47 protein-coding genes, 2 tRNA genes and 2 pseudogenes are annotated in these 43,265 nt (G+C 66.3%); 29 read left to right on the forward strand and 22 right to left on the reverse strand.

Annotation, left to right across the window (positions count from 1 at the left end; genetic code table 11):
- The 7 genes from sctJ to ACFDTH_RS03430 form a co-directional block, all read right to left on the reverse strand.
- A partial coding sequence (gene sctJ, locus ACFDTH_RS03400; protein ID WP_375286101.1) for a type III secretion system inner membrane ring lipoprotein SctJ occupies positions 1-586 on the reverse strand: 586 nt, incomplete at its 3' end.
- Between the two features lie 20 nt (positions 587-606).
- Complete coding sequence (locus ACFDTH_RS03405) at positions 607-1,017, reverse strand: hypothetical protein (protein WP_375286102.1); 411 nt, start codon at positions 1,015-1,017, stop codon at positions 607-609.
- A gap of 15 nt (positions 1,018-1,032) precedes the next feature.
- A complete protein-coding gene (locus ACFDTH_RS03410) occupies positions 1,033-1,347 on the reverse strand; it encodes a hypothetical protein (RefSeq protein ID WP_375286103.1) in 315 nt (104 codons plus the stop codon).
- 34 nt (positions 1,348-1,381) lie between these two features.
- On the reverse strand, positions 1,382-2,503 hold the full coding sequence (locus ACFDTH_RS03415; RefSeq protein ID WP_375286104.1) for a hypothetical protein: 1,122 nt from the start codon (positions 2,501-2,503) through the stop codon (positions 1,382-1,384).
- Positions 2,500-4,536 carry a type III secretion system outer membrane ring subunit SctC gene (gene sctC, locus ACFDTH_RS03420; protein WP_375286105.1) on the reverse strand — a complete coding sequence of 679 codons (2,037 nt, stop codon included), beginning with the start codon at positions 4,534-4,536 and terminating at the stop codon, positions 2,500-2,502. Before sctC ends, ACFDTH_RS03415 begins: the two co-directional genes overlap by 4 nt.
- Positions 4,533-6,536, reverse strand: coding sequence for an FHIPEP family type III secretion protein (locus tag ACFDTH_RS03425; RefSeq protein WP_375286106.1), 2,004 nt, complete (start codon positions 6,534-6,536; stop codon positions 4,533-4,535). Before ACFDTH_RS03425 ends, sctC begins: the two co-directional genes overlap by 4 nt.
- On the reverse strand, positions 6,533-7,012 hold the full coding sequence (locus ACFDTH_RS03430; RefSeq protein WP_375286107.1) for a lytic transglycosylase domain-containing protein: 480 nt from the start codon (positions 7,010-7,012) through the stop codon (positions 6,533-6,535). Before ACFDTH_RS03430 ends, ACFDTH_RS03425 begins: the two co-directional genes overlap by 4 nt.
- Here ACFDTH_RS03430 and ACFDTH_RS03435 point away from each other — a divergent pair.
- The 8 genes from ACFDTH_RS03435 to ACFDTH_RS03470 all read left to right on the forward strand — a co-directional run bounded on the left by ACFDTH_RS03435 (position 7,011) and on the right by ACFDTH_RS03470 (position 12,466).
- Positions 7,011-7,430 carry a hypothetical protein gene (locus ACFDTH_RS03435; RefSeq protein ID WP_375286108.1) on the forward strand — a complete coding sequence of 140 codons (420 nt, stop codon included), beginning with the start codon at positions 7,011-7,013 and terminating at the stop codon, positions 7,428-7,430. The two genes, ACFDTH_RS03430 and ACFDTH_RS03435, sit on opposite strands and share 2 nt — an antisense overlap.
- Positions 7,431-7,729: 299 nt before the next feature.
- Positions 7,730-8,881, forward strand: a complete 1,152-nt coding sequence (gene sctU / locus ACFDTH_RS03440; RefSeq protein ID WP_375286109.1) for a type III secretion system export apparatus subunit SctU — start codon at positions 7,730-7,732, stop codon at positions 8,879-8,881.
- A gap of 2 nt (positions 8,882-8,883) precedes the next feature.
- On the forward strand, positions 8,884-9,210 hold the full coding sequence (locus ACFDTH_RS03445) for a FliO/MopB family protein (protein WP_375286110.1): 327 nt from the start codon (positions 8,884-8,886) through the stop codon (positions 9,208-9,210).
- Positions 9,207-10,214, forward strand: coding sequence for a FliM/FliN family flagellar motor switch protein (locus tag ACFDTH_RS03450; RefSeq protein WP_375286111.1), 1,008 nt, complete (start codon positions 9,207-9,209; stop codon positions 10,212-10,214). Before ACFDTH_RS03445 ends, ACFDTH_RS03450 begins: the two co-directional genes overlap by 4 nt.
- A gap of 5 nt (positions 10,215-10,219) precedes the next feature.
- Positions 10,220-10,936, forward strand: coding sequence for an EscR/YscR/HrcR family type III secretion system export apparatus protein (locus ACFDTH_RS03455; protein ID WP_375286112.1), 717 nt, complete (start codon positions 10,220-10,222; stop codon positions 10,934-10,936).
- Positions 10,937-11,074: 138 nt separating this feature from the next.
- Positions 11,075-11,344, forward strand: coding sequence for a type III secretion system export apparatus subunit SctS (gene sctS, locus ACFDTH_RS03460; RefSeq protein ID WP_375286113.1), 270 nt, complete (start codon positions 11,075-11,077; stop codon positions 11,342-11,344).
- Between the two features lies 1 nt (position 11,345).
- Positions 11,346-12,122 (forward strand): type III secretion system export apparatus subunit SctT, encoded by a 777-nt coding sequence (gene sctT, locus ACFDTH_RS03465; RefSeq protein ID WP_375286114.1) that lies wholly within the window; start codon positions 11,346-11,348, stop codon positions 12,120-12,122.
- The gene (locus tag ACFDTH_RS03470) at positions 12,119-12,466 is read left to right on the forward strand and encodes a LuxR C-terminal-related transcriptional regulator (RefSeq protein WP_375286115.1); all 348 of its coding nucleotides are present in this window, start codon (positions 12,119-12,121) and stop codon (positions 12,464-12,466) included. Before sctT ends, ACFDTH_RS03470 begins: the two co-directional genes overlap by 4 nt.
- A gap of 113 nt (positions 12,467-12,579) precedes the next feature.
- Here the strand turns inward: ACFDTH_RS03470 and ACFDTH_RS03475 are convergent, their stop codons facing one another.
- Entirely contained in the window at positions 12,580-13,014 is a 435-nt protein-coding gene (locus tag ACFDTH_RS03475) for a DUF1772 domain-containing protein (protein ID WP_375286116.1), read from the reverse strand.
- Between the two features lie 346 nt (positions 13,015-13,360).
- Here ACFDTH_RS03475 and ACFDTH_RS03480 point away from each other — a divergent pair, with 346 nt between their 5' ends.
- From ACFDTH_RS03480 to ACFDTH_RS03505, 6 genes are all read left to right on the forward strand, one after another.
- Positions 13,361-13,960 carry an EscF/YscF/HrpA family type III secretion system needle major subunit gene (locus ACFDTH_RS03480; RefSeq protein WP_375286117.1) on the forward strand — a complete coding sequence of 200 codons (600 nt, stop codon included), beginning with the start codon at positions 13,361-13,363 and terminating at the stop codon, positions 13,958-13,960.
- A 91-nt stretch (positions 13,961-14,051) separates the two neighbouring features.
- A complete protein-coding gene (locus ACFDTH_RS03485) occupies positions 14,052-14,792 on the forward strand; it encodes a DUF6683 family protein (RefSeq protein ID WP_375286118.1) in 741 nt (246 codons plus the stop codon).
- Positions 14,793-14,857: 65 nt separating this feature from the next.
- Complete coding sequence (locus ACFDTH_RS03490; protein WP_375286119.1) at positions 14,858-15,082, forward strand: hypothetical protein; 225 nt, start codon at positions 14,858-14,860, stop codon at positions 15,080-15,082.
- An 88-nt stretch (positions 15,083-15,170) separates the two neighbouring features.
- A complete protein-coding gene (locus ACFDTH_RS03495; protein ID WP_375286120.1) occupies positions 15,171-15,680 on the forward strand; it encodes a hypothetical protein in 510 nt (169 codons plus the stop codon).
- A 55-nt stretch (positions 15,681-15,735) separates the two neighbouring features.
- Complete coding sequence (locus ACFDTH_RS03500; protein ID WP_375286121.1) at positions 15,736-16,614, forward strand: hypothetical protein; 879 nt, start codon at positions 15,736-15,738, stop codon at positions 16,612-16,614.
- A 75-nt stretch (positions 16,615-16,689) separates the two neighbouring features.
- A complete protein-coding gene (locus tag ACFDTH_RS03505; RefSeq protein WP_375286122.1) occupies positions 16,690-17,991 on the forward strand; it encodes a phage tail tip lysozyme in 1,302 nt (433 codons plus the stop codon).
- A 129-nt stretch (positions 17,992-18,120) separates the two neighbouring features.
- Here ACFDTH_RS03505 and drmB read toward each other — a convergent pair whose 3' ends face one another.
- Positions 18,121-19,524 carry a DrmB family protein gene (drmB, locus tag ACFDTH_RS03510; protein WP_375286123.1) on the reverse strand — a complete coding sequence of 468 codons (1,404 nt, stop codon included), beginning with the start codon at positions 19,522-19,524 and terminating at the stop codon, positions 18,121-18,123.
- 810 nt (positions 19,525-20,334) lie between these two features.
- Here drmB and cas3 point away from each other — a divergent pair.
- Positions 20,335-22,896 carry a CRISPR-associated helicase Cas3' gene (gene cas3, locus ACFDTH_RS03515; protein WP_375286124.1) on the forward strand — a complete coding sequence of 854 codons (2,562 nt, stop codon included), beginning with the start codon at positions 20,335-20,337 and terminating at the stop codon, positions 22,894-22,896.
- Between the two features lie 3 nt (positions 22,897-22,899).
- Here cas3 and ACFDTH_RS03520 read toward each other — a convergent pair.
- Positions 22,900-22,983: transfer RNA gene (locus tag ACFDTH_RS03520), tRNA-Leu, on the reverse strand.
- Between the two features lie 111 nt (positions 22,984-23,094).
- On the opposite strand from ACFDTH_RS03520, the gene ACFDTH_RS03525 reads away from it, so the two are divergent.
- Positions 23,095-23,185 (forward strand) — tRNA-Ser (locus ACFDTH_RS03525).
- Positions 23,186-23,332: 147 nt separating this feature from the next.
- Positions 23,333-24,163 (forward strand): tyrosine-type recombinase/integrase, encoded by an 831-nt coding sequence (locus ACFDTH_RS03530; protein WP_375286125.1) that lies wholly within the window; start codon positions 23,333-23,335, stop codon positions 24,161-24,163.
- Between the two features lie 38 nt (positions 24,164-24,201).
- Here ACFDTH_RS03530 and ACFDTH_RS03535 read toward each other — a convergent pair.
- Positions 24,202-24,558 (reverse strand): annotated as a pseudogene (locus tag ACFDTH_RS03535) (AAA family ATPase); the annotation flags it as partial.
- A 76-nt stretch (positions 24,559-24,634) separates the two neighbouring features.
- Here ACFDTH_RS03535 and ACFDTH_RS03540 point away from each other — a divergent pair.
- Positions 24,635-25,210 (forward strand): hypothetical protein, encoded by a 576-nt coding sequence (locus tag ACFDTH_RS03540; RefSeq protein WP_375286126.1) that lies wholly within the window; start codon positions 24,635-24,637, stop codon positions 25,208-25,210.
- A gap of 124 nt (positions 25,211-25,334) precedes the next feature.
- Here the strand turns inward: ACFDTH_RS03540 and ACFDTH_RS03545 are convergent, their stop codons facing one another.
- The 5 genes from ACFDTH_RS03545 to ACFDTH_RS03565 all read right to left on the reverse strand — a co-directional run bounded on the left by ACFDTH_RS03545 (position 25,335) and on the right by ACFDTH_RS03565 (position 28,410).
- Positions 25,335-25,844 carry a DUF4411 family protein gene (locus ACFDTH_RS03545; RefSeq protein WP_375286127.1) on the reverse strand — a complete coding sequence of 170 codons (510 nt, stop codon included), beginning with the start codon at positions 25,842-25,844 and terminating at the stop codon, positions 25,335-25,337.
- 149 nt (positions 25,845-25,993) lie between these two features.
- Entirely contained in the window at positions 25,994-26,575 is a 582-nt protein-coding gene (locus ACFDTH_RS03550; protein WP_375286128.1) for an integrase arm-type DNA-binding domain-containing protein, read from the reverse strand.
- On the reverse strand, positions 26,572-26,916 hold the full coding sequence (locus ACFDTH_RS03555; protein ID WP_375286129.1) for a tyrosine-type recombinase/integrase: 345 nt from the start codon (positions 26,914-26,916) through the stop codon (positions 26,572-26,574). Before ACFDTH_RS03555 ends, ACFDTH_RS03550 begins: the two co-directional genes overlap by 4 nt.
- Positions 26,917-26,979: 63 nt before the next feature.
- On the reverse strand, positions 26,980-27,852 hold the full coding sequence (locus ACFDTH_RS03560; RefSeq protein WP_375286131.1) for a tyrosine-type recombinase/integrase: 873 nt from the start codon (positions 27,850-27,852) through the stop codon (positions 26,980-26,982).
- Positions 27,853-28,053: 201 nt separating this feature from the next.
- Positions 28,054-28,410: an HNH endonuclease gene (locus ACFDTH_RS03565; RefSeq protein WP_375286132.1), complete on the reverse strand. Its 357-nt coding sequence runs from the start codon at positions 28,408-28,410 to the stop codon at positions 28,054-28,056.
- A gap of 271 nt (positions 28,411-28,681) precedes the next feature.
- Between ACFDTH_RS03565 and ACFDTH_RS03570 the strand changes: the two genes are divergently transcribed.
- Genes ACFDTH_RS03570 through ACFDTH_RS03600 form a run of 7 tightly spaced genes read left to right on the forward strand, consistent with a single transcriptional unit; the run spans position 28,682 to position 33,292 of the window.
- On the forward strand, positions 28,682-29,197 hold the full coding sequence (locus tag ACFDTH_RS03570) for a hypothetical protein (RefSeq protein ID WP_375286133.1): 516 nt from the start codon (positions 28,682-28,684) through the stop codon (positions 29,195-29,197).
- 26 nt (positions 29,198-29,223) lie between these two features.
- Positions 29,224-30,024: a metallophosphoesterase family protein gene (locus ACFDTH_RS03575; RefSeq protein ID WP_375286134.1), complete on the forward strand. Its 801-nt coding sequence runs from the start codon at positions 29,224-29,226 to the stop codon at positions 30,022-30,024.
- A complete protein-coding gene (tmk, locus tag ACFDTH_RS03580; protein ID WP_375286135.1) occupies positions 30,021-30,647 on the forward strand; it encodes a dTMP kinase in 627 nt (208 codons plus the stop codon). Before ACFDTH_RS03575 ends, tmk begins: the two co-directional genes overlap by 4 nt.
- Positions 30,644-31,564, forward strand: coding sequence for a hypothetical protein (locus ACFDTH_RS03585; protein ID WP_375286136.1), 921 nt, complete (start codon positions 30,644-30,646; stop codon positions 31,562-31,564). Before tmk ends, ACFDTH_RS03585 begins: the two co-directional genes overlap by 4 nt.
- Entirely contained in the window at positions 31,561-31,899 is a 339-nt protein-coding gene (locus ACFDTH_RS03590; protein ID WP_375286137.1) for a MazG nucleotide pyrophosphohydrolase domain-containing protein, read from the forward strand. Before ACFDTH_RS03585 ends, ACFDTH_RS03590 begins: the two co-directional genes overlap by 4 nt.
- Positions 31,896-32,849: a thymidylate synthase gene (locus ACFDTH_RS03595; RefSeq protein WP_375286138.1), complete on the forward strand. Its 954-nt coding sequence runs from the start codon at positions 31,896-31,898 to the stop codon at positions 32,847-32,849. The genes ACFDTH_RS03590 and ACFDTH_RS03595 overlap by 4 nt, the downstream gene beginning before the upstream one ends.
- Positions 32,850-32,854: 5 nt before the next feature.
- Positions 32,855-33,292, forward strand: a complete 438-nt coding sequence (locus ACFDTH_RS03600; RefSeq protein WP_375286139.1) for a cytidine/deoxycytidylate deaminase family protein — start codon at positions 32,855-32,857, stop codon at positions 33,290-33,292.
- Between the two features lie 49 nt (positions 33,293-33,341).
- Here the strand turns inward: ACFDTH_RS03600 and ACFDTH_RS03605 are convergent, their stop codons facing one another.
- Positions 33,342-33,806, reverse strand: a complete 465-nt coding sequence (locus tag ACFDTH_RS03605; RefSeq protein ID WP_375286140.1) for a very short patch repair endonuclease — start codon at positions 33,804-33,806, stop codon at positions 33,342-33,344.
- Complete coding sequence (locus tag ACFDTH_RS03610) at positions 33,758-34,849, reverse strand: DNA cytosine methyltransferase (RefSeq protein WP_375286141.1); 1,092 nt, start codon at positions 34,847-34,849, stop codon at positions 33,758-33,760. Before ACFDTH_RS03610 ends, ACFDTH_RS03605 begins: the two co-directional genes overlap by 49 nt.
- 224 nt (positions 34,850-35,073) lie before the next feature.
- Between ACFDTH_RS03610 and ACFDTH_RS03615 the strand changes: the two genes are divergently transcribed.
- From ACFDTH_RS03615 to ACFDTH_RS03625, 3 genes are read left to right on the forward strand one after another with little or no spacing between them, the layout of a single operon-like run.
- Positions 35,074-35,586: a hypothetical protein gene (locus ACFDTH_RS03615; protein WP_375286142.1), complete on the forward strand. Its 513-nt coding sequence runs from the start codon at positions 35,074-35,076 to the stop codon at positions 35,584-35,586.
- Positions 35,583-38,297: a phosphotransferase gene (locus ACFDTH_RS03620; RefSeq protein WP_375286143.1), complete on the forward strand. Its 2,715-nt coding sequence runs from the start codon at positions 35,583-35,585 to the stop codon at positions 38,295-38,297. The genes ACFDTH_RS03615 and ACFDTH_RS03620 overlap by 4 nt, the downstream gene beginning before the upstream one ends.
- A 44-nt stretch (positions 38,298-38,341) precedes the next feature.
- Positions 38,342-39,394 carry a hypothetical protein gene (locus tag ACFDTH_RS03625; protein ID WP_375286144.1) on the forward strand — a complete coding sequence of 351 codons (1,053 nt, stop codon included), beginning with the start codon at positions 38,342-38,344 and terminating at the stop codon, positions 39,392-39,394.
- A 380-nt stretch (positions 39,395-39,774) separates the two neighbouring features.
- Here the strand turns inward: ACFDTH_RS03625 and ACFDTH_RS03630 are convergent, their stop codons facing one another.
- Positions 39,775-40,254: an RES family NAD+ phosphorylase gene (locus ACFDTH_RS03630; RefSeq protein ID WP_375286145.1), complete on the reverse strand. Its 480-nt coding sequence runs from the start codon at positions 40,252-40,254 to the stop codon at positions 39,775-39,777.
- The gene (locus ACFDTH_RS03635) at positions 40,251-40,685 is read right to left on the reverse strand and encodes an antitoxin Xre-like helix-turn-helix domain-containing protein (RefSeq protein ID WP_375286146.1); all 435 of its coding nucleotides are present in this window, start codon (positions 40,683-40,685) and stop codon (positions 40,251-40,253) included. Before ACFDTH_RS03635 ends, ACFDTH_RS03630 begins: the two co-directional genes overlap by 4 nt.
- A gap of 532 nt (positions 40,686-41,217) precedes the next feature.
- On the opposite strand from ACFDTH_RS03635, the gene ACFDTH_RS03640 reads away from it, so the two are divergent.
- Positions 41,218-42,177, forward strand: coding sequence for a hypothetical protein (locus ACFDTH_RS03640; protein ID WP_375286147.1), 960 nt, complete (start codon positions 41,218-41,220; stop codon positions 42,175-42,177).
- Between the two features lie 21 nt (positions 42,178-42,198).
- Here ACFDTH_RS03640 and ACFDTH_RS03645 read toward each other — a convergent pair whose 3' ends face one another.
- On the reverse strand, positions 42,199-42,564 hold the full coding sequence (locus ACFDTH_RS03645) for an NrsF family protein (RefSeq protein WP_375286148.1): 366 nt from the start codon (positions 42,562-42,564) through the stop codon (positions 42,199-42,201).
- Positions 42,561-43,099 (reverse strand): annotated as a pseudogene (locus tag ACFDTH_RS03650) (sigma-70 family RNA polymerase sigma factor). Before ACFDTH_RS03650 ends, ACFDTH_RS03645 begins: the two are co-directional and overlap by 4 nt.
- Between the last annotated feature and the right edge of the window lie 166 nt (positions 43,100-43,265).

A 43,265-nucleotide genomic window follows, 5' to 3' on the forward strand; every position in this document is an offset into this window, starting at 1 on the left:
CGGGCTGCGCCGCAAAGGTCTCGACGCTGACGTTCTCGTATTTGAGCCCTTCGATCGAGTTGACCACCAAAGCCTTGATCTTGCCGATCTGCGCGTTGATGTCGGTTCCCGGCCGGTATTTGATGAACACGGAGGCGGAGGCCGGCGCCTTCTCCTCGGCGAGCGGCGCCTCCTCGGGCAGCGCGAGATGGACACGCGCCTGGACCACGCCGTCGATCTCGGTCAGCGTGCGCGACAGCTCCTGGCTGAGGCCCCAGTTGAGCCGCGCGCGCTCCTCGGTGGGCGAGGAGACGAAACCTTCCTTCTTGAACACGCTGCCGAGCGTGGCGAAGTCCTGACGCGGATAGCCCTGCGCGTTGAGGATCTCCACCGCGCGGCCAAAATCGCCCTTCGCGGTGGTGAGCGTCCAGCCCGCCTCGCCGCCGTCGCTCTTCTGCGCCTCGATCCCGGCGCGCTGGAGCGCCGCGATCATCTCGTTGGCCTGGCCCTCCGAAAGCTTGCCGTACAGCTCGGCCCGGCCGCAGGCGGCGAGGAGGACGAGTCCGAGCCCGGCGAGGAACAGCCTCAGCCGCTTCTGCCACGCCATCGCGCCCTCCTCTCCCCCGCTCACGACTGCTGCCGAAACAGCTGCTGGATGCCATCCGATGTGCGGTTGGCGATGTTCGAGGTCAGCTGGCAGTGGAACATGAACTCGTGGCACTTCATGGTGAGGTTCACCACTTCGCCCGGCGTCATGTCCGCGCCCTTCAGCGAGGCGGCATTGGCATAGTCCGCCACGTTGCGCGCCTCGCCGTTCACCTTCTCCAGCTGGGTGAACATCGACTTGAGCGCCGGCGATAGCGCGTCCGGCCCGCCCACCTGCGTCGCCGCCGCCGAGGGCTGCGCCGCAGCGGTCATCGACGACTGGAAGGCGGTGATGTCGGCGATGGAGGCGTTCGCCCCTGCCTGCACCGTCTCGGGCGGGGGCATCGCCCCCATGGCGCCCGCAGCCGATGCGGCGATTGCTTCGATAGACATGGGGAAGTCTCCCGCTTAGCCCTTGCGCGCCATCGTTTCGAGCGCCTTGCCGACGCTGTCGATCGAGCTGGACGAGCTCTGCGCCATAAAGCTCATGCGCATCGATTCCGCGGTCAGCTTGGTGATCTGCGAGGGATTATCGCCGCCACCGGGGCCGACCTGGTTGGACATGGTCTCGATCCGCTGCGCCTGGCCGTCCAAGGTCTGCCCCCAGGCGTCCGCCAGCGCCTCGAACCAGGTGCCCGGCGCGCTGCCCTTGGCCATGCGGTTGTTGGTCATGGGGCTGGCGGCCATCATGCCGAGGCCGCCGGTGATGCTGGTATCGCTCATTGCCTTGCTCCTTCAACGAACCCTTTTAGTCCCGTCAGAAACTCACACGGGTCTGTCGCCCGCTCTTCTCAAATACCACGGTATTGCCCTTGATGCCGACCAGGCGGTGCCCGCTGGGCATCACTGCACCGGCAAAATAGCGCGCTCCGTCGACAGTCTGGATGAAGGCGGGGTCGCCACCGACCACGGTGGACACCTTTTTGGTGGCATCCTGCACCGTGCGCAGCGGCACCGTCTCGACCGGTGCCAAATCGTCGCGCACCGTCAGCCCGGTCAGCGCACGTACGTCGTTGCGCACCGCCTGCGCCAATTTCTGCTCCTGATCGGGCGCCAGCGGCGTCACCCGCAGCTCGACGGTGGTACGGCCGGTCGGCCGCGCCGTGGACTGGAGCCCATGGATGCGCGCCACCTCCGTCGCCGAGCGGGCGAGATCGGCGCTGGTGACTACGGCGACGCTGCCGGGGAGGCCGGTCTCCTGCATCGCCGCAACCGCCTTCTGCCGCTGCCCCTCGTTGGCCACCACGCCCGCCACCGTGATCTCGCCGGTCGAAGGATCCTCGCGCGCGTCCAGCCCTGGGAGGCCCGCCGCCGCCATCGACTTCTCGACCCGCGTTTCGGGGGTGCCGCGCAGGTACAGCGCGTCGACCATGGGCATGGTGGCGCTGGCGAGCACGACGAGGCCCACCGCCGCACCCACCGCGATCATCCGACCGCGGGTGAAGAAGGCGCCGACACCCTCGCCCGCCTGGCTAGCCATCGCGATGGCGGTGTCGCGCGCGCTGGGCGGCGCCTCTGGTGGCGTCGGCGACACCGCGACCAGCCCGGTCGCATCCTGCCAGCGCTCGCTGTCGCGCTCGCCCCAGGCCAAGGCGACACCACCGATCGCGAAAGGCACATAGGGCGGTACGATCACCGTCCCGCCCGCCGACACTGCCTGGCCGAGCAGTTCGGCCTCTCCCTCAAGCACCGTCGCTTTCGCCGCCCCATCGGCATCGAGCGCGAGGTCGATTGCGATTCCCCTGGTGGCCGGATCGCGAACGACGACGTCGTGCCAGAACTGGTGTCCGATCGACACCGCCCCGGTTGCGGGCAGGGCCTTTTCGGTCCCGGCAAGCCGACCGTTGAGGACGCGGAGCACGGGCGAAGCGACGATCACCGCAGGGGCCTCCCGGTCGTGCTGGCGGAAGAAGGAGCGACCGGCGTCGCCAACGTCGGCGCCACCCGCGTCGTCGAGGTGACCGTGGTCGGCCCGACGCGCGAGCCGAGCGATACCAGGCGCGGGGTGATCAGAAACAGCCGCTCGGTATGCGCGCGGCGCCTTTGCTGCATTTTAAATAGGTTGCCCAGCAACGGAATGTCTCCCAGCAACGGGATCTTGTAGACGCTGTCCGAATCCGCATCGACGGTCATGCCGCCGAGCAGCAGGCTCTCGCCGTCGAGCACCATCGCCTGGGTGGCGACGCTGGCGCGCTCGACGATGGGGATGTCTTCCACCAGCGACTGCTCGCTAATCGAGCCGTCCTCGATGTTGACGATCATGCGGATACGGGTCTGGTCCTGGTCGCGGAAGACGTGCGGATTGACCCGCAGCACCGTGCCCGCGACGACGTTGAACAGGTCCACCTCCTCGCGGCCGGCGACCCGGACGTAGAAGGTCCGCGTCCGATCGAACACCGCCTCGACGTTCGACAAGGTCAGCACCTGCGGGCGCGAGACGACGCGGGCGACACCCTCATTCTCCAGCGCGGTGATCCGCGCCAGGAACTCGCGCCCGCTGCCGATGATGGTGGAGATGGTGCCGCCCTGCGCGGACGGGGTGATCGAATCGACGTTCTGGCGGCGGTTCTGGCCCCGCCGCGCACGCAGGCGGTTGTCGTTGGCGTTGTTGCCGCTGCCGAACAGGGCGCCAAACCCGCCGGAGGACACGCGCCAGTTGATGCCCAGCTTGCGCATCTTGTCGGTATTGATGTCGATGATCGACGCCTCGACCTCGACCACCTGCGGCTCGACATCCAGCGCGCGGATCAGCGAGTCATAGGCGGCCATCCGCTCCGGTACGTCGCGAACGATCACCGCATTGAGGTACGGATTGGGCTCGATGCGGACGACCTCCTGGGTCAGCGGCGCGACCACACTGCCGTCGAACCCGCCGCCGCCATAACCCAGCACGTCACCGGTGTTCTGGCCCGGATAGAGGCCGGGCACCGGCAAGCCGAGCGAGGGCGTCTGCGCCAGATTGGGAGCAACCGCGCCGAGTCCCTGGCCCTTCAGCCGTGGCTGGCTCTGGCGGACCAGAGTGGCACCAAAGGTGGGCGTGGCGCCCGCGACCGGCGCGCTGCCGCCCGGTCTCTGATCGAGCACCAGGTTCTGGAGGATGGTGGCGAGGCCCGGCAGCCGCAGTTCGCGCCCGCCCGCGGTGGACACGGTATCCTCGGCACGCGCGTACTTCAGATAGAAGACACGGAATTCGAGCGGCTGCGGCGGCGGCGGCGTGGTGGCGACCAGCGCGGGCGGCGCGATGCCGCCGCCGACCAGCGGACTGCCGGACGGGATACTGCCGCCGCCGCTAGCCTGCGCAAGCTGCGAGACCTGCTGAAGAAAGCGCGGCGTGCCGCTGGCGACGAGGTTGCCGTCTGCGGCGATGCGGACGTAGTTGCGCCGGTCCGTCAGCCGCTGCGAGGCGACCTGACGCGCGACGCGTTGCGCCGCCGCCTGGCCGACGTTGAGCGTCTGCACGCCCACCTCGCTCGCAGCATAGACGTAGAGCGCGGCGCCGTCGTCATAGCTGATCAGATTGAAGGCGCGCGCCACATCCGAATAGATCTTGGCCACCGACCCACGGAACACGCCGTTGACTGTGCCGGTGAGGTTGCTGCTGGGCACCACCGGCCGGCCGACCCGGCCGAACAGGTCGCGCAGGAAGGCGGTGATCGGCTGGTCACGCGGCGAAAGGATCAGGTCACCCGGCGCGCTGGCGGTGGTGCCGGCGGATGCCGATGCGGGAGCGGGCGTCGCGCTGGGAGTAGCGGCAGGCACCGCCTGCGCTACAAGCGGGATCGCCTGCGCCGCGAGTACGTGCGGCGCACCAGGCGCGCTCGCCCAGCCGGCCGCGGCCGTCGCCAGCGCCATGGTGCTGCCCGCAATCAGAAACGTCCGTCCGATCCGCAAAGTCTTGTCCCCCTTCATCATTCGGCCATCGCCGCTTCGCGCGGCGCATCGTCCGGCCCGGCCTGCGGAATGCCCCCCGCCGGCAGGCCGATCTGCCCGACCATCTCCAGCCGGGACATCGACGACAGCTCGTTGAACGCCAGCACCGGCAGGTCGAACAGGTCGGGCTCAATCAGCTTGCGCACCGCTCGGCGCACCTCGAACGAAGTGACCAAGGCGTTGGCTTTGGTGGTCGCCGCGGTCTCGGCGATGGTGGCGACCAGGCTCTGCGCCACCTCCGGCGGCACCGCGAGCCGCTCGGTGCCGTCGACCACGCGGGTCGCCTCGCGCACCATCGCTTCCAGTTCGGGCGTCACCACCAGCGCGCGGATCTCGCCCGCGGGTGCCGCGGCGTCGATCAGGTAGCGCTTGAGCGCGATCCGGGTCATGTCGGCAAGACGCGGCGTCTCGCGCTCGCTCTGCGCCGCCTCGGTCAGGCCTTCGAGTACGTCGCGCATGTTGCGCAGCGGCACCTCTTCCTCGGCAAGCCGGCGCATCACCTCGGCGATGCGCGAGGCGGGCACCGCGCGCACCGCTTCCTTGACCACCTCTGGATAATCCTCGCCGATCTTGTTGAGTAGAGTCACCGCTTCCTGCACGCCCAGGAAGCGCGCCAGGTTGCGACGGAGCAGCGCCTCTACCGCCGCGACCAGCGCGGTGGCGTCGCCACGCTCGCCATGGCCGACCGGAAGCTCATAGGCGAGCAATTGCCATGCGGGGCGTGCATCGGGCGCCATGAAGTGGATGGCGAGGCGCGGCAGCGGCACGCCCGAACGATACTGGAGCCGCTCCAGCATCGCCTGCATGTCGGCGGCGAGCGCGTCGCACTCGGCGATCGAGGGCTGCGGCCCCGAAAGCTCCAGCAGCAGCGGCACCACCGGCTTGGGGGCGGCCGGCTCGGCCAACAGGGTCGCAGGCGGCGGCGCCTCCTTCTGGCGCGGTAGCATCGCGCGGACCGGACCGAGGTGTTTGAGCATCAGTGGCTGGAGTCGCGGATGGATCGCCGCCCCGGCCAGCATCGCGCCCGCGCCGAGGCCCAGGAACACCGCCACCGGGAAACCCGGAACCAGCGCCATCAGGAAGGCGATCGCGCCGACCCCCATCAGCACGCGGGGGTTGCCCGACAGCTGGCGCTGGATGGTCTGGCCCAGGTTGCTGGGATCATCCTCGTCGGTGGTGCGCGTCACGATCAGACCGGCGGCCATCGCGCCGAGCAGCGCCGGGATCTGCGCGACCAGCCCCTCGCCGATGGTCAGGATCGAATATTTCTGGGTGGCGGCCGAAAGGTCGAGCCCCTGCTGCATCACGCCGATGGCGAGGCCGCCGATCAGGTTGACCACCACGATCACGATCGAGGCGATCGCATCACCCTTCACGAACTTCATCGCACCATCGAGGCTGCCGTGAAGCTTGCTCTCCATCTCCAGCACGCGGCGGCGCCGGCGCGCCTCATCCTTGTCGATCAGGCCCGAGCGCAGGTCGCTGTCGATCGACAGCTGCTTGCCCGGCATCGAATCGAGGCTGAACCGTGCCGCGACCTCAGCGACGCGCTCGGCGCCCTTGGCGATGACGATGAACTGCACGACGGTGATGATCAGGAACACCACCAGGCCGACGACGATGTTGCCGCCCGCCACCATGGTTCCGAAGGTCTGGATGATGTGCCCGCCATGGCCCTCGACCAGGATCATGCGCGTCGTGGCGATCGACAGTGACAGCCGGAACAGGGTCGAGACCAGCAGGATGGCGGGAAAGGACGAGAAGTCCAGCGGCCCGCGGATGTAGAGGGTGGTCAGCAGTAGCATCACCCCGAAAGTGATGTTCACCGCCACCAGGAAGTCGATCAGCAGCACCGGTAGCGGCAGGATCATCGCGGCAATGATCATCACCACGAAGCCGGCCAGCGCGACATCGGCGTAGCGGGCGCCGAAGCCCTGCTTGGCGGGCCGCGCGTCCGCGGCGAAATAGCCCTGGACGCTCATTGCGCGGCTCCCACCACCACGCCGCGCGCGGCGGCGTAGCGGCCCATCACCGTGCGGACATAGCCTTGCGTCTCGCGGTAGCGCGGCACGCCCTTGTACTTCACCACCGCGCCGGGGCCGGCGTTATAGGCAGCGACCACCAAAGGCACATTGTTGCCAAACTGTCCCTGCAGCTTCTTGAGATACGCCGCACCGGTGCTGAGCGCGAGCGTGCGATCGGTGAGCAGAGCGTCCGGATTGCTGACGCCCAGGCTGCGCGCGGTGGCCGGCATCACCTGCATCAGGCCGAGCGCACCCTTGTGCGAAACCGCCCGCATGTTGCCGCCGCTTTCGGCGGAAACCATGGAGGCAAGGAGGTGCGGGTCGATCCGGTACTTGCGACCGATCGCCACGACCAGTGCGTCCGGCGCGGCGCTGCCGCCGCGGCGTTTCACCTGTTGCACCGCCGCGGCGAGGCGGCGCTGGTAGCCCGGCATGCTGACCGACACGCTGGCCGTCTCGCGCACCGCGACCGGGGCTATCGCTACCGGCCGATCCGTGGTGGCGGGCGCGCGCACCGCCGAGCCGGTGCAAAAGCGCGCCGCCTCGCTGAAGCGCGCGCCAATGCCGCTGGTACCGCAATCCGCGGCAAAGGCCGATGTTGGAAGCAAAGCGGCGGCGATCGCACCTGCTGCGATTGTTGCGCGCCGGAACGTTGCTTGCCTCGTCGTCATGCCCACCGCTCCTTTCCTCTCCCAGCGCCATTTCGGAACCGGGAGCATTTTGGTATCGCTGGGTCCTGCGATCCGGGGCGACGAATGCCCGACGCCCATAATCATGCCCAAGCCTCCCCGGCCGGGCCAGCCCGCCGCGGCTCACCTCATCGTGCAAAATCCACGTCCCGTCCTGGATTAAGGCTCAATTGTGGCATTACATTTCAATGACGACACATTTAAATCGAGCCGGGCAACCACTGCGACTCGCCTCGCACGACAAGTTAATGCGCTGGAAACAGAGGCTTTGCTGACACTGCTGTCAGCCGCTCGACTTGACTCCTGGCAACAAAAGCTGGATAGGGCCGGCGTCGAACACGCAATCGGGTCCTGCGGTTTAGACGATTCAAGGCGCAATCGTGGCGCCTTTTATGGCGACGAACGTACCGGCTTTTGCGTCCGGCGCAGGCATGTGCCTCCCGACGCGGGCAGGAGCAGCGCGTGGCCGGAAACAACGACAGCGGCGACAAGACAGAGAAGCCGACACCCAAGAAGCTCGCCGATGCGCGCAAGAAGGGTGATGTTCCCAAGTCCAAGGACGTGACAGCCACGGCGACGCTGTTCGTCTGGTTCATCGTCTTCGCCTTCGGGGCAGGCTTCGCCGGAACGCGGATCGCGGCGCTGTTCGATCACGGCTTCGGGATGATCAGCAACGGCCAGCCGTTCGACGTTTCAGCCAAGTCGCTCGGCATGGAGGCGCTCTGGGCGCTCGCCGCGATCTCGGCGGTGGCGCTGATCCCGGCAGCGGTGACGGGCGTGCTGACCGAGTTCCTCCAGGCCGGCGGCGTCTTCACCACCGAAAAGCTCAAGCCTAGCCTCGACAAGCTCAACCCTATGGAAGGGTTGAAGAAGATGTTCAGCCTCGACAATGTCATCGAGATGCTGAAGACGCTCGCCAAGGCGATGCTGATCGTCTTCATCCTGTGGCTGGTGCTGCGCGGCTCGCTGGCCGAGATCATCGAGCGCACCGGGCCCCTGCTGCAGCCGTCCGCCGAGAGCGACGGCCGCGCCGCCGCCGCATCCGTGCTCTCCTACACCGGATCGCTGGTCCGCCAGGCCCTGCTGTGGACCTTTGCGGTGTTCGTGCTGGTCGCGGTGCTCGACATGGGCTGGCAGAAGCACAGCTTCATGAAGAAGATGCGGATGAGCCTCAGGGACATCAAGCAGGAGTTCAAGGAGAACGAGGGCGATCCGCTGATCAAGGGCAACCGTCGCCAGATGCACGAGGAATGGGCGAACCAGAATGCGGTGGGCGCCGCGCGTGGCGCCAACGTGCTGGTGGTCAACCCGACGCATATCGCCATCGCCATCGACTATGACGCGGAAAGCGCTCCGGTGCCGGTAGTGGCCGCCAAAGGCGAAGGGCCTCTCGCCCAGGCGATGCGCGAGGCGGCGGAGGAGGAAGGCGTGCCGATCGTCCGCCACGTCTCCGTCGCGCGCAAGCTGTACGAGGATGCCGCGGTGGAGGAGGTGATCCCGCGCGATATGTTCGAGGCGATCGCGCAGATCATCCTTTGGGCCAAGAAGGTCCGCGCGGGCGAGGCGCCCCAGCACCACGATCTGGAACAGGCACAGCTACGGGAGGCGCACTGACCATGGACTCGGCGATCGGAACCGCCATCACGGGCTTCATCGGCATGGTGATCGCGCTCGCGATCGTGCTGGGGCTGGCATATGTCTGCCTGAAGTTTTTGCGGCAATGGCAGGAGCGAGGGCTGGGCGCGCGCGATGGCGAGCCGACCCGCGAGCTACGCTTCGTGCGCGCGCTCGCGGTCGGGCAGCGCGAACGACTGATGCTGGTGGAGGCGGAGGGTGAGCTGATGCTGATCGGCGTGTCCGCCGGCTCGGTGACATTGCTGCGCAACTGGGGCGCGGCGGCAGAGGTTCGGGCCGCAGAGGTTCGGGAAGGTCCGGTACAATGATCCAGCGTCCCTCACCGCTGCGCGACCGCCTCCCGGCGATCGACGAGATCCGCGCCGAGCGGCAGACCCGGCTGATCGCCGCGCTCAACGCCCGCCGGCTCGGTGAGCAGACGCTGTCCGCGCGGCTGGCGCTGGCACGCGATCGCCGCGCCGCATCCGCCTGGGTGCGCTTCCGCGCCGGCGGCCGGCCGGTGACGATCGCGCCGCTGCTGGTCGATGGCGAGTTGGTGCGCCTGTCGGGCGCGGGCGGCGGCCCCGATGCGGCAATCGCGGCACGCCTGCTCGCCGCGATCGAGCCGCTGGTGGTGGCGCTGGAGAGCGCGTTGGGCGCTGACCTTCATCCCGAGGGACTCACCATCGAGGCGCCGGACGACGCCATCCTGCTGCGGCTCGACGCCGCCTGCACCCGCCATTCGATTCGGCACCGGCTGATCGTGGCGGTACCGGCGGAAGGCGAGATTGCGTCCCCGGCGCTACCTTCTGCAGAGCCGGCGCTGCTCGCCACCCTGCGCGCGCGCTGGACCGCCTCGATCGACGCACCTGCCATCCCCGCGTCACACATCGGGACGATTGTACCCGGTGACCTTTTTCTGCTGGGCCTAACCCCGCTTGTTGCGCGTATCACCATCCCCGGCCGTCGCGGTCTCGTTCGAGGCCGTCTGGAGCCAATGAAGGGAAGCATGACGTTGCACGAAGACATCGTCCCCTCTCCTGCCGACGCGGCCGCGGCCGTTGAATCCAAGACCAACGATGCCGCCCCGATCGACTGGGACGCGATGAAGGTTCCTGCCACGATCGAGATTGAGGGCGGGCTGCTCTCCGCCCGCGACATTGCCGGTCTCGCCGCCGGCAGTGTGCTTCCTGTCCCCAGCACGGGAGGAACGCTGGCGGTGCGCGTGATCGCCGGCGGCACGCTGATCGGCGCGGGCGAGCTGGTCGCGGTGGGCGACGGCTTCGGCGTGCTGTTCACCTCCGCCTCCGACGCCGACTCCACCGGGGCCTGACCGGCATGGACCTGTCGACCTTCACGCCGGGCTCCGCGCTCGTCGTCGTCGTCGCGCTCGCGCTCGCGCCGTTCTTCGCGGTGATGGTGACCAGCTTCACCAAGATCGTGGTGGTGCTCAGCCTGTTGCGCAACGCGCTAGGCCTCCAGCAGGTGCCGCCCAACATCGTGCTCAACGGCCTCAGCCTCGTGCTGACGCTCTACGTGATGTATCCGGTGATGCAGCAGATGCAGACCGCGATCGCGCAGGGGCCGCAGCAGGCGGCGATCGAGGCGCAGGCCGCGCCCGCGGCACCGGGCGGCAATGGAGGAGGCGGCGGCGTGCTGTCCTCCACCGGCACGATGCTGAACGCGGTGGAGGCGGGCAAGGAGCCGCTGCGCAACTTCCTCCTCAAGCACAGCTCACCGAGCGAGCGCGGTTTCTTCCTCAAGACCGCCCAGCGCGTGGGTGAGCCGAACCGCGCCGCCGAGATGACCGACCGCGACTTCATCGTCGTCATCCCCGCCTTCGTGGTGCGCGAGTTGAGCCTCGCCTTTCAGGTCGGCTTCCTGATCTTCCTGCCGTTCCTGGTGATCGATCTGGTGATATCGAACATCCTGCTCGCGATGGGCATGATGATGCTGTCACCGACCACGATATCGCTGCCGTTCAAGCTCTTGCTGTTCGTGCTGGTCGACGGCTGGGTGAAGCTCAGCCACGGACTGGTGCTCAGCTATGTCTAGCGGGGCCGCTATCTGCACGCTCCGACATCCGTTCGGCCTGAGCGAAGTCGAAGGGCAAGCCTCGGCGTTTGGCCATGTGCTTCGACTTCGCTCAGCACGAACGGATGTCAGGTTGGGTGTCTGGTCGGAGAGGCCGGCATGAACGGCTCCTTTGTCAGCCTCACCAACGACGCGCTGTGGCTCGTGCTGGTGCTGTCCGCGCCGCCGATCGTGGTGGCGGCGGTGGCGGGGCTGCTGGTCGCGATCGTCCAGGCGGCGACGCAGATCCAGGAACAGACGCTGCAATATACGGTGAAGTTCTTCGCCATCGTGATGACCCTGTTCGTCACCGCGGCGCTGCTCGGTGGCTCGCTCTATCGGTTCAGCGACCGAATCTTCACCGAATTCCCGGCAATGATCCGCTCGTAGCGTGGGCGGCTGGTCGGACCAGGTCCTGCTGCTCGGCGTCGCCACCGCACGGGTGGCGGCCACCTTCCTGCTGCTGCCGATGTTCTCCAGCGACACGGTGCCCGCACTGGTGCGCAACTCCATCTTCGTGTCGCTGGGCGTGGTCAGCCTGGCGCTCCAGCCGCCGATTGATCCCTCGATGCTGGGGCCGGCGCAATGGGCGTCGATCCTGGTCAAGGAAGTGTTCGTCGGCCTGATCATCGGCTTCTTCTTCGGATCGGTGCTGTGGGCGCTGGAGTCGGCGGGGCAGATCATCGACACCAAGGTTGGCGCGACGCTGGCGCAGGTGGTGGACCCGCTGTCCGGCCACCAGACCTCGCTCAACGGCGCATTCCTGGGGCGGCTGGCCAGCGTGGTGTTCGTGGCAATGGGCGGCCTGTCGCTGCTGCTGCGCGTGATCATGGAAAGCTATGCGATCTGGCCGATCGCCTCGCCGATGCCGGTGCTCGACGGGCGCAGCCTGGGGCTGTGGGAAGGCGAGTTCGGGCGGCTGATGGTGCTCGCCACCTTGTTCGCGGCGCCGGTGCTGACCGTGCTGTTCCTGATCGATGCGGCGCTGGGGCTGATGAACCGCTTCGCCCAGCAGCTCAACGTCTTCACTTTATCGCTGTCGATCAAGGCGTTCGCGGCCACCTTCGTGCTGCTGCTGCTGGTCGGTGGCTTCGTGTCCGCGATCATCCGCGACATCGCCAGCCGGCCGGACGTGATCCTGGGCATCCTCCGAGGCCTGCCGCGATGAGCGAGGCGGCGGAGGACGAGCGGCTCGCCGCCATCGCCGAGTTGCTGCGCAAGGCTGATGCATTGCCCGGCGCCGCCGCCCCCGTCGCGCTCGGCGAGCATATGGTGGAGGCCGCCCGCGTGCCGCGTCGCCACCGCGAGGCACTGCTCAAGCTCACGCCGATGGAGCTGACCTGCATCCGCTTCCTCGGCTGGGGCCGTTCCAATGCGGACATCGCGACGCTGCTCATGATCTCGGACAACACGGTGCGCGTCCACCTGTCCAACGTGTGCCGCAAGCTGGAGCTGGACGGCATGCGCGAGCTCGCCGCGCTGGCGGGGCTGCTCTTCTACCCGGCCGACTGAGCCGCCGCCAACCCCCGTGTCGGAGCAGCGCCGAAACGGGCTCGGTGACTTGCGAAGCCCAGATGCATCCGCCCTCCTCTCGCATAAGATCATGAACGAGCGCCGCGGCGTAGCTACGCTCCCAGAAAAGCCAGCGCGAAGATGCATGTGGTTAGGACGCCGAGCAGGCTCCTGACATTGTGGAGATTGCCCCATCTCACAAGCAGTCTGCGGCTTTCGGGGCTGGCCTGGCTTGGCGCGAGCGCCATCAAACGCTTGTTGACTGGCAGGATGACCAGGAGTGTAAACGGCCAGTTCGCCAGCAGTGCCACACTCCCCGCCACCCACATCCAGTTGCCCGTGAGATGCGCGGACCAGGCGCCACTTATCCCGCCGATCAAAGCCAGACCGGATTGGACGGGGAGAGCGCGTTTGTAGCTGGGCTGCCACTGCTGGAGCTGCGGACTATCGTCTAGCAACAGCCGGGCCGGATGCTCAGCGATCGTGATATAGAGCGCGGCGCCTGCAAAAAGCGTCGCGCTGATCAAGGCGGTCAGTGCGGTGATCATGTCTTTTCCTCGGTTGGATCGAGGAGGCGCTGGACCCGAACGAAAGCGCCTCCCGAATCTCGGGTGGCGCCGCGGCTGGGAAGAACCCCGCATCGGGGTGCAGGAACTACCGACCTGCTGCTCTATTTTCGGCACCGGCACCATCGCCGTTCCAGCCCGATCGAGCAAGTGCCTGGCGCGTGACGCAGCCGGCATTCACCGAGCGACTAGTCACTTCGACTAGGCCGCCTAATCGATCCGCTGAGCGCGCCGAATCGCCGGAGCCGCCATAAAGACTGCGACCTCAGGGCGATCGGACAAGCCGGACGTCGGGGGTGCGAACCGACTTTTCACGATGGAGGCAATCATGTTCAACTCGATCAATCCGGTGAACACCATCATGCAGACCGCCCTGGGTGGCGCCGGCGGCGTTGCGGGTCTTGCCGCGCGCAACCTGGTGTCGTCCTTCGGCCAGAACCTGATCCAGAAGATCGGCGACATGCTGAACATCCCGCAGCCGCTGATCGATGCCGCGCAGGCTCAGTTCGCGATGGCGTCGGGTGATCCGCTCGGCGGCCTCACCAACATCCAGGAAGCGGCGCAGGGCTTCGTCGAGGCGGCCGGCGGCTCGCTGACCGAAGGTGCCGAGTTCGGCCGCGACATCCTGGACAACCTGATGAAGATGGCCAGCGACATCGCTGGCGGCGAGGACGCCAAGGAAGCCAAGTCCGGTGGCAAGGGCGGCAGCTGGCTGATGGCGATGGCCCGCGCGCTCGGCAAGAAGGCCGACCAGCTGGCCGACCAGATGCAGAACTTCGCCGACAAGATGGCGAAGGACAAGTCGGACCCGAGCGCAAGCCTTGAGTTCTCGGCCAAGTCGCAGGAGTTCGGCCTGTTCATGAACGCTGCGTCGAATGCCCTCAAGACCGCGGGTGAGTCGCTGACCACCTCGGCGCGCAAGGGCTGATTAAGCTTCGTCACGCGAGGGACGGCGGCCGGGATCATTCCCGGCCGCCGTTTCGTTTGCGCAATCATCGATCACCAAAGGAGTTCGAGGGATGAAGGGCTTGGGCTGGATCGCCGCGTCGGCGACAGGACTCGCGCTGGCGACCGCGCCGGCGCTCCACGCGCAGGTGATGGCGCTGAGCCCCACCACCATGGTCGGCTATGCGGGCACCACCGCCGCCGGCGCGCATGCCCGCCGCCAGATCGGCACGCGGCTGGCGACCCCGTCGCGCACGCCCGCGCAGGCTTCCGCGCCAAGCATGACGCAGGTGCTCGCCCGCACCAATTATCGCCCCGATCCGCGCATCCGCCAGCAGGTCTATGCGCGTGCGGTGGCCCAGATTCAGAAGGGCAGCCCGTCTGACGCGGCCAAGTTGCGGCAGATCCTGGTCAGCGGGCAGATGCGCAACGAGGTCGCGACGTACCTGCGCAAGTATGGCATGTCGCCCGACAATCTGGTGGACACCACCACCGTGTACCTGGCGGCCGCCTGGCTCGCCTCACGCGGCAACACGGGCGATCCGACCCCGGCACAGCTGCGCGGCCTGCGCAACCAGGTCGCACGCACCTTCTCCACCATGCCCCAGCTGCTCGCCGCGCCCGAGGCGCTCAAGCAGGAGCTTGGCGAGGCGAACATCCTGCAGGCGTCCGTATCGAGTGCGGTCGTCAACCAGGCTGCCGGGCAGGACCCCGCCTATGCGGCCAAGGCGCGCGCAGCGGTGGTGCAGGGCGTCAAGTCAACCTACCAGATTGACCTGTCCCGCATGGACCTGACCGCCAACGGGCTGCGCTAGTCGGTTCGACTAGCGCGCCGGGCGGAGGCGTGTGGCATAGGGGCGCCAACTGAAGGAGGTGCCCCATGTCTCTGACGATCACCGCCACGCTCGGCCCCATCCAGGCCAAGGCCATCTTGGCCAAGAAGTCCGAGATGGAAGGCGACGGCCGCATGACCGCGCAGAACTCGGCCGCCGATTCGGATGTCGAGGGGCTGCGCCGCCAGCGCACCAGCCTCGATCGGCTGCTCGATCAGCCCGGGCCGCTCGACCGCTTCGCGCAGGACGAGGGTCCGGCGGAGCGGACCTAGTCGAAGCGATTATGGCCGGGCCTCGCGCCCTCACCCATATCCGATCCATCACGGTGGCGCGACCTGTGCCGCCATCAGGACAAGAGCCATGACCAGTCTCGACCGCCTTTCCGCCGCCGCCCCGCTCGGCTCCGTCGCCCAGACCGGTGGCGCGAGTGCGAAGGCGACCGCCGCGGAGACGATCGGCACGCTCGGCCACCGGGTGCTCGCCTGGGTCGGCGCGAGCGGCGGCAGTGCCGCGGGTGCCTCGGCGTGGAGCGGGCGCGCTGGCGCAGCGGATGGCTTCCAGGCCGATGCCGGGGTGCTGGCGCAGCGCGGCGACGTTTATGGCCTCAACCAGCTCGCGGGCGACATCGCCCAGCGCCATGGCGCCACGCCGACGCAGGAAGGCGATCTGCGCCGCGGGCTGGAGGATTTCACCCGCGCCGCGATGGTGCAGGTCGCCGGCCTGTCGGGCGCACCCGGCGAACGCCAGGTGGCGGGGCTGAGCGAGGCACTCGACACCGCGCTGGATGCCCCTGCGGGCGAGGGCGTTGGCGGCGTGATTGAGCGGCTGGAGGCGGCCACCGCCTCACTGTCGCGCGGAGTGGGTCTCTGACGGGAACCGGTTTGCGCGTCGCGCGATTACGGCGGGTCTAACGGGTGGAGGGATCATGAATCGCGGCGCGGCGCTTTCACTCATGGTGGCGCTCGTCGTCGCCTCCCCTGCCCTTGCCAAGCGCACCAAGGCGGCGCCCAAGGCCGCGGCGATCAGCGTGATCAGCGCAGGCAACGAGCAGGCGCTGTCGCTGGGCAAGACGGTGATCTCGCGGCCATTCGGCGCGCAGCTGGTGGATACGCTCAGCGTGGCGGGCAGCTATCGTACCAAGGCCGGCACCTATCATCTCGTCCGCGGCGAGGCGACCGGCGAGTGCCCGGCGCGCTATCTCGTCGTCTACCAGCAGGGCAGTGAGGCGCCGGTCGCCAGCGAGCCGTTCGGCACCTGCGCCAAGGGCGCAATCGGCGCAGTGACGCGCACCGGTTTCGTGGTGACCATGCCTGCCACCGCCGCAGGCGGGCCTTCGGTCCGCTTCCGCTACGAGGACGGCAAGATGCGGCTGGTGGATGCGATGCCCGCCGCGACGGTCGCCTCCGTTGACGGTCGTCTCGGCTTCGCCGCACGCCAGGCTTCCACATGCCGCACCCCCACCTCCGCCGATCCCGCCACCCAGGCCTCGGTGGTTGCCGACTTCTCACGCAGCTACCCGGCCGAGTATAAGACCTCGAAGCTGCTCAAGCGCACTGCGATAGCGCCGGACGAGCTGCGTGCGACGGTGACCGGGCTCGCCTGCCTGTCGCGCTGGCCGGGCGCCGAGCAGGTCGTGCCGGAGGCGGCGACTCCGCTGTTCGCTAGCAAGCGCTACGGCCCCGCCGCCTTCGAGATGATCCAGACGATCGCACGCGACGCCAACTCGGACGTCAACCTGCGCGCTGCGGTGCGCGCTTTTGGCGCCGAGATGATCTACCGCGTCGACCGGCGCGAGCCGCTCTAAGCGTTCCGATTAGCGACGCCCTCCGCAAACAGGCGTACTCCGACCGCAACCGAAGACATTACCGGGAGCGGTACGATGACGGTCGGAGCAGTCCAGCAATCGGGTAATTCCTCCAGCGGCGCACGCAATGAGACGGGCTATATCGTCAAGGGCGGCGACACACTGAGCGAGATCGCGGCGAGCCGCGGCGTCAGCCTCCAGGCGCTGATCCGCGCCAATCCGCAGATCAGCAACCCCAATCTGATCCGCCCCGGCCAGCACGTCACCATCCCCTCGGGCGGGAGCGGCGGCGGCAGCTACACCGTCCAGCCCGGCGATACGCTCAGCGGCATCGCCAACCGGTTCGGCACCAGCTACCAGGCGATCGCACAGGCGAACGGCATCGCCAATCCGAACCTGATCCATCCCGGCCAGACACTCAGCATTCCCGGCAGCATCGGCGGCACGGGCAGCGCCGGCGGCGTCACCGGCCCCGGCAGCACCGCTCCGGGCGGCGGCAGCAGCAACGTGCTGGAGATCGCCCAGAAATATCTCGGCCAGAACGCCTCGTCACTCAAGGTGAACGGGTCCGACAACCTGCCGATGGACGCCAACGTCCCCAACAACGTCTGCTGCGCCAACTTCGTCTCGGCGGTGCTGATCGAGGCGGGGCAGCTGCCCGCCGGGCAGCACACCAATTCGGTGCAGACGCTCAAGACCACGCTTCAGGGCAATGGCTGGACCGCGGTGCCGGCCAGCGAGGCGCGGCCGGGCGACGTGGTGATCATCCAAGGTGGCGGCGTCTCGCATACCGAGATCGTCGCCGGTGACGGCAAGATGATCGGATCGAACAACACCAATGCCGATGGCAGCCAGCGCGTCGGCTACGGCAATCTCTCCTGGGCGACCGGCAAGGGCGCGATCATCCTGCGCGCACCCGAGAGCGTTTCTGCCCCCGCACCAACTACCCCGGTAACCGGCGGCGGCACCCGCGCCGAGCGGATTGACCAGGCGGTTACCTTCTTCCAGAATCAGGGCTGGAGCCGTGCGCAGTCGATCGGCATCGTCGCCAACCTCGATGCCGAAAGCGCGATGGACCACAACAACTACCAGGATTCGGGCGGCCCCGGCTATGGCCTCGCCCAGTGGGAGAACCCGCGCCAGCGCGACTTCGCGGCGTGGGCGGGCAAGGATATCCATGGGTCGAGCTTCGAGGAACAGCTCCGCTTTGTCCAGTATGAGCTGACCCATTCGGAGAGCGCCGCGGGCAATGCGCTGCGTGGCGCCGACACGCCCGGCGAGGCCGCGTCGATCGTGACCCGCCTCTACGAACGGCCCGCCGACAGCGCCGGCGAGGCGGTGCGCCGTGCCCAGCGGGCGGAGGACATGGCACGCTAAGGTGTCACCCAGTCGAGCTGAAGCACCTACCCAAGGTTGTGTCCCCGCGGACGCGGGGACCCAGTCTGGCCTCCCGCCTACGAGGGAGCACACCGAGTCCGCAGTGACTCACACTAACTGAACCGATTCCTATCCACCATTGAACAGCGCCGCCCCCGTCACTGACACCGTCGCGCTGACCAGCGCCCGGTCGAGGTACAGGTTGCGCGCCTCGCAGCTGGTCTCCGCAACCAGCAGGCAGGCGTGGCAGGCGGCGCCGCTGAGCGCACGATCGTCGGCATGCGCGTCGGGATCATGCTCGGCGCAGATCGGATCGCCCGAGCAGAGCGCCAGCTTGTCGAGCGCGCGCTCGGCGATCGCCCCCAGCCGCGGCAGCACCGCGATCAGCCCGCCAAGCGTGCCCTGCGCGCCGGTGCTGGCGGTGTAGAGCAGCAGCCCGAATCGCTCCGCCTCCGCGTCCACCAGCGCGTAGATCCGCTCCTTGAGCGCGCTGGCGGGATAGCCGCAGTCGAGCGCGATCTCGTTCATGAGCGCATGGCTAAAGCTGTGGATCGCATAATAGCCGAGCCCCGGGAACTGGAGCTTGTCGGCGTAAGGCTGCCCCGCCCGCCAGCGTTCGTAGCCGTCATGCAGCGCGTCGAGCCGCCTTGTAGCTTCCTCGCGCGCGATCCACGCCTTGAGTCGGTCGACGTCGAAGCGCAGGAACAGCCCCTCGCCCAATTGCTCCACCGCGGGCAGCCAGTCGAGCTCGGCGGCCAGCGCAGCGCCTTCCACGGCGAGGTACAGCTCCTCCAGATTGCCGTCGATCGCGGTGGGCGCCGCCTCGAAACGGGTAAAGCCGTAAAGGCAGGAGATCTCGCGCAGCCGGTGCACCGCCACGGCCGCAGCGATCGGCGCCAGCCGCGCGCGCTCGCCGTCCCATTCGGTGCGTTCCAGCGTGCGCGCATGAAGCCGCGCGTCGGGCGCGTCCGAACCGACCTCGGCAAGCCCCGAGGCGAGCAGGTCATATTCCGCCACCTTGGGCGCCTTGGCGACATTCTGGTGACCGGTGAGCCGCAGCTGGCGCACCCGGCCGAGCACCGCTTCGTCGTCCCATCCCTCCAGCGCGGCACGCGCGGCGGGGTTGGAGCGGCGGGCGGCGGCGACCTCGCCGGCATTGTCGGTCCAGCCAAGCGCGTCCATGTGCTGCTCGACCAGCCGGGTCAGCTCGTCCTCCGCCGCCGGCAGCGAAATGACGGTGAGCACCTGCGGGAAATAAACTGGCTCTCGATCGCATAGCGTCCGCCGCCGGCGGGTGCGGCATGATGCGCCTCGTCCAGGATCAGCAGCGATCGCGCGCGGAAATCCTCCAGCACGTCGCGCAGGCCCGCGACATAAGCCTCGTCGCTGATCAGCGCGTGCGACAGGATGAACCGGGACCCCGCCGACCACGGGTTGGCGCCCCAGCCCCGCCGCCGGCGCAGGTCTTCCAGGTGGCGCCGATCGACGATCTCGAACGACAGACCGAATTTGGTTTGGAGCTCGTCGCGCCATTGCACGGTCATCGCCGCGGGGGCGAGCACCAAAGCGAAATCGACCCGGCGGCGCAGCAGCAATTCGCGCAGCACCAGCCCCGCCTCCACCGTCTTGCCGAGCCCGACATCGTCGGCGATCAGCAGGTTGACTCGCGGCAGACGCAAGGCCTTGCGTAAGGGAAGCAGCTGGTAGGGATCGAGGCGGATGCCGGCACGGAACGGCGCCTGGAACAGGTCCCGCTCCGCCGCGGTGGCGGTGCGCCACTTCACCGTGCGGAGGTAAGCGGAAAAGGCACGCGGATCGTCGCCGCCGCCCAGCCCCAACGTCGCCCACGCCTCCTCGTCGCGCAGCCGCGCATCGACCTCGGCGCCCCACAGCACCCGCGTGGTCTCGCCGCCGGCATCGTCATCGACACAAGCGAGACGATGCCCGTCGAACGGCGCCTCGGGCTCGTCCTCGACCAGCCACAATCGACCGCGCAGCGAGACGAACTGGCCAACCTTGGGCTGGGGAGAGTCGGCCATTGCCGAAGCTGCCGCGGCTAAAACTGTGGAGAGCCTGCTACAGGTTCAAGGACACATCCCAACTGCGAATGGCCCACACCGATCATCACCCCGCCCCCTCATCCCTTTGGCAGCGGGGTGAAAGCCGTGGCAGACGCCGACAATAAGAGGTTCATCCGTTTGACGGGCTATCTTGCTTGTCCAGCCCGCCAAACCCGGTTGTTGCATCCGCACCGGATAGAATCGTGATCTCGATGACCAGTTCTGACGTGCGCGCTCCTCAGTCCTGCGGCAGATCGCAGATTGGGAAGGGGGGGGAATAACTATGCCACAGTTCGAAGGCAGCCGGCCATGGGCCAAGCTGATCCGCGATCAGGACGACCATGTCACCGCCGCCCTGCCCCTGCTCGACCACGCGCTGGACGTCGCGGCGGTGGGAGAGGCGTTGCTGGCCGGAGGGCTCTGGCGGAAGGCCCTTGAGACTACAGCGGGTCGCGCGCTCGCGGCGCAGGACGTCGCCCGGCTGGTCGCGCTGATGGCGCTGCACGACATCGGCAAAGCCAATGCCGGCTTCCAGGCCCGCTGGAACGACAAGGCGGAGAGGATCGGCCACGAGCCGCAGGTCGCCGCGCTCCTCAAGGACGACCGTCTGAAGACCACGCCCGCAGCGCAGGCGCTGCTCGGCATCCAACGCGACTGGGGCGCAGCGCCGCTCATTCCCGCGTTGTTCGCCCATCACGGCCGCCCGCGCGAAGAGTTCCGCGGCCCGCCCGAGACCGGCGGGCGCAATTTGACTTGGCAGAAGCACGTACAGCACTGGCGCGTCAAGGACGGCTTCGATCCCTGCGCCGCCGCCGCCGACGTGATCGCAGCCGTCCGCGCGCGCTACCCGCAGGCATGGGGGGACGGCCCCACGCTTCCGTCCGAACCGCGCTTCGTCGCCATGTTCGCTGGGCTGGTGGTGCTCGCCGACTGGCTCGGCTCGGACACGCAGCGCTTTCCGGTCGGCGAGCCGCATGGTGAGGCGCGGGAGGCCCTCCGCGCCGAAAAGGCACCCGCCGCGGTCGCCGCGCGCAGCCTCACCCCGCTCGATACGCCGGACGGCGACTTCGCGGACGCCTTCCCCTTCCCGCCCCGGGGCATCCAGCGCGAGGCAGCGGCGGACGATCTCGGCCCGGTCGCCTTGTTCGAGGCCGAGACCGGATCGGGCAAGACCGAGGCCGCGCTGTGGCGCTGGCTGGAACTGCGCCGGCAGGGCCTGGTCGACGGCCTGTTCTTTGCGCTGCCGACCCGCTCGGCGGCGGTACAATTGCACACGCGCGTCCAGCGCCTGCTTGACCGCGTGTTCGGCCCGAATGTGATCGAGGCGGTGCTCGCCGTCCCTGGTTATCTGCGTGCCGGCGATGCCGAGGGCCAGGCGCTGCCCGGCTTCGAGGTGCGCTGGGACGACGGCGGCAGCGACGCGCGCTGGGCGGCGGAGCGGAGCACCCGCTATCTCGCCGCGCGCGTTGCGGTGGGCACGATCGATCAGGCCCTGCTCGGCGCGCTGACGGTGAAGCACGCCCCCGTTCGCGCCGCCGCGCTGTCGCGAAGCCTGCTGGTCGTGGACGAGGTCCATGCCTCGGACGCCTATATAGGCGCGGTGCTGAAGCGATTGCTGACCAACCACACGCAGGCGGGCGGCCACGCGCTGCTGCTCTCCGCCACGCTCGGTGCCGACCTGCGCACGCGCCTGCTCGGTGGCGCGGTACCGGACGTTGAAGCTGCGGTGGCGACGCCATATCCAGCACTTGCCGGATCGGATGCCGCCCCGCGCCAGGCAACCGCGGGCGGCACCCGCGTCAAGGCCGTGCGATTCGAGATCGCCGGCGATATCGCCGATCCCGATGCGATCGCTGCCCGTGCGATCCAGGCGGCACGCGCGGGGGCGTCGGTCCTTGTCGTGCGAAACAGCGTCAAGGGCGCGGTGGACGTTGCTCAGGCCGTCGCAGTGCTCGCCCCCGAACTCGCCTTTCACGTCGGCCTGGAAGGTCGCAGAGTAGCGACCCTCCACCACGGCCGCTTCGCCCCCTCCGACCGCAAGCGCCTCGACGCCGCAGTCGAAGCCGCGTTCGGCAGGAACCGCACCGCGCAGGGCCGCGTCCTTGTCGGCACCCAAACGCTCGAACAGTCGCTCGACATCGATGCCGACCTTCTGATCACCGATCTCGCACCGATGGACGTGCTGCTCCAGCGCGCGGGCCGTCTCCATCGCCATGACCGCGACGATCGCGACGCGTTTGCGCATGCGCGTGCGATCGTGCTGACACCCGCCGGGCGCATCCTGGCCCCTTTGCTCGGCTCCGTCCCCGAGCGCCATGGGCTCGGCCCAATGGGCGACGGCGGCGGGGTCTATCCCAACCTCCTCCAGCTCGAGGCGACGCTGCGCGTGCTTGAGGACACACCCGAGGTCTCGATCCCAGCCGACAATCGCCGGCTGGTCGAACACGCGCTGCACCCCGACATGCTGGGGAAGATCGCAAGCGCGCTCGGCACCGCCTGGCAGAACCACGCCGCCGAGTGCGCGGGGATCGTCTTCGCCGATCGCCAGACCGGCCAGACGCTTGCGCTCGACCTGTCGAAGCCGTTTCGGGACCTCGTCTTCCCCGACATGGACGAGACGGTCGCCACCCGTCTCGGCGCTCGCGACCTGCTGGTCGATTTCGAAACGCCGCTGCCCGGCCCGTTCGGCGAAGCGGTGACGCGCCTCTCCATTCCGCGCTGGATGGTGGGCGCGATCGCGCCCAGAGATGAGCCCCGATCGCTCGGGCCGTCTGAGGACGGCGAGATGTTCGAGCTGGGCGGGCGCCGCTACGTCTATGGCCGTTGGGGCCTTGCCAAGATGTAGGACTGGTGCGGGCGGTCGGACTCGAACCGACAAGGATTGCTCCGGCGGATTTTGAGTCCGCTGCGTCTACCATTTCGCCACGCCCGCACGGGCAGGGCCCGCATAGCGCGCGCGCCCGCAAACGCCAACAGCACTCGGGCGCCGCACAGCGCTTGCCTAACCCGCGGCGCCCCGCTAGGCGCGATCACCCAGCGATGCGGAGCGGTGGCCGAGTGGTCGAAGGCGCTCGCCTGGAAAGTGAGTATACGTCAAAAGCGTATCGAGGGTTCGAATCCCTCCCGCTCCGCCACTTACGCCCTTTCTGGGCCTTCTAAAATCCAGTAAAACCCGCTAAAAACAGCCAGTTCTTGGCTGTTGGGGCGTCCGCTCGCATCCGCAGCTATCCACCCGTGCCCACCACGTCTGGTGGGACAAGTTGTGGGACTGGAGAGGTGTCATGGGTCAGCTGACTGCGATGAAGATCAAGGCCATCACCGAGCCGGGCCGATACGTGGACGGAGACGGACTCATGCTCCGGGTGACGGACGGGGGCGCAAAGAGCTGGTTGGTTCGCGTCCGCATCGATGGCAAGCGTAGAGACATAGGCATTGGCTCGCTGAAGGTGCTGACCCTCGCCGAGGCGCGGGCTAAAGCAACCGAGCTGCGGCGGCAGATTGCTCAGGGCATTGATCCCATTGCCGAACGCAAGAAGGTCGAAGACCCGGTCCCCACCTTCCGCGAGGCTGCGACGCTCGTGCACGAGGAGCACAAGGCCGCCTGGAAGAACGGCAAGCATCAGGACCAGTGGATCAACACGCTGACGACCTACGCCTTCCCCAAGCTCGGCGACCGGCTGGTCAATGACATCGAAGGGCCGATCATCCGCGACGTTCTGGCGCCAATCTGGCTAACGAAGCCCGAGACCGCGCGGCGGGTTCGCCAGCGGATCGGTGCCGTCCTCGATTGGAGCTATGCAAAGGGCTATCGCCCGACCGAAGCACCGATGCGTTCGCTGTCCAAGGGCCTGCCCCGACAGCCCCGCAAGGACGGTCATTTCGCCGCCATGGCGTTCACCGACGTGCCCAAGCTGATCGCCCGTTTGCGCGAGCGATCGTCGGTGGGAAGGCTCGCCATGGAAGCCCTGATCCTCACAGCGGCGCGCTCCGGCGAGATACGTGGCGCGACTTGGAGCGAGGTCGATCTGGACGCCGGCATGTGGACCGTACCGGCCGACCGGATGCCCTCGCGCTGCATGCCGCGCAGCGAGCGCTTCAGGTCCTGCATCTGACGGCGCACCGGCCCCGCGCCGAACTGCCGATCGCTTCGCAGTGCGTTTCGCTGAACCGCGACCGTTTCGGGCAGGTCGAACACGATTGCGACGGCCAGCGCATGCCATTTCTTGGCCAGCGCGATCAGACCCTTGCGGGATTGCGGCTGGACGTTGGTCGCGTCGACGACCGTGAAGCGCCGGTTCTTCAGGCGCTTCTCGATGACGGCGTGAACGAGATCGAACGCGTCCGGCGTGGCTGATTGGTCCGTCTCGTCGTCGGCAACCCACCCTCGTGCGCGGTCGGACGAAACCACCTCGGTCGGGAGGAAATGCTTGGCCGCGAAGCTCGACTTGCCGGTGCCGGAGGCACCAACCAGCAGCACCAGTGCGAACTCGGGAATCTCAATGTTCATCGGGTGAAAAGCCGCGTCGACGCGAGCGCGGCACAACGCCGGTTGCGGAGCTCCGATCGAGCGCTAAGGTTATCGGATGATCGACATGCCTCAAGTTCCCCCGCCTGCGTATGAACAGGTTTTGACGCAAAAGCTTCTGCAATGCGGCCTGCGGAATGGCGGCTTCACGGTCAAATACGAGGACGAACTGCAAAGTATCGAGATCGTGATCGATAAAGAAGCAGGGGCTTCTGCTGAGAACCTTGAGTGCATCAGGCAAGCTGCCGGTCATGAGATCGTCACCTTCAAAGAACCCGAGTTTCGGCAGGTGTATCAGGATCGCGTGTTCGAGGCGCTGAAACCAACCATGCTTGCGGACTCCCGAGCGGAACTCCTAAAGTATGGCGTCCTCGACGGCTTCCCTGAACGGTCAAAGTTCGGTTCTGACAAGTTATTTGCCGAGGCACTAGAACGGCAATGCGGCATGAAGCCGGGCTCGTTCTTCGTCCAAAGCCAGTTGGGCCTGATTGGTCAGCCTAAGCTGGGTCGTCAAAACAAGGCCGACGAGGATAGGATGTCCTGCCTCATGGCGGCGATTATGTATGTTAGCGCAAAAGGCGAGGACTTTAAGTTCGGCTTCATAGGCAATGAGGCATTCGCTCCCGAAAAGTAGGTAGTTCTACCATCGTGAATCGATGGCTGCTTCCTATCCGAAAATATGAAGAGCTGCGGTTCGCCTGCCTACCACGTTCCGCCATCCTGAAGCATTGTGACCACCCCTGGATCGCATCGCGAAATCAGCCGCGCCACCCCGTTCGAAACCGAAGCGCCCGAAGCATGGCGAATGTGTCGCAACATTGGCCCCCTGCGTCGGCACAGACGTCCGGTATCCTCCGGTTCTGCCGCTGTAGCCTCCGCTTGGACACTTCGGTGGTGACGACGCAACGATCACCAGGGGCGGCTAGCGCGTGGGCGATTAGAAACGGATCACGGCCGATCGCTTCCAATTCGTCATCCGTGAGATCGTCGGCATAGTGATTGACGACCTGCTGGACCAACTCTGGTCGAACATCCTGGTTGAAGAGGATCGCGGCTTTGTGGGTATCGTCTTGTATCCACGCATAAAGAAGGTCGCGATCGGCATCGGTGCCACCGTCTCTAACCTCTTCGAGCGTTTCCAAGGGCATCTTGATCTGACCGGCATTACCCTGGTGAACCAACCATTCCCAGAATTCCGGCACCGCATCGACCGGGTAGTAAAGATGATGTGCGGTTATCAGCACGTTCGCGTCGAGCAGATACACCACGGGTCAGGCGCCTTGCTCTAGCGGCAGGGCAGCGCCGCTTAGGAGCGGATGGACGCTGCGGGGCTTAACACCAAGCAGCTTGCCGGCTCGGGTAGGGGTTAGCACCCCCTCGCTCATATTCCGCGCGACGAAGTTCAGCAGCGCCGCGCCTAGCCCCAGCTCTCCGCCTTGTTCAGCATCGCGGCGAGGATGCCGAGCGTCCGGTTGGCAGCGCCGGGGCCGGTGCGGTTGTTCAGGTCGGCGAACCAGTTCGTGACGTGCGCCTCGTTCAGCTCGTCGATGAACACGCCGGGGAAGGCGCGATCGAGATAGAGCTGACGATACTGGGTTTGCGTCTCGTAGGTCGACGGCTTCCACTTCGGCGACCAGCGATCCCAATACTCCTTAAGGAAATCGTCAAAGCGCGGCGCGGACCGGATGCGCTTACGATCCGTGGCCGGATCGAGCCCCACCTGCGCATAGGCCAGCACGCGCCGGGCGACGATCGTTGCCTGATGCCGCGTGATCACGGCGGCGGAGCCGATCGTCACGGTCCGCATCCGCCCTGCCATCCGGGTCTGGACGATGTAGACGTTACGACCCGTGGCATAGTGGCGAATGCCGAACCCGTGCTCGATACCGAGCCAAGTCGTCGTGCGCGGCTTTCCTCGCGGCAGTCGCAGGTGAACAACGCTGGCGCCAACCTCCGCCAGCGCGTCGGCTACCACCTGCTTGAGCGCGAGCGCGGTCACAGTCGCAGCCCTATCGCCTGCGCAAGCGAGCCTGATATCCGCTCTGCCGCGTCGCCGATCACGTCATCAGACAAATGGGCGTATTTGGCCGTGGTTTCCGGAAGCGCATGCCCCAGCAGCTTGCCGACGGTGGCGAGCGGCACGTTGTCCATGATCGCCGTGGACGCGAAGCTGTGGCGCAGATCGTGGACGCGCACGTCGGGCAAGGCGCACGTGCGGCGGAACCGCTCCCACCAGCTTTGGAAGGCGAGTGACCCAGTGCCGCGCCTGTTCGGAAAGACGAGCGAGCAACCCTCGTGCCTCCGCACTCCTTCGAGCACCGCCAGCGCCTGGCTGTTCAACCAGATGGTCTTCTGCCCGGTCTTACTGTCGGGGAGGGCCAGATGCGGCGGCTTGACCCACTCCTATCTGAGATCGCGTATCTCGCTGATCCTCGCGCCCGTATAGAGCAGCAGCCGAACGATCGCGACCTCGCCCGGGCTAGACGCCTCCGCTTCGCGGAGTGCCGCTCCGATGCGCCGATACTCAAGTGGTGTCAGATAGCGTTCGCACGGCGGGCGCTTGTAACGGGACATGCCCCGGCAAGGGTTCGAGCCCTTGCGGCGGAGGTGAAGCTGTTCGGAATACTTCAAGAGGGACGCCAGCACCGGAAGGGTGCAGTTGAACGTAACTTCCCGTCCACCCGCCAAGCTGTCTCGCCAGCGGAGCACGTCTGCCGGAACGATGTCCGCAACTCGGATCGCGCCGAACACGGGCAGCAGGTCGCGCTTCCACGCGCCAAGGTTCCGCTTCTGCGTCGAAGGTTTCCAGTGCCGGGCGATGTCGCCCCAGTAGGTCTCGACGAAGTCGCTGAGGATCGGCGTGGCCTTGACCACCGTCCGCTTCGGCAGGCCGTCGAGCGCCACCTCCGCGAGCAGCCGCCGTGCCTGCGTGCGCGCTAGCACGGCGTCGACATCGTCGGTGCAGCCGAGCGTGATCCGTCGATGCTTTCCGCGATGCCGGAGGCGGACGAACCAATAGTAGCGCCCGGTCGGCCGCACTCTCAGGCCGAACCCTGGCAGCTCGGTATCCCAGATGCAGTATTCAGAGGCAGCAAGCGGCAGCTTCCGCCGCGCGAAGTTGCCGTCGAGAAAGGCCCGGCGACCGGGCTTGTGCCGGCGGGGGACCATAAGGCCATCATCACTAGCAGAACTGGCCTCGAAAGTCGCGCAACCCTGCGGATTTGGTGGGACCGGTTGGCCATCGACAGCACGCGATCCGCTGAGCGTCGCCAGCATCTCCTGCGCTGATTTTGCAGCACTTTCCCGCATAAACTGCGGCTTAGCCGCGTAGGGTGTGCTAGAATTTGCCCTTAAAGACGGCCGAGCTGGAGCCAGCTGAAGCCTCTCAATTAAGCCTTGCTGAGCCTCTCCGGGGGGATCGGCAGCGCCGCATCGAAGCGAGCTAGTTGGCCGTTGAGCGTCGCCGCGAAGTGACCTTCAGTGCTTAAAGCAATGCTCCCGATGCCACTCTTGGAAGTGCGGGTGAGGACGGTCGAGGGGGCGGATGGTTGGCAGGGCGCGACCGGTCCGATTGATCATCGCCCGCAAGCTATCAGGGTCGTTCGCCTGGCGAGATACGAGGATCTCGAGGTCGTCAGAGAGGCTGATCAGCCCCCGATTAAACACCCAGTGCACCGTGCCCGATAGCGCCAGCCCATTGGTCACGATGTCCGGACCATTCGCCTTAACCGGCCGGATATGAGCGGCTTCGGCTTCAGCCCGGCCGCCGCCGTTGATGATCCGGAGCCCGGCAATCGCGCAACAAGGCGAAGCGGTAAACGGGCGGTGACTCATCCCAACACCAGAAATTTCGGACGCTCGTCTCCGTCCCAGCTTCGGACGTCATTCAGATAAGGACCTAAACGGCATCGCGCTTGCGCGGACTCGCCTGCGCTGCGCAAGTCGTCGCTCCTCGTCTTGGCTGACTGCGGTCGCGCCGTATCCGTCGATGTTGCGCCCGTCACCCCGACAGAGTGCAAACGCCTGGAAGCATTCGACCGCAGCCGGGGCGAACGATGGTCGGTTGCCACCACATGGCCGATCGCCTAGCTTGGGTCCGGTTCTAATGACAATTTCGCAGCGCCTCGACGACATCCGAAATGCGCTCGGCGACCGCAGCGCCGCAGCGGCCTCGGCCGCAGCCTCGCTCACCAACGGTGAGACAATCGGACTGCTCGCCCTCGTCCTTGCCACCGCGCCGGGCGTGTCAATCGCGACTCGAGATCACAGCGAGGTCGACGTGCGCGTCGGCCGCGCGGGCCACAGCACGATCGCGAGGCTAGGCGCGCCCGACGAACGCGCTCTCATCATCCTGAAGGACCGCGACGTCGCACTGGTCTCGGACGACCCGGCGCTGCGCTCTCTCTGGGGCCCGCCGCTCGTGCTTGAGACGCCCAGCCTGCTGCGCGGCATCCAATATGCCAGGGATGACGCCGACGGCTATCTCTACGCGCCACCGGGCGAGCGGACCAACGGCCTTCTCCGCCTCGCGGCCGAGTGGGGCATACCCGAAGACGTGCTTCTTGCCCTTTCGTCCAGCCGCGGCGAGATCGCCCGCGTGGACCGCCTTCTTGCAGCCTAAGCCGACCATCCATGCCAAACGTTGACGTGGTGCAGCTTTCCGACCTCCATTTCGGCGCGGGCAAGCAGAACGTCCACCCTGCGCACCAGCTACTCGAACACGTGGTCGCAGTCGTGAAGGAGCAGCAGAATTCGGTTGTGCTCGCCAGCGGCGACATCACCTACCAGGCCCTTGACGCGGGATATCGTGAAGCGACGCACTTCTTCGAACAGCTGCTCGATCGAACCGGGTTGGACCGTAGCCGCTTCCTCTTTTGCCCGGGGAACCACGATTGCCACGCCACTGGGCACTTCAAGGCGTTCGACACCTTCACCTACGGGATTCGAAGAGATAACGAGTGCACCTTTTCAGGGACGACCTGCCGGCTGCTGGCGATAGACGGACTGAACTTTCTTCTCATGAACTCGAGCCACCATCTCGACCATCGCTACGGCTTGGCCGACGTCGACGCGCTCGGCAAGCTGGCCCCGGCCGATCCCGCTAACTGTGTGGCGGTAATCCATCACCATCTGATCCCCACCGACAAGATGGACCCCTCAACGACCCGCAACGCGCACGAGGTGCTGTTAACGCTTGACGACAAGGGCGTTCCCATACTGCTTCACGGTCACCAGCATGTTGCGAAGGGAGTCGCGGTCGGCCGGACCCCGGTCAACGTCCTCGGCGTGAACTCCTTCAACTTTCACGTCCCGGGCGGGCAGAACGCGATCGGCCTGCTCAACTGGCGCGACGACGGAGTGAGCTTCTCACGGCGCGTCCTCTTCGACAGCGGCCTCACCAAAAGCAGTGCGCATTATAAAGAGGTCGACCGGGTGACGATCCGGTGAAGCCTCTGTTCATTGTCTTCGAAGGCCTCGACGGATCGGGTACCAGCACGCAGTCGAGGATGCTCTGCGAGTACCTGCGGACGGAGCGCGGGCAGAAGGTACAGCTCACGGCCCAGCCGTCAGGCGGTCCGGTCGGACAGATGATCCGCAGCGCCCTGTCGGGCAGGTTGCGGTTCTCGGCGGATGAGGCGCTCTACGATCGGCAGCTGGCCCACCTCTTCGCCGCCGATCGGCACGACCATCTCTGGAACGACACTGATGGAGTCATGCGCCTGCTCGAACGCGGCGAGCACGTGGTCTGCACCCGCTACTTCTTCTCGTCATACGCTTATCATTGCCGGACCGAGGACGACATCGCCTTCGTCCGCGCCCTTAACGCCGACTTCCCCGATCCCAACGCCGTGATCTTCATCGACGTCGAGGTGGACACCTCGGCCAAGCGCCTGGCTGAGCGGGCGAGCCTCGACCGGTACGAATCCGAGGAGAAGCTCGTGCAGGTCCGGGCCGCCTACGAGCGAAGTTTCGATCTGTACAACGGCCCTCTGCTCCGCATCTCGGGAACCGAGGCGCCGAGCGCGATCCACGCGCGGGTTGCTTCCTTCGTCGAAGGACTGCTCCGTTGAGCCTAGATGGATACAAGGAGTGCTCGAAACTCGCCGAGATCGCCGATCACGTGGCGCAAGTCGTGACGGAAACCGGGAAGCCCTGGGTGGCGAACCTGTGCGTGAAGGTCAGCTTCCCCGCCAAGCTACTATCCAAGCCGGAACTGCTCGATGCGGCCGAGAGGGCTAAACTATGGCAAAGCGTGGCGACTCCGAAGGAGCTGCACTTCTCCCACGGGCAGTTCCTAGGGGACGAAGGGATCACCCACGTTGCGGATGAATTGAAGCGGAAGCCGGACAGCAACCGCGCGCTCGCCTCGCTGATCTCCACCAGAGACATTCTTCGAAGCGGGGACGAACCGCTGCCCTCGTTCCTCACCTTCCAGTGCATGATTGACGGCACCACTCTCTACGTAACGGTTGCCTATCGAGCTATGGAGGTCACCGACTTCTTCCGGATTAATCTGGAGGAGATCAGGATGATGGCCTTTCAGGTCTACAGGAGGAACAACACCGTCGAGGAGGTCGCTCTGTGCCTGTTCGTCACCCGAGCATACGCGAAAAAGGGGATGAACCCGCTGGAGCGGTGCGAGATCGACCGCATCGACCAGGTCGACCTGCTCGACTTGCATCGTTCGAGGCTTCCGGAACTCCTGCGCGAGAAGGCGCGCCATTCGACCTATCCGGACGAGCAGGGCCTAAGGCAGCTCCTCGCGGTAGCGGGAGAGCAACGTCGCCCGGAGTATCGTCTTCCGGGAGCCAGCCCGGTTCTCAAGGCGAACCTGGAAGAAGCAGTGGCAGACACCCTGAAGCTGAAGGAGCTCCGCAAGAGCGCCTCGCACCATCGGCAGATCTCGGAGCTTGAGACGGACCTGAAGACGCGGATCGAGAAGATCGCGGACATGATCGAGGAAGCGCTGGCGAGGCAACCGAGATGACACTGGACGAGCTGCAGCAGTCGCAGGCCGAGTTCGATCGTGCCCATACGGCGTCCATCCCCTTTTTCGAGCCCATAACGGCGGACAACCTCCAGGCGCTCGAACACCTGCTCGTCTGCATCGCGGGCGAAGTCGGCGAACTCGCGAATGTCGTGAAGAAGGTCAGGCGCGGGGATCGCGGGCTGGAAGACGCGCGCCCTTCGATCGTGGACGAGACGGCTGACATACTCATCTACGTCGTGAAGCTCGCCAATCAGCTCGACTTCAGGCTGGACGACGCATTCAAGGACAAGCTGGAACGCAACCGGGAGCGCTTCCGGCGTTACGAAGCGTGATCGTCATCCAGGCGAACGACCTGGACGACGCATACCGCGAACTGCTCCAGCTGGTCCTGACGGTGGGCAGGGAGCAGCCCAGCCGCCTCGGACCGACCCTCGATGCCGGTCCCGTGGCGCTGACGATCGCGCCCGGGCCGGTGAAGCTCCTCACCAACCCGGGCCGGGCCGTTAATCCCGCGCTGGCGATCGTAGAAGCGTGCTGGATGCTGTCGGGCGGAAGTTCGGTCGAGCCGCTGGCCGCCCTTGCGCCCGCCTTTCTCGCCTTCTCGGACGACGGCGCAACGCTCGCGGGCGCATATGGGGAGCGCCTGCGCCACCGGTTCGGCTTCGACCAGCTCGCGGCCGTCGCTGACCATCTTCGCGAGGACCCGGACAGCAGACGCGCATTCGCGCTGATCGCCGAACCCGAGGACAGCCGTTCCCGGAGCAGGGACGTGCCCTGCAACATCGCGCTCATGTTCCGGATCGCGCACGAACGGGTGAACATGACCGTGGTGAACCGATCCAACGACGTAATCTTCGGCGTTCCCTACGACCTGTTCTCGCTGTCGCTGTTGCACTTCGCCGTCTGCCGCACGCTTGGACGCGAGATGGGCGAATATCTGCACATCTCGAACTCCATGCACATGTATCGAGCCAACGCGGATCTGGCCGAGCGGTCCGCCGTTGCCCCGCCTGCGCCGCTCTCGCCGACGACGGTCCAATCGCACGCATTCCTCGAAGCGCTGGTGGACAACGCCGCCGCGATCGAAAGCCTCGACTTTGACCGGATCGGGGACGGCCGGCTGCGCGCGCTTATCGCCGCGAGCCTGTCCGGCCGAGGGACGCGCGCCGATCTTACCGGATTCGGGCCAAACGACTGGCTCGGAGCGATGGCCCGCCGATGGGCAGGCCGCAGTCGGACGTCACGCGTCGCGGGAGCCGACTTCGGGCGCGACAACCGGTGACCCGCATGATTGAGATGATGGCGCTCGCCGCTCACGCAGCGCGGGACAGCCAAGACCCGAGGACCGCAGTCGGATGCGTCGTTCACCACCCCGAGCGCGGGGTGCTCGCGGTCGCGGCGAACCGATTGCCTCCCGGGCTCGCGGACACGGATCCGACGAGGCTTGCGGCTCCGGCGAAGTATCTCTGGATCGAGCATGCCGAGCGCGCCGCTCTCATGCTCGCCGCACGCGACGGGATCGCCACTGTGGGAGCCGCTGCCTTCGTGCATGGCGGGTTTCCATGCGCGGATTGCGCCCGCGCGATCATAGCGGCGGGCCTGGTCGAGGTGGCCTTCTCGCTCGCCCGGTCGCAAGTGGCTCACTGGGAGGACAGCTACCGCGCAAGCCGCGCGATGCTCACCGAAGCGGGCGTCCGCGTGACAGAGGTGGCGCAAGCGATCTGACGTGCTCAGATCTGCTCCGCCGGGCGGATCCGTCCGCCGTGCTGTTCCGCTAGCCGGCTGCTTCAGCGAGCGTCTGACGGACGCGGTCGACGGCCCCGCGGACCTGGGTCGCCCGCCGGAGCTCGCATTCCCAGATGGCGAGGACGCGCCAGCCAGACGCCTCCAGCGCGTCCTTGACGGTCGCGTCCCGCGCGACGTTGACCTCGAACTTCGATCGCCAGAACGCCTGGTTGCTCTTAGGCTCTCTGGTCCCGGCTGGGCAGTTGTGCCGATGCCAGAAGCAGCCGTGCACGAAGACCGCCAACCGCTTCGACCGGAACACCAAGTCGGGTCTGCCCGGAAGGTCGCGCGCGTGAAGACGGTAGCGGATGCCTTCCGACCAGAGCGCGCGTCGGAGCGCCATCTCGGGATCGGTGTCCCGTCCGCGAACGCGCGCCATCTGCTCCGAGCGAGTGAGCGGCCCCCTCAAGCGACCAGGGATAGCCTCGCCGCCTCGAGCTGGCGCATGGTCCACGAGGCGAATGCCTCGGCCAAGGGCACCGGCACGGCATTGCCCAACTGGCGGGTACTCTCCGTCCAGCTGCCTGGGAACGTGTAGCCGTCCGGAAGGCCCTGGAGACGCGCCATCTCGCGGATGGTGAAGTATCGGACGCCGCCCTCGGGCAGTCGGATCATGTTCTCGCCTCCCGGAACGCCGTGCATGCCCGCCTTGAGTGCCTTGGAGGGCTGGTCGAGATCGCTGCCGGTGTGTCCCTTGTACGAGCGGGCGCCGGGTTGAAAGACGTGGCAGTCCAGGCCCGACGGCTCTCCAAGCGTCTTCAGCGCGTCGCGAACGGTCCGCCATCGGAGACCTGCTGGCTCCACCGCTTCGCGCCGGAGCCTGGCGACTAGGCTCGCGTCCGTCGGCGAAATCCGGTCGTCACCCGGCTGGACGAGTCCATGCTCTTCCCAATAGCTGCCGCTGACCCACTGGTCCCACAGCAGCCTGCGGCGCGAGTGCGTCCCCTTGGGAAGGCTGACCTTCGAGACGACGTCCTTGCGAAAGCCGGCGACGATCACCCTGTGCCGACGCTGCGCCGCACCAAAGTCGGCCGCGTCCACCATGACGTGCAGGACCTCGTAGCCGGCGCGGCATGCCGTCCTGAGATCCGCCTGGATCGACGCGAAATAGAGTGCGAACGTGTCACGCATGAGTCCGCGGACGTTCTCGAACAGGAACGCCTCCGGCTCGATCTCCCGGACGGCCCGAATCGCCTCGGGCCACATGTCGCGGCTGTCCTTCTTCCCCGCAGCCAGCCCAGCCTGCGAGAACGGCTGGCATGGGGGGCCGCCGGCCACGACGTCCACGGATCCCCGCAGATCCCTCCAGTCGATCTTGCGCACGTCCTCCCGCTTAAGCGGCCAGTCCTTGACGTGGCGGACGCCCGCGTCGCGGTTGGCGACCAGGGTCTTGTTGGCATGGATGTTGGATTCGATCATCCGGACGGGCGCGAGCCCCGCCTCGCAGAGGCCGTAGGCGAGGCCACCGCATCCGGTGAAGAGCTCCGCGACCTTCATTGGGCGCGCCCTGCGCCGCACGGCCGCAGGCAAGTCGCGCGGCGCGCGCCGCTGCCGTCGGCCGGCGTTGATGCGTGTCGATGTCCCACCCTCACCCGGCGAATCGTAAACGATCGTCTGTCAAGTCTCAATCGGCAAACCGCTGCTTGCGCCACCTCACCGCAGGACGCATGACATGGCACCGCGCGGCGCACGGTCTAGGGAATCCTCGTTCTGGTTTATCGATGAAAGACCTGATCACCGCCGCCCTTGACGGCGTGAAGCTCAAGATCCTGGTCTTCGGACCGCAGGTGCATACCCCGTCGGGAGAGGAGCGAGTGGCGAAGCTGCAGGCCAAGCGCATCCAGATCCGGGAGCATCTGGAGGCCGACGGCCACATGGTCGCGTACGCGGAGGACTTGGTGGACCCCTCGATCGGGGTTCCCGGCGGCGACGCGTTCTTCCAGGAGCTGGTGATCATGCGCGAGTACGACATGATCGTGAACATCGTCGACCAGCCGGGTTCGATCGTAGAGGCCACGATGATCGCGATGAAGACCCACCTCGCGGCGAAGGCAATGCTCTTCCAGGACGCGGCCTACGCGGGCGGCCTCGTCGCTCAGGCATGCCGGACGGCTAAGGATCTGGGTGCCCACGTCCAGCAGTTCCAGTACCCGCAGGACCTCGACGAGTGCCACCTCCTCGGCCACGTCGCCGATCGCGTACGGCTCGTCCAGAAGATGAAGTACCTAGCGTGACCGACGGGTATCCGAACTTCCCCGACACCAACCGCACGATCGCGGAGAAGGCGGAGCTGCTCGCCCTCGTCGAGGCACCGGATCTCGAGGAGCAGCTGCGTCGACTTCGGTTCGACTGGAACGACGCGACAGTGGACCCGGACGCGCCGCTCGCCGGCCTGCTCGCGCGTCTCGGCTTCATCGAGCGCGCAGGCGGGTCCGCCTCGCTGAACCGCATGGGCGTCCTGCTGATGGCCCGTCTGCTGCTGCAGTTCGACCCCGAGCGGGACGGCGACGCGGCCTTCGGGTCGCTCGCGGACAAGTACGAACGCTTGCGGGTGCTGTCCTCAGGGCGGAATTCCATCGTCGTCGAGGCCACCCACAAGCTCTTGGGGACACGCTTCGTCCTGAAGCTGGTGAGGCCCGGGGCATCGGCCGACATGCGTGACTCCGTGCGCCTGCTGGCGCGGCTGGATGCGGACAGCGCCATCGTCGCGCCGGTGGATTTCCTGGCGGTCGAGGTGACGGACCTCCTTGGCCGTGCCGTCTCGCTCGAGTGCCTGGCGTTTCCGTTCGTCGAGGGCGTGACGTTCCAGGAGTTCCTGTCCCAGCCCCCGAACCACCTGAACTCTCAGGTCGTCATCGCCTTCGCTCGCCAGGTCGGCAAGGCGCTCGCCGCCCTGGAGCGGCTCGGCGCCTACCATGGCGATCTCCACGAGCGGAACATCATCGTCGATCAGCATGGGAAGCTCGGTCTCAGGTTCCGCATCGTCGACATATCCTACGACGCCATGGGAAGCCTTTCGGACGTCGTCTGCAGGAACAACGACCTCTCCAACTTCAAGCAGCATGTCTGGCGCCTGCTTAGCGCGCAGCGGTCGTCGATGCCGAATGTCTCCCTTCGCAAGTACATCGGCACCCGCAACTTCCTGCGCATCACCGAGATCATGTCAGAGAGGGTTTCGAGCTTCGCTGCCGTCTGCGCCACGCTCGAGAGCGAGGCCGCGTTCGAGGCCTTCCAGGATGCCAAGGCGAGGTTCTTGGCGGAGCGCTTCCGCACGCCCGTGTCGTTCAGGCTGCAGCGCTACGAGGAGCTGACCGATCCGGCGATGGCGGTCCGCCTCTTCGTGCCGCTCGAGCAGCTGATCGAGAAGATCCGCGACTTCGCGAATATCTACGTCTCGGGCAACCGCGGATCGGGCAAGTCCACCTACCTGGCCTCGCTGGCATTCTTCCCGGAGGCGGAGTCGCTCGTGGTCGACGTCGAAAAGGCGTTCGGCGTGTACTTCCCCTGCCGTCAGGGCGAGTTCCGGCCGCTCGCAACGCGCCGGACGTGGACCGCCGAGCAGGACCGGCGGCTCGTCACCAATTTGGTGGTAACCAAGGTCGTGCGTCGGACGCTCGAACTGGTCGCAGCAGGCGTTGTGGCGGGCAAGCTCAGGCCGGCGGCGTCGCTCTCGCGGCTGCGCGACTTCGTCGGAGACTTCGTGCCCGCGCCCGGGCTGGTCTCGGTGGATCCTCTGATCCAGTCCGAACTCGATAACCTCGTGTCCACCATGGTCCGGGTCGAGATGGACGAAATATCGGCGCTCGCCTCCGACAGGCCCGCAACCGGCGAGCGCGATGGGCTGACACTTATCCGCTTCTTCTCGGAGGTCCGCGACACCTTCCCTGATCTAGCGCGCGCGCGATTCCAGCTGCTCTTCGATGACGCGGGCGTACCGTACGTCCCGGCCAACGTCCAGCGCGTGCTGAACGACCTCATCCTGTCCTCGAACCCATTGTTCTGCGTGAAGCTGTCGGCCGAGAAGCTGACGTTCGACTTCGTGAGCTCGCAGGGCAAGATCCTCGAGGAGGGTCATGACTACCTCGAGCGCGACATTTCCCACATCCTGTTCATCGGCTCGGGACCGGGCGGCCTCCGCCGCGAGGACCTGGAGCGGTACTTCAGGCGCATCATCGAGCAACGCCTCGACTATTTCGGGTTCCGAAGCACCGACATCACCTCCTATCTCGGCGACGAGCAGATCAGCATAGACAGGTTGCTTCAGCTGCTCGCCCACCAGTCGAAGCAGGCCTACTACAGCGGCTGGACGACCGTCTGGAACATCGCGGACAGGACGCCCCGCAACCTGCTCGAGATCGTCTCCGAGATATTCGCCGTCGCCGGCATCGAGCCCGGCAAGGACGCTCGCCTCGTCGAGCCCCGAGACCAGGACCGGGCTATCAAGACCATCTCTGAGAAGCGCCTGGAGTCGCTGAGCCAGATACCGGGCGCGATAGAGCTTAACGGCCACCGCCTGAGCCTCGGACGGCGCCTGTTCGAGGTGACCTCGGCGATCGGCTCCACCTTCCGCCTTTATTTGCGCACGGCGCGCGGCGGGAAGCGGGCCCGGCAGCACCTCGCCATCGAGCGGAATGACATCGGCGACCTCTCGCCTGACGCCGAGGCGGTGCTCCGGCGCCTGGTCACGTTCGGAGTGCTCGACCAGACCAAGGTCGCCTACGCGCGCGATGACAACATGAAGAAGCCTCTCTACGTCCTCAACCGCATCTACTGCCCCGCCTTCAAAATTGGATACCGGCGCGACGATCATCTGCGGCTGTCGAAGGGCAGGCTGGAGCAGCTCCTTCTCTCCCCCGAACACTTTATTCGCGACGGGACGCGGCGCCTACGCGACAAGGACACCGAGGAGGCCCCCGACCTCTTCCGATACAAGGACCTGCCGTGAACGGACGACCAGCGCCCGGCTCGGCGCCGCCTCCCTGGAGCGCTGTGGAGGAGATCCCGTCCGTCTCCGACCTCACGATGACGCTAGACGGGATCGTCCTGGCCGCCGGCTTCGAGGACAGGGCCTACGCGGCGCTTGAGCGCAGCCGCTTCAGGCCCGACGCGCGCTGCGTCCTCATCCGCTTCGTGAATGCCGTGCCGGGCAACGGCCAAGTGTTCCGCCGCTATCGCGACGCGGCCCGGGAACGTTTCGCCGAGGGTGCGATCGACGTGGTGGACCTCCGGCATGACGACCCAGCCGCCATGGAACGCGACCTGGGCCAGGTCCTCGGCCAGCTGCCACGGGCCACCCGTCACCTGGGGCTCGATGTGTCCGGACTGCCCGCCTACGCGACCTGCATGGCGCTGAAGGCGCTTCGGACGAAGAGGTCCGAGAACCCTCTGACCGTGCTCTACACTGCGGCTCTCGAATACAATCCCGCCCGTGCCGAGTATGATGAGCTGATCGCGGCGGCCGGTGACGAAATCGAGCTGATACCGCACTCAATGGCGCTTGAGATGGACCAGAACCTCCAGCTGGATTCATTCTCGGGATACCGCAGCCAAAACGCCAAGACCTGCCTCGCGATTCTCGCGGGCTACGAGGCGCACCGGGCGAATGGAGTGGTGGAGGAGACGAACCCGTCCCTTCTTCTCCTCTTCTATGGCCGTCCCGGTGATGCGAGCCTGAACTGGCGTCTCGACCTGTCGCGTCGCCTGCACCGAAAGTTTGAGAAGGCGCGTCGGACCGCGACAGAGACCGTGTCGACGCTACGGTTCGAGGAGACCATGGCGGCGCTGGAGCACTACTACAACTATCTCATAGACGACTACGACCTCGCGCTCGCTCCGCTCGGCTCCAAGATGCAGACGGTCGCCGCCTATCTCTTCTGGGAACGCTATAGTGAGACGCAGCTGATGTTCCCGACGCCAATCGGATATGATCCTGGCCGCAGTCCGAAGGGCGCCGGCAGCACCTATGCTACCACCCTAGAGCCACGATCCCTCCTCTTCAGAGGATCGTGGCGCGACAGCATGGCCGAGTTTCGATCAGATTAGCGTGAGCTAAGTACGAATAGAGGGATTATAAGCACTGAACCAGTAACATCGGATCTTTATCACTGCTATCATGCACTATGCCAAAGCGGGCGTAGCGAGCGAACTAGCACTTCAGGCCAGGCGCGCGTCTTCTGCGCTCCTTTCGCACGCGAGCCCTCTGTGAACTCACTTAAGCAAATGTGTTGTTCCGCGCTCTAAAGTTTGAAGCCGCCGTCTCGCTCCCCCTCCGCCAGCGACGCTGTCGGGGGCGGCGCATGAACGAACGTCTATTTATCGGCGGGAAGCGTCCAAAAGCGGCCATTCCGCTCTTCACTCAAACCGGCGTTTGGACCAAGATTTTTGGAGACCCATGTCCGCTGCGGAGCGCGTATAGCCGTTCTTCAACCGTACAGCCGCTCGTCCCACCATACCGGCTCCGGCAGGTCATAGGAGATGTCGGAGGCATCGGCGTGCGCCGGGTTGATCAGGATGTTGCGTTCGAGCCGCGCGGGGATGGACGGCACTAGCAGGAGCGCGGTCCGCTGCTCCTCGTACCAAGCTGCGCCGAACGCCTTGCAGATGCTCTCGTCCTTGCCGTCCCAACCGGGATGCGCGGCGGGCTGGAAGACCTCGTAGCTGGTGCCGTTCGGGATGGTGATACGGATGTAGTGCTGGTTGGGGGGCAGCACGCTGTTGGCGTGGACGAGCTTCTCCAGCATCGCGGTCGAGTAATGCTTCGACGTGTAGATGATGGGGCTTGCCGGCGTGTTCCAGCGGCCTGGGTACAGGCGCGCACCCTCGCTGTCGTAGATGGGGTGGGCTCCATCCGGGTCCCCGATGCGGAAGGCGGTGAGGACGCGGTCGGTCTTGCCGCCCTTCACGCGCCGCCGCCGTAGGCCGCCCGCCCCAGCAAGTTGATGACGAGGTCGGCGCCGGGGCCGGTGGCGAGCGCCACATCGAGCGGCGGCTTGCCATCTAGCATTGGGTGCGGGCGGGTCAGGAACTCACGTGCCTTCTCGGGCGCGTGGTAGATGTCGAGTGCGAAGCTGAACACCTTGGCGAGGCGCGCGAGCCGGTCGCCTTCCTCGCTGGTCAGCCGCTTGGAGGGCGACTTGCGCCGACGCTCCAGCGTTGCCTTCGGGATCAGGCGAAACTTGAAGCGGGCGTCATCGGGCGCCACTGTGTCGGCCAGGCGGTCGAGCGCTGTCACTGGTAGGCCATCCTCGATGGAATAGGCCAAGGCGAGCCGGGAGGCCTGCTTGCCTACCGGCACGCCCAATAGCGCTTCGATCGATGCGGGTTGCGTAGCCATGCCGTTCCTCGTCTCACGTGATGCTAATTTATGCCTCATGTGAGGTGCAGGCAAGGCTGCTCAAGCTCGGTATGACGAGCGGGGATCTGAGGCGCACGCGAGTGGATGGCGGCGGATTATCTTCGTACGCGGTGGGAAAGATTGTGGGCTAGCCGCCAAGCCGCTTTGTGATTAGCCAACTCTCCCAGCTAGTTAGCAGGAACTTCAGGCAACCTCCCGCTCCGCCATTTCTCCTTGATTTCTACTGCGCTTTCTTTCCCGCGGCGGGGTCGTACCCACTCTTATGCCCATTTGAGGTGCCGGCTCCGCGCGAATGCCAGGCGGCGCTGGCGCACGCCTTGTGCACTTGTCTGACGACGAGCTCGCTTGACGCAGAAAGCACATTTGTACGGATTGCGCTGTGGCCCGCAGATCATGCATATCGGACCAACCCGTCCAAGAAAGCGGATACCGCTCCGACTCACCAAGCCGCTTTGAGCCAATCCAATTATGTGCGCTCGCGCGGTCCTCGGCGCTTTTCAGCTTCGGTCACTTGTTAACCTATGAGCCGAACCCTGATCGCCTTCGCCAGATGGTGGAAGTTGGAATTTTCTCGTCCTTCCAAGGTCACGCGTGGAACGGCAATATATGCCATTCTTGGACTGTTCATCTGGTATGGGCTAAGCGCGCCGCAACGGATTATCTGAGCGAGACGATGACAGTGCGCGCGAATTTCGGCTGGGGTCTGCTAGGCGGACTGGCTCTCGCCATGTCTGGCTGCGTCACGCCGCCCGCTCCCGTGCAGCCGCCGCCCGTTGTCGCGACGCTGTCGCCGCCGCCCCCGCCGATGCCGGCGGGTGGCTATATCGGCATGAATAGTCCGACCCAGCGCGCTGACGGCACCTATTTCACGCCCAATCTCGACAATACCGATCAGGCCGCCGTGTGGCATTTGCGGAACGCATTGAACGTCGCTGCGCTCGGCTGCGACCAGGCCGGTGGCGGAGTCGTGGAGGCTTATAATGCGTGGATCAGAACGCACGCCGCCGTGATCGATCGCTACTACCAAGCCTATATTCAGGAATGGCAGGCGCCCGGCTGGTGGGACTGGCAGCGTGTCTATGACGACAATCAGACGCGCATCTACAATTTCTACGCGCAGCCAGCGATGCGGGCGGCCTTTTGCGCGGTGGCACGCGTGGAGGTCGCGCAGGTCGGTCAGGTTGCCGATGCCGACCTACCGGCCTTCGCCCGAGCGGCTCTGCTACGGCTCGACCGCCCGTTCGTCGAATTCTACGCGGCATTCGACGCCTGGCGCGATTATTATCAGCCGGCGCCTCCACCGGTGGTTCCGCCCACGTTGGTGCGAACCATCGACGTACCCATCGTGGTGACCCCGCCCGCCGCGGTCGCGACGCTGGACGCTAATGACCAGGTGGCGGCCGCCACCGAAACATGGTTCGCGCCTGCACCCGACGACGCCCTGGTCCCCTCGAACCCTTCACCTCAGTAACAGGTCACAACCCCCGGCACGTCAGTGGCAAGGGCGAAGCGTATAACCAATGACCTTGACGCGCTCCCGGGGGGCGTCCACCTCGACCTGTGACCTCGAAAAACACGCTTTCTCCCCGCCTCGCCCGCTAGCTTGTTGTGGTGGTTTTGATACAGACTTGGCCTGTCCGTTTTCGGCGGAAGCTGACTGGTAGCTTCGCGGTGGAGCGACCCAGGCGGACATCATGGCGGCCCCAAAGTCCGTACGAAGTCTCATCCAGAAGACCACCAGCACGGCCGAGCCGATCGCGCCGAGGCCTACGCCGATCGCAATCCTGAGCGTCACCGCCTCCCGGCGCACGGGGCGCGTGTCCCGCGCGAGTTGCAGGATCAGATCGTCGGTGTTCATCGCGACCCTCCCTGAACACGCGCCATCAGGGTTTTCAGGCCTCGATGGACGGATATCTTCACGTCCGACTCGCCGATATCATCAGCCTGCGCCGCTTCGGCGACACTGAGTCCCTCGATCGGGGTGGCCCGGATCATGCGGGCCTGCTTGATCGGCAGTTCGGCGAGCAACTGGCCGACATCAAGCTGTGCGATGGCAGCGGCCTCGAAATCGTCCGCGACCAACATCTCCTCGAGCGTGTCGATGGGGAGCAATCGGCGCTGCCGCCGAGAATGATCGACCATCTTGTACCGTGCGACCGCGAACATCCACGCCGTGAAGGCGCGTTGTCGATCATAAGTGCCGCGGCGCGTGTGAACGGCAATCAGGGTTTCCTGCACCAGATCCTCGATATCGTCGTCGGAGCCGCGCATGCGACGCCGGTAGAAACCCTGCAAAATCGGAACGAGCAGACGCAGCAACGCGGTGTGGGCATGGTATCGCCGTCCAGTCCATCAATCATCAGTCGGCGCAAGAAATCTTCGCTCGTCCGCATTCATGCTCCTCTCCCGTCAGTTCGGCGGCGTCACGCCAGGGCTACAAAGCTCTCGAAGTTCTTTTCTCTACCTTCGATGTAACGCTGACAGGCCGGCGCACGAAACATCCGTCGTGATCCGGGCTTCCCCGCCTCCTCCCCGGTCACCGCGCGGCCTGGCGTCTAG

It is taken from the genome of Sphingomonas sp. (assembly GCF_042096255.1).
Lineage (GTDB): Bacteria > Pseudomonadota > Alphaproteobacteria > Sphingomonadales > Sphingomonadaceae > Sphingomonas.

Excerpts from the sequence above, each read along its gene's own strand:
- ACFDTH_RS03565 (WP_375286132.1), bottom strand. The coding sequence starts at position 28,410 with ATGAGTCACCGCCCGTTTACCGCTTCGCCTTGTTGCGCGATTGCCGGG.
- sctS (WP_375286113.1), top strand. The coding sequence starts at position 11,075 with ATGAACGGCTCCTTTGTCAGCCTCACCAACGACGCGCTGTGGCTCGTG.
- ACFDTH_RS03570 (WP_375286133.1), top strand. The coding sequence starts at position 28,682 with ATGACAATTTCGCAGCGCCTCGACGACATCCGAAATGCGCTCGGCGAC.
- ACFDTH_RS03635 (WP_375286146.1), bottom strand. The coding sequence starts at position 40,685 with ATGGCTACGCAACCCGCATCGATCGAAGCGCTATTGGGCGTGCCGGTA.
- ACFDTH_RS03645 (WP_375286148.1), bottom strand. The coding sequence starts at position 42,564 with ATGAACACCGACGATCTGATCCTGCAACTCGCGCGGGACACGCGCCCC.
- ACFDTH_RS03505 (WP_375286122.1), top strand. The coding sequence starts at position 16,690 with ATGACGGTCGGAGCAGTCCAGCAATCGGGTAATTCCTCCAGCGGCGCA.
- ACFDTH_RS03450 (WP_375286111.1), top strand. The coding sequence starts at position 9,207 with ATGATCCAGCGTCCCTCACCGCTGCGCGACCGCCTCCCGGCGATCGAC.
- ACFDTH_RS03470 (WP_375286115.1), top strand. The coding sequence starts at position 12,119 with ATGAGCGAGGCGGCGGAGGACGAGCGGCTCGCCGCCATCGCCGAGTTG.
- sctC (WP_375286105.1), bottom strand. The coding sequence starts at position 4,536 with ATGATGAAGGGGGACAAGACTTTGCGGATCGGACGGACGTTTCTGATT.
- ACFDTH_RS03425 (WP_375286106.1), bottom strand. The coding sequence starts at position 6,536 with ATGAGCGTCCAGGGCTATTTCGCCGCGGACGCGCGGCCCGCCAAGCAG.
- ACFDTH_RS03590 (WP_375286137.1), top strand. The coding sequence starts at position 31,561 with ATGACACTGGACGAGCTGCAGCAGTCGCAGGCCGAGTTCGATCGTGCC.
- ACFDTH_RS03615 (WP_375286142.1), top strand. The coding sequence starts at position 35,074 with ATGAAAGACCTGATCACCGCCGCCCTTGACGGCGTGAAGCTCAAGATC.
- ACFDTH_RS03495 (WP_375286120.1), top strand. The coding sequence starts at position 15,171 with ATGACCAGTCTCGACCGCCTTTCCGCCGCCGCCCCGCTCGGCTCCGTC.
- ACFDTH_RS03610 (WP_375286141.1), bottom strand. The coding sequence starts at position 34,849 with ATGAAGGTCGCGGAGCTCTTCACCGGATGCGGTGGCCTCGCCTACGGC.
- ACFDTH_RS03530 (WP_375286125.1), top strand. The coding sequence starts at position 23,333 with ATGGGTCAGCTGACTGCGATGAAGATCAAGGCCATCACCGAGCCGGGC.
- drmB (WP_375286123.1), bottom strand. The coding sequence starts at position 19,524 with ATGGCGCGACGAGCTCCAAACCAAATTCGGTCTGTCGTTCGAGATCGT.
- ACFDTH_RS03485 (WP_375286118.1), top strand. The coding sequence starts at position 14,052 with ATGAAGGGCTTGGGCTGGATCGCCGCGTCGGCGACAGGACTCGCGCTG.
- ACFDTH_RS03560 (WP_375286131.1), bottom strand. The coding sequence starts at position 27,852 with ATGCTGGCGACGCTCAGCGGATCGCGTGCTGTCGATGGCCAACCGGTC.
- ACFDTH_RS03405 (WP_375286102.1), bottom strand. The coding sequence starts at position 1,017 with ATGTCTATCGAAGCAATCGCCGCATCGGCTGCGGGCGCCATGGGGGCG.
- ACFDTH_RS03410 (WP_375286103.1), bottom strand. The coding sequence starts at position 1,347 with ATGAGCGATACCAGCATCACCGGCGGCCTCGGCATGATGGCCGCCAGC.
- ACFDTH_RS03490 (WP_375286119.1), top strand. The coding sequence starts at position 14,858 with ATGTCTCTGACGATCACCGCCACGCTCGGCCCCATCCAGGCCAAGGCC.
- ACFDTH_RS03480 (WP_375286117.1), top strand. The coding sequence starts at position 13,361 with ATGTTCAACTCGATCAATCCGGTGAACACCATCATGCAGACCGCCCTG.
- cas3 (WP_375286124.1), top strand. The coding sequence starts at position 20,335 with ATGCCACAGTTCGAAGGCAGCCGGCCATGGGCCAAGCTGATCCGCGAT.
- ACFDTH_RS03445 (WP_375286110.1), top strand. The coding sequence starts at position 8,884 with ATGGACTCGGCGATCGGAACCGCCATCACGGGCTTCATCGGCATGGTG.
- ACFDTH_RS03500 (WP_375286121.1), top strand. The coding sequence starts at position 15,736 with ATGAATCGCGGCGCGGCGCTTTCACTCATGGTGGCGCTCGTCGTCGCC.
- ACFDTH_RS03435 (WP_375286108.1), top strand. The coding sequence starts at position 7,011 with ATGCTGACCGACACGCTGGCCGTCTCGCGCACCGCGACCGGGGCTATC.
- ACFDTH_RS03540 (WP_375286126.1), top strand. The coding sequence starts at position 24,635 with ATGATCGACATGCCTCAAGTTCCCCCGCCTGCGTATGAACAGGTTTTG.
- ACFDTH_RS03600 (WP_375286139.1), top strand. The coding sequence starts at position 32,855 with ATGATTGAGATGATGGCGCTCGCCGCTCACGCAGCGCGGGACAGCCAA.
- ACFDTH_RS03455 (WP_375286112.1), top strand. The coding sequence starts at position 10,220 with ATGGACCTGTCGACCTTCACGCCGGGCTCCGCGCTCGTCGTCGTCGTC.
- ACFDTH_RS03475 (WP_375286116.1), bottom strand. The coding sequence starts at position 13,014 with ATGATCACCGCACTGACCGCCTTGATCAGCGCGACGCTTTTTGCAGGC.
- ACFDTH_RS03430 (WP_375286107.1), bottom strand. The coding sequence starts at position 7,012 with ATGCCGGGCTACCAGCGCCGCCTCGCCGCGGCGGTGCAACAGGTGAAA.